Source organism: Enterobacter sp. Taxon_8 (assembly GCF_058354585.1).
Map to the genome: position 1 here is coordinate 114,096 of NZ_CM177989.1, position 57,438 is coordinate 171,533.

Annotated in this window: 52 protein-coding genes and 1 pseudogene (1 of these 53 cut by a window edge); 19 read left to right on the forward strand and 34 right to left on the reverse strand. The window is 54.9% G+C overall.

What is annotated here, in order from left to right:
- The 5 genes from waaA to rfaQ all read right to left on the reverse strand — a co-directional run.
- Window positions 1-657, reverse strand: partial view of a lipid IV(A) 3-deoxy-D-manno-octulosonic acid transferase gene (waaA, locus tag AC4IBF_RS00530; protein ID WP_029740803.1) — the 5' portion only. The gene continues 618 nt to the left of window position 1, outside the view; only the first 657 of its 1,275 coding nucleotides appear in the window; the start codon lies at window positions 655-657; its stop codon lies beyond the left edge, outside the window.
- A 66-nt stretch (window positions 658-723) separates the two neighbouring features.
- On the reverse strand, window positions 724-1,713 hold the full coding sequence (locus AC4IBF_RS00535; RefSeq protein WP_032661919.1) for a glycosyltransferase: 990 nt from the start codon (window positions 1,711-1,713) through the stop codon (window positions 724-726).
- A gap of 11 nt (window positions 1,714-1,724) precedes the next feature.
- The gene (locus tag AC4IBF_RS00540) at window positions 1,725-2,825 is read right to left on the reverse strand and encodes a glycosyltransferase (RefSeq protein WP_325814404.1); all 1,101 of its coding nucleotides are present in this window, start codon (window positions 2,823-2,825) and stop codon (window positions 1,725-1,727) included.
- A 2-nt stretch (window positions 2,826-2,827) separates the two neighbouring features.
- Window positions 2,828-3,955, reverse strand: a complete 1,128-nt coding sequence (locus AC4IBF_RS00545) for a glycosyltransferase family 4 protein (protein ID WP_111964301.1) — start codon at window positions 3,953-3,955, stop codon at window positions 2,828-2,830.
- Window positions 3,952-5,022 carry a putative lipopolysaccharide heptosyltransferase III gene (rfaQ, locus tag AC4IBF_RS00550; protein ID WP_115876707.1) on the reverse strand — a complete coding sequence of 357 codons (1,071 nt, stop codon included), beginning with the start codon at window positions 5,020-5,022 and terminating at the stop codon, window positions 3,952-3,954. The genes AC4IBF_RS00545 and rfaQ overlap by 4 nt, the downstream gene beginning before the upstream one ends.
- 150 nt (window positions 5,023-5,172) lie before the next feature.
- Between rfaQ and AC4IBF_RS00555 the strand changes: the two genes are divergently transcribed.
- Entirely contained in the window at window positions 5,173-6,129 is a 957-nt protein-coding gene (locus AC4IBF_RS00555) for a polysaccharide deacetylase family protein (RefSeq protein ID WP_111964303.1), read from the forward strand.
- Between the two features lie 23 nt (window positions 6,130-6,152).
- Here the strand turns inward: AC4IBF_RS00555 and AC4IBF_RS00560 are convergent, their stop codons facing one another.
- The 6 genes from AC4IBF_RS00560 to rfaD are packed head-to-tail and all read right to left on the reverse strand — an operon-like array spanning window position 6,153 to window position 12,347.
- Window positions 6,153-7,364, reverse strand: coding sequence for an O-antigen ligase family protein (locus AC4IBF_RS00560; protein ID WP_325814401.1), 1,212 nt, complete (start codon window positions 7,362-7,364; stop codon window positions 6,153-6,155).
- On the reverse strand, window positions 7,352-8,260 hold the full coding sequence (locus AC4IBF_RS00565) for a glycosyltransferase family 2 protein (protein ID WP_143344490.1): 909 nt from the start codon (window positions 8,258-8,260) through the stop codon (window positions 7,352-7,354). The genes AC4IBF_RS00560 and AC4IBF_RS00565 overlap by 13 nt, the downstream gene beginning before the upstream one ends.
- A 5-nt stretch (window positions 8,261-8,265) precedes the next feature.
- Entirely contained in the window at window positions 8,266-9,375 is a 1,110-nt protein-coding gene (locus tag AC4IBF_RS00570; RefSeq protein WP_143344491.1) for a glycosyltransferase family 9 protein, read from the reverse strand.
- 3 nt (window positions 9,376-9,378) lie between these two features.
- Window positions 9,379-10,362, reverse strand: a complete 984-nt coding sequence (rfaC, locus tag AC4IBF_RS00575; RefSeq protein ID WP_133293516.1) for a lipopolysaccharide heptosyltransferase RfaC — start codon at window positions 10,360-10,362, stop codon at window positions 9,379-9,381.
- 3 nt (window positions 10,363-10,365) lie between these two features.
- Complete coding sequence (gene rfaF, locus AC4IBF_RS00580; RefSeq protein WP_133293517.1) at window positions 10,366-11,412, reverse strand: ADP-heptose--LPS heptosyltransferase RfaF; 1,047 nt, start codon at window positions 11,410-11,412, stop codon at window positions 10,366-10,368.
- Window positions 11,413-11,414: 2 nt separating this feature from the next.
- Complete coding sequence (gene rfaD, locus AC4IBF_RS00585; protein ID WP_008502707.1) at window positions 11,415-12,347, reverse strand: ADP-glyceromanno-heptose 6-epimerase; 933 nt, start codon at window positions 12,345-12,347, stop codon at window positions 11,415-11,417.
- A 215-nt stretch (window positions 12,348-12,562) separates the two neighbouring features.
- Here rfaD and kbl point away from each other — a divergent pair, with 215 nt between their 5' ends.
- Window positions 12,563-13,759, forward strand: a complete 1,197-nt coding sequence (gene kbl, locus AC4IBF_RS00590) for a glycine C-acetyltransferase (protein ID WP_133293518.1) — start codon at window positions 12,563-12,565, stop codon at window positions 13,757-13,759.
- Window positions 13,760-13,768: 9 nt separating this feature from the next.
- On the forward strand, window positions 13,769-14,797 hold the full coding sequence (gene tdh, locus AC4IBF_RS00595; RefSeq protein WP_111964308.1) for an L-threonine 3-dehydrogenase: 1,029 nt from the start codon (window positions 13,769-13,771) through the stop codon (window positions 14,795-14,797).
- A 27-nt stretch (window positions 14,798-14,824) separates the two neighbouring features.
- Here tdh and AC4IBF_RS00600 read toward each other — a convergent pair whose 3' ends face one another.
- Both AC4IBF_RS00600 and AC4IBF_RS00605 read right to left on the reverse strand, forming a co-directional pair.
- Complete coding sequence (locus tag AC4IBF_RS00600) at window positions 14,825-15,739, reverse strand: hypothetical protein (protein ID WP_115876699.1); 915 nt, start codon at window positions 15,737-15,739, stop codon at window positions 14,825-14,827.
- 15 nt (window positions 15,740-15,754) lie between these two features.
- Window positions 15,755-16,960, reverse strand: a complete 1,206-nt coding sequence (locus tag AC4IBF_RS00605) for a glycosyltransferase (RefSeq protein ID WP_491463104.1) — start codon at window positions 16,958-16,960, stop codon at window positions 15,755-15,757.
- Window positions 16,961-17,165: 205 nt separating this feature from the next.
- Between AC4IBF_RS00605 and AC4IBF_RS00610 the strand changes: the two genes are divergently transcribed.
- Window positions 17,166-17,966 (forward strand): glycosyltransferase family 2 protein, encoded by an 801-nt coding sequence (locus tag AC4IBF_RS00610; protein WP_133293520.1) that lies wholly within the window; start codon window positions 17,166-17,168, stop codon window positions 17,964-17,966.
- A gap of 3 nt (window positions 17,967-17,969) precedes the next feature.
- Here the strand turns inward: AC4IBF_RS00610 and AC4IBF_RS00615 are convergent, their stop codons facing one another.
- Genes AC4IBF_RS00615 through gpmM form a run of 3 tightly spaced genes read right to left on the reverse strand, consistent with a single transcriptional unit; the run spans window position 17,970 to window position 21,743 of the window.
- Entirely contained in the window at window positions 17,970-18,902 is a 933-nt protein-coding gene (locus AC4IBF_RS00615; protein WP_133293521.1) for a divergent polysaccharide deacetylase family protein, read from the reverse strand.
- A 3-nt stretch (window positions 18,903-18,905) separates the two neighbouring features.
- Window positions 18,906-20,165 carry a murein hydrolase activator EnvC gene (envC, locus tag AC4IBF_RS00620; protein ID WP_232057401.1) on the reverse strand — a complete coding sequence of 420 codons (1,260 nt, stop codon included), beginning with the start codon at window positions 20,163-20,165 and terminating at the stop codon, window positions 18,906-18,908.
- 33 nt (window positions 20,166-20,198) lie between these two features.
- Window positions 20,199-21,743, reverse strand: a complete 1,545-nt coding sequence (gene gpmM / locus AC4IBF_RS00625) for a 2,3-bisphosphoglycerate-independent phosphoglycerate mutase (RefSeq protein ID WP_133293523.1) — start codon at window positions 21,741-21,743, stop codon at window positions 20,199-20,201.
- Between the two features lie 246 nt (window positions 21,744-21,989).
- On the opposite strand from gpmM, the gene AC4IBF_RS00630 reads away from it, so the two are divergent.
- From AC4IBF_RS00630 to cysE, 5 genes are all read left to right on the forward strand, one after another.
- Entirely contained in the window at window positions 21,990-22,421 is a 432-nt protein-coding gene (locus tag AC4IBF_RS00630) for a rhodanese-like domain-containing protein (protein ID WP_023309913.1), read from the forward strand.
- A gap of 11 nt (window positions 22,422-22,432) precedes the next feature.
- The gene (gene grxC / locus AC4IBF_RS00635) at window positions 22,433-22,684 is read left to right on the forward strand and encodes a glutaredoxin 3 (RefSeq protein WP_023309914.1); all 252 of its coding nucleotides are present in this window, start codon (window positions 22,433-22,435) and stop codon (window positions 22,682-22,684) included.
- A gap of 32 nt (window positions 22,685-22,716) precedes the next feature.
- Window positions 22,717-23,184, forward strand: coding sequence for a protein-export chaperone SecB (secB, locus tag AC4IBF_RS00640; RefSeq protein WP_003860835.1), 468 nt, complete (start codon window positions 22,717-22,719; stop codon window positions 23,182-23,184).
- On the forward strand, window positions 23,184-24,203 hold the full coding sequence (gene gpsA, locus AC4IBF_RS00645; RefSeq protein ID WP_115876693.1) for an NAD(P)H-dependent glycerol-3-phosphate dehydrogenase: 1,020 nt from the start codon (window positions 23,184-23,186) through the stop codon (window positions 24,201-24,203). The genes secB and gpsA overlap by 1 nt, the downstream gene beginning before the upstream one ends.
- Before the next feature lie 74 nt (window positions 24,204-24,277).
- Window positions 24,278-25,099, forward strand: a complete 822-nt coding sequence (cysE, locus tag AC4IBF_RS00650) for a serine O-acetyltransferase (RefSeq protein ID WP_008502718.1) — start codon at window positions 24,278-24,280, stop codon at window positions 25,097-25,099.
- On the opposite strand, the gene trmL is transcribed toward cysE, so the two are convergent.
- The 9 genes from trmL to AC4IBF_RS00695 all read right to left on the reverse strand — a co-directional run bounded on the left by trmL (window position 25,096) and on the right by AC4IBF_RS00695 (window position 35,184).
- Complete coding sequence (trmL, locus tag AC4IBF_RS00655; protein ID WP_133293524.1) at window positions 25,096-25,569, reverse strand: tRNA (uridine(34)/cytosine(34)/5-carboxymethylaminomethyluridine(34)-2'-O)-methyltransferase TrmL; 474 nt, start codon at window positions 25,567-25,569, stop codon at window positions 25,096-25,098. The two genes, cysE and trmL, sit on opposite strands and share 4 nt — an antisense overlap.
- Before the next feature lie 45 nt (window positions 25,570-25,614).
- Complete coding sequence (locus AC4IBF_RS00660) at window positions 25,615-26,955, reverse strand: MFS transporter (protein ID WP_133293525.1); 1,341 nt, start codon at window positions 26,953-26,955, stop codon at window positions 25,615-25,617.
- 184 nt (window positions 26,956-27,139) lie between these two features.
- Entirely contained in the window at window positions 27,140-28,327 is a 1,188-nt protein-coding gene (gene lldD, locus AC4IBF_RS00665) for a quinone-dependent L-lactate dehydrogenase (protein WP_023309918.1), read from the reverse strand.
- Window positions 28,324-29,097: a transcriptional regulator LldR gene (gene lldR, locus AC4IBF_RS00670; protein ID WP_023294814.1), complete on the reverse strand. Its 774-nt coding sequence runs from the start codon at window positions 29,095-29,097 to the stop codon at window positions 28,324-28,326. Before lldR ends, lldD begins: the two co-directional genes overlap by 4 nt.
- Window positions 29,094-30,749, reverse strand: coding sequence for an L-lactate permease (gene lldP, locus AC4IBF_RS00675; protein ID WP_491463105.1), 1,656 nt, complete (start codon window positions 30,747-30,749; stop codon window positions 29,094-29,096). Before lldP ends, lldR begins: the two co-directional genes overlap by 4 nt.
- A 271-nt stretch (window positions 30,750-31,020) precedes the next feature.
- The gene (locus AC4IBF_RS00680; protein WP_008502724.1) at window positions 31,021-31,383 is read right to left on the reverse strand and encodes a YibL family ribosome-associated protein; all 363 of its coding nucleotides are present in this window, start codon (window positions 31,381-31,383) and stop codon (window positions 31,021-31,023) included.
- 58 nt (window positions 31,384-31,441) lie between these two features.
- Complete coding sequence (gene mtlR / locus AC4IBF_RS00685; protein WP_115876689.1) at window positions 31,442-32,032, reverse strand: mannitol operon repressor MtlR; 591 nt, start codon at window positions 32,030-32,032, stop codon at window positions 31,442-31,444.
- Window positions 32,029-33,177, reverse strand: a complete 1,149-nt coding sequence (gene mtlD, locus AC4IBF_RS00690) for a mannitol-1-phosphate 5-dehydrogenase (RefSeq protein ID WP_127729151.1) — start codon at window positions 33,175-33,177, stop codon at window positions 32,029-32,031. The genes mtlR and mtlD overlap by 4 nt, the downstream gene beginning before the upstream one ends.
- Before the next feature lie 99 nt (window positions 33,178-33,276).
- The gene (locus AC4IBF_RS00695; protein ID WP_045337118.1) at window positions 33,277-35,184 is read right to left on the reverse strand and encodes a PTS mannitol transporter subunit IICBA; all 1,908 of its coding nucleotides are present in this window, start codon (window positions 35,182-35,184) and stop codon (window positions 33,277-33,279) included.
- Between the two features lie 657 nt (window positions 35,185-35,841).
- On the opposite strand from AC4IBF_RS00695, the gene AC4IBF_RS00700 reads away from it, so the two are divergent.
- The 6 genes from AC4IBF_RS00700 to aldB all read left to right on the forward strand — a co-directional run bounded on the left by AC4IBF_RS00700 (window position 35,842) and on the right by aldB (window position 42,994).
- Window positions 35,842-36,198, forward strand: a complete 357-nt coding sequence (locus AC4IBF_RS00700; RefSeq protein WP_024906600.1) for a DUF3302 domain-containing protein — start codon at window positions 35,842-35,844, stop codon at window positions 36,196-36,198.
- A gap of 2 nt (window positions 36,199-36,200) precedes the next feature.
- Window positions 36,201-37,337 (forward strand): HlyD family secretion protein, encoded by a 1,137-nt coding sequence (locus AC4IBF_RS00705; protein ID WP_491463106.1) that lies wholly within the window; start codon window positions 36,201-36,203, stop codon window positions 37,335-37,337.
- A 90-nt stretch (window positions 37,338-37,427) separates the two neighbouring features.
- Entirely contained in the window at window positions 37,428-38,036 is a 609-nt protein-coding gene (locus AC4IBF_RS00710; RefSeq protein WP_133293528.1) for a glutathione S-transferase, read from the forward strand.
- A gap of 103 nt (window positions 38,037-38,139) precedes the next feature.
- Window positions 38,140-39,525, forward strand: a complete 1,386-nt coding sequence (gene selA / locus AC4IBF_RS00715; protein WP_133293529.1) for an L-seryl-tRNA(Sec) selenium transferase — start codon at window positions 38,140-38,142, stop codon at window positions 39,523-39,525.
- Window positions 39,522-41,369, forward strand: coding sequence for a selenocysteine-specific translation elongation factor (selB, locus tag AC4IBF_RS00720; protein WP_136195902.1), 1,848 nt, complete (start codon window positions 39,522-39,524; stop codon window positions 41,367-41,369). The genes selA and selB overlap by 4 nt, the downstream gene beginning before the upstream one ends.
- 86 nt (window positions 41,370-41,455) lie before the next feature.
- Entirely contained in the window at window positions 41,456-42,994 is a 1,539-nt protein-coding gene (aldB, locus tag AC4IBF_RS00725) for an aldehyde dehydrogenase AldB (RefSeq protein ID WP_136195903.1), read from the forward strand.
- On the opposite strand, the gene AC4IBF_RS00730 is transcribed toward aldB, so the two are convergent.
- On the reverse strand, window positions 42,991-43,956 hold the full coding sequence (locus AC4IBF_RS00730) for a LysR family transcriptional regulator (RefSeq protein WP_325814391.1): 966 nt from the start codon (window positions 43,954-43,956) through the stop codon (window positions 42,991-42,993). The two genes, aldB and AC4IBF_RS00730, sit on opposite strands and share 4 nt — an antisense overlap.
- Window positions 43,957-44,073: 117 nt before the next feature.
- Here AC4IBF_RS00730 and AC4IBF_RS00735 point away from each other — a divergent pair, with 117 nt between their 5' ends.
- From AC4IBF_RS00735 to AC4IBF_RS00745, 3 genes and pseudogenes are all read left to right on the forward strand, one after another.
- Window positions 44,074-44,814: a MipA/OmpV family protein gene (locus AC4IBF_RS00735; RefSeq protein ID WP_133293532.1), complete on the forward strand. Its 741-nt coding sequence runs from the start codon at window positions 44,074-44,076 to the stop codon at window positions 44,812-44,814.
- An 85-nt stretch (window positions 44,815-44,899) separates the two neighbouring features.
- A pseudogene (locus AC4IBF_RS00740) lies at window positions 44,900-45,087 on the forward strand (IclR family transcriptional regulator domain-containing protein); the annotation flags it as partial.
- Between the two features lie 3 nt (window positions 45,088-45,090).
- Window positions 45,091-45,546 (forward strand): 4Fe-4S dicluster domain-containing protein, encoded by a 456-nt coding sequence (locus AC4IBF_RS00745; protein ID WP_491463107.1) that lies wholly within the window; start codon window positions 45,091-45,093, stop codon window positions 45,544-45,546.
- Here AC4IBF_RS00745 and AC4IBF_RS00750 read toward each other — a convergent pair.
- From AC4IBF_RS00750 to AC4IBF_RS00770, 5 genes are all read right to left on the reverse strand, one after another.
- Complete coding sequence (locus AC4IBF_RS00750) at window positions 45,530-47,248, reverse strand: ShlB/FhaC/HecB family hemolysin secretion/activation protein (protein ID WP_491463108.1); 1,719 nt, start codon at window positions 47,246-47,248, stop codon at window positions 45,530-45,532. The two genes, AC4IBF_RS00745 and AC4IBF_RS00750, sit on opposite strands and share 17 nt — an antisense overlap.
- Window positions 47,249-47,338: 90 nt before the next feature.
- A complete protein-coding gene (locus AC4IBF_RS00755; RefSeq protein WP_240741466.1) occupies window positions 47,339-48,175 on the reverse strand; it encodes a collagen-like triple helix repeat-containing protein in 837 nt (278 codons plus the stop codon).
- A gap of 29 nt (window positions 48,176-48,204) precedes the next feature.
- Complete coding sequence (locus tag AC4IBF_RS00760; RefSeq protein WP_491463109.1) at window positions 48,205-48,519, reverse strand: hypothetical protein; 315 nt, start codon at window positions 48,517-48,519, stop codon at window positions 48,205-48,207.
- Between the two features lie 317 nt (window positions 48,520-48,836).
- Entirely contained in the window at window positions 48,837-50,093 is a 1,257-nt protein-coding gene (gene avtA, locus AC4IBF_RS00765) for a valine--pyruvate transaminase (RefSeq protein WP_133293536.1), read from the reverse strand.
- Between the two features lie 183 nt (window positions 50,094-50,276).
- Window positions 50,277-52,307 carry an alpha-amylase gene (locus tag AC4IBF_RS00770; protein WP_133293537.1) on the reverse strand — a complete coding sequence of 677 codons (2,031 nt, stop codon included), beginning with the start codon at window positions 52,305-52,307 and terminating at the stop codon, window positions 50,277-50,279.
- 314 nt (window positions 52,308-52,621) lie between these two features.
- Here AC4IBF_RS00770 and AC4IBF_RS00775 point away from each other — a divergent pair, with 314 nt between their 5' ends.
- A complete protein-coding gene (locus AC4IBF_RS00775; RefSeq protein ID WP_111964332.1) occupies window positions 52,622-53,446 on the forward strand; it encodes a protein bax in 825 nt (274 codons plus the stop codon).
- A gap of 39 nt (window positions 53,447-53,485) precedes the next feature.
- On the opposite strand, the gene xylR is transcribed toward AC4IBF_RS00775, so the two are convergent.
- Genes xylR through AC4IBF_RS00790 form a run of 3 tightly spaced genes read right to left on the reverse strand, consistent with a single transcriptional unit; the run spans window position 53,486 to window position 57,398 of the window.
- Window positions 53,486-54,664, reverse strand: a complete 1,179-nt coding sequence (gene xylR, locus AC4IBF_RS00780) for a D-xylose utilization transcriptional activator XylR (RefSeq protein WP_371899134.1) — start codon at window positions 54,662-54,664, stop codon at window positions 53,486-53,488.
- 33 nt (window positions 54,665-54,697) lie between these two features.
- The gene (gene xylH / locus AC4IBF_RS00785) at window positions 54,698-55,879 is read right to left on the reverse strand and encodes a xylose ABC transporter permease XylH (protein WP_133293538.1); all 1,182 of its coding nucleotides are present in this window, start codon (window positions 55,877-55,879) and stop codon (window positions 54,698-54,700) included.
- Window positions 55,857-57,398, reverse strand: a complete 1,542-nt coding sequence (locus AC4IBF_RS00790) for a xylose ABC transporter ATP-binding protein (protein ID WP_115876672.1) — start codon at window positions 57,396-57,398, stop codon at window positions 55,857-55,859. Before AC4IBF_RS00790 ends, xylH begins: the two co-directional genes overlap by 23 nt.
- Window positions 57,399-57,438: the final 40 nt, after the last annotated feature.

A 57,438-nucleotide genomic window follows, 5' to 3' on the forward strand; every position in this document is an offset into this window, starting at 1 on the left:
GCGAGCGGCGAGTTCAGGGGTTACAGAAATATCAAATTTCAGGCTTCCCGTTACCGCAAGCTGATTGCGTTTCAGGCCCAAAGAGATAAAGCGTGCTGCATCTTCTTCATTCTGCGCGGCAATCAGCGTGATCTTACTGAGCAGGCGGCGCATAAATTTACCCAGCTTGCCGTAACCTTTCGCCGAGCGCTCTGAGAGGCGCGCGTTGGCAATGACCAGCGGGATTTTACGGGCATGCAGGGCGGAAATCATGTTCGGCCACAGTTCGGTTTCCATCACGATCACCAGCTTCGGGCGCACGGTGTTGAGGAAACGATTCATGGCGCAGGGCAGATCGTAAGGCAGATAGACGTGCTGCACGTCTTTACCGAAAGCGGATAACGCGCGCTCCGAGCCGGTTGGCGTCATCGTCGTGACGGTGATTGGCAGTGAAGGGTAGCGGTGACGCAGGGCGCGAACCAGCGGGATCGCCGCCAGCGTTTCACCAACAGAAACGGAATGCAGCAAAATACCGTCCGGTACGACTTTATTGCGGCAGAAGCCATAGCGTTCAGCCCAGCGTTTGCGATACGCAGGCGCTTTCCGGCTACGAAGCAACAGTCTCAGCCACACCAGTGGCTGAATGATGTAGAGCAGAGCGGTATACAACAATTCCAAGCGATTATCCGTTTTTTTAGTTTCGGCGGGCAAATTCTAAGCATTTAGGCCAGGTAAAGCTATCTCTTATGCCAGATACCGTTTCAAACGGAAATAACGTCTACCCAGCCGCCAGCGCAGACGCGGACTTTTTGCACTTTTCCAGATGAGTTTCCAGATGCCTGTTTCGAAGAACTCTTTAATAATCATTGATTTCTTCTTCTCATCCTTCATGTTGTCGAAGGTGTGAATAATTCCCAGCCCCTCTTTGGCAATTTGCCAGTGGCAGGCAGGGATCCCTTTTACCTTATCCGGGTAACGCTGATTAATGGCGTCGAGCATCTGCAGGATTTTCATGTAGTGACGCGCGGAACGAATCAGCGTGTCGTCATTGTCCGGCATATGGGACACCGATGCAGAGTGAATGTAGTAGTCGTAATAACGTTCACTGGTGTACTGAACCCGCTCTGCCGCGAGCAGCACTTCGGTGGTCCACGGAATATCCTGATGGCGCAGGCCGGGTTCAAAATGGAAGCTGTGTTTACGGATAAAGTCGTGGCGATAGATGTTCAGCCAGGTGACGTGAAGGAATTTGCGAGAATCCAACGCCATTTTTAACCACGCAGGGCCAGCCATGACCCCTGTCGAAGCCAGTTTGTCTTCAGGAAAAATCGGGCGCGAGGGCTTCTTGTTATTCTCCCAGACGTAGTTCCCGTTACAGGTGGCGACATCCAGATCCTGCGTGACGGCCATATCCAGCAGGCGCTGGTACATGCCTGGTTTAAAGACATCATCAATATCCGGGAAAGAGAGATATTGACCCGTCGCAACGGCCAGACCGGTATTACGCGCGATGGATACACCCTGGTTTTGCTGTTCTATGACCTGCATCTGCGGCAGTTTTTCTCGCCATTTCTCGACGATCTCCATCGAGCGGTCAGTAGAGCCATCATTGACAATGATAACTTCCATGCTGTCGATGCGTTGATTGACAAGGCAGGTAAAGAACTGATCCAGGAAAGCTTCACCGTTATAAACGGCAACCACCACGCTTAACAATGGGGCTGAATTTTGCATAAGAAACCTGATTATTTTTGATTGTCGACCAGAGCAATATATTGTTGGCAAATGGCATTGATACCGAACGACGCGATGGTTGCATCGCCAACGACCGGCGGGGTGGTATAAATATCCGCCAGCGTTTTTGCCAGTGACTCGTCATTTAACTCTGCCAGGCCGCGCGCTAAAGCTCCGGTAAGAATTTCGGCAGGGCCTCCTGGGCAATTTGTACTGACCGGTGGCGTCTGGCAGATAATGGCTTCGACCAGCACATTACCAAAACCTTCGCAGTCAGAACTTAACACTAAAAGGCGTGCCCCTTTAATCCAGGGATAGGGATTAGACTCGAACGGGCGGAAAACCGTTTTGTTTTCAATGCCCAAATCGCGGGCAAGCTGCTTGAGTTTTTGAATTTGAGCGTCAGATCCATTCCCCATCATGACCAGCGTTGTGTCAATTTTACTCAGGGCGAACGCACGTAAGAGACGGTCGTGGCGTTTGTGCTCATGGAAGCGGCCAACATGAATGATGTAATCCTTTCCCTGCATCTCGAAGGGCGCATCCGCCAGACGCTGAATTTCAGGAATATCGAAAGGATTATGGATAACCGCTTTGCGTCGAAGATTGAGTGCCAGCGTCTCGGAAAGATCGTTCAACACGGCGCCTGAGACGGCGACGACGTTGCGGTTTTCGTAGGTATGACGAATTTTAAGATGTTTAAACCAGCGCGAAAGCCCGCTGCGATGGCGAAGATAGGAGAACGAGAACATGCCATGCACGCAGAACCAAACTTTGTTACGTTCAAGGGCGCGGCAGTGCGCCACAATCCGGTCTGTTTTGTGCAGATGAGAGAACACCACATCAAATTTGCCGCTGCGTTCAGCCTGCTCAATAGCTTGATCCAGCAATTGGGCGCGGCGTGGAATTTCCGTCAGCTTTCGCCACGGTTTTTTACATGTGTCCTGAACAACCTGATAATCGATGCCCTCCGGGATGGCGTAGTCGCACACTTTCCGCAGAGAGAATAGAGAGACCTGATGCCCCATATCTATTAATCCGCGGGAGAGTGTAAGAACCGTTTTTTCAGCTCCTCCACCGGGTAAACCATCAATAATCATTAGGATGCGCATTTTTAATCCAGTAATTTTTGATAAAGCGTAATAAGCTGACTTGACAGTTTTTCGGGAGTGGCGTCTTTTACACGTTCACGTGCTGCTCGTCCCATATTGTTATTTTTTTCCAGTGAAGGGATAGCGGCTACCGCTTCCTTCAATGTACTGATATCAAGCGCGTCACAATAAAATCCGTTCTGGCCTTGTTGAATAAACTCTGCACCACCGCAACTCTCTGAAGTAATGACGGGCAAGCCGCAGGCCATCGCTTCAAGAATAACGTTAGGAAAGGGATCATACAGCGTTGGTAACAGTAAACCATCGGATAGCTGATAAAAAGGCAGAGTTTCTTTTTGCACCCCCAGGAAACGGATTTGCCCCTCGCAGCCTAACGAACGGGCGAGGTCGCGATAACGATTTTCTGCTTTATCTTGTCCAACCACAATCAGCCAGGCTGATGTTCCAGCAATAGCGCGTATGGCGCTCGCCAACCCTTTTCGTTCAAACCCTGATCCTACAAAACAGAACACCACCGCATTGACCGGCAAACCAAATTGTTGGCGCAAAATCGCACGTTGCGTCTCCTGGGCCGGAACGAATCGGCTGGAATCAATAGAATTATAAATCACATGGATTTTATTTGCGTCAATATCAAAGTCTTCAACGATTTCGCGTTTGATCATCTCCGCATTACAAATTACGGCTTTTAACTCAGGTGCCTGATACATGTCCCGTTCCGCGCGCATCACGTAGCGGTGATAGCGGTCATACATCAGCATTTGCGCACGCCAGGCAGGTAAAATGCGCGCGCGCTGAAGCAGCCAGCGACGATGCACTCCATCACCCGCGCGATAGATATCACAACCCGGGATGCGCTCATGGCTTTGAACAATATCAAACTGCTGTTGCTGCCACAGCGCACGCGCGGCTTGTGCAAACCCGCGTTCTCGACTGATGCGGCCCCATTTTTGAGGGTTGCAAATGTGGATATGCCAGTCGTCTTGCTTCTCTCCCTGCCACTCACGCGTGATGACGTTGAGTTCAAGGTTCTGATTGCTCAATGCGGTGAGAGCTCGCGAAACGAAGCGCTCTGCCCCGCCATCAGGGCGATATTTTTGGCGAACAATGGCCAGACGATGGTTTTTCATGACAGATATCTCCTTGCAGCGGAGACGACTGCATCAACAGGAATGGCATCGAGATAGCGTTCTTTCGTTTTAGTATCAATGGCATCCGGATCGGGCAGCGGGCCGTAATCGCCGGCCCAGATCACTTCCCCTTTAACCTGCCACGGTGACCAGAATGTCAGTTTTGATGGACCAAACAATGCCACGCAGGGCGTTTGCAGCGCGGCGGCCATATGCATTGGAACGGAGTCAACGCCAATAAACAGAGAGGCATGATCGATAAGCGATGCCAGTTGACGCAGCGTCAACTGGCCTGCCAGCGAAACCACGCCGGTTTTGGGTGCGGCAGCGAGAATGCGATCGATCATCGCCAGCTCTTTTTTATCCGGCCCCGCGGTGAGCACAATCGTATGACCATCCTGCTGCAGAGCAGTCATGGTTTGCGCCATCTTGTCTTCGCTCCAGCATTTAAAGAACCAGCGGGACGTCGGTTGGATCACGATATAGCTGTCGCCCACACCTTTCTGCGTCAATCTTTGACGGGCATGATCCCAGTCTTCTTCGGTGTAGGCCATGGTTACGGCAGGCTGTGGCGCGATCGGCAATGGTGCCAAAATGGAGAGATTCTGTTCGACCGTATGCAGGGATTTATGGCCGTCGACAGAGACCAGATCGGTATGACAAAAACGCCAGAACGCACTATTGCGTTTGTTAAACGCAAATCCGAGGCGAACGGGGGCACCGGTGAAACGAGTAACGATCGCGCTACGCCATTGATCGGCAAGGTTAATTACCAGATGATAATGCTGATTTCTTAACGCACACAACAACTGCCACTCTTTTTGAAGATGCTTCAGCGTGCCCAGCTGTTTCCATTTGCGATCGATTCCATAAATTGTACCGATCGCTGGATGCGCGGCGAGCATATCGCGCGTTTCTTCATACAGCAGGACATCAATCTGCGCCTGCGGCCATTTTTGACGTAACGAATCAATGACGGGAGTGGTCAGCAACATGTCGCCATGATGGCGGAGTTTGATAAGTAAAATGCGCAAATCAGGTGTGTCAGGTAAGTTATTCATCATCATCTTATCGGCGTTGTACTGATGGCAATTCTAATAGACCTGTTAGCGACTTGCACTCTTTCTCCATAATCTCAGTAATTTCCCTGGAAGGGTTTACTCATGCTTTGGAGAGTGCGTAACATAGCGCTAACTTTCCTGTCTTGCGGACTCATTATGAACAAACCAGCGTTTATCATCACAATTGATACTGAGGGCGATAATCTCTGGCAAAATCACCGCGTCATTAAAACGGAAAATGCGCGCTATCTGGCGCGTTTCCAGACGCTTTGCGAGCGTTTCGGCTTTAAGCCCGTGTGGCTGACCAATTATGAGATGGCGATCGAGCCCGTTTTCATCGAATTCGCAAGGGACGCGATCGCCCGCGGTCAGGGGGAGGTGGGAATGCACCTCCACGCATGGAATAGCCCGCCGGAACACGATCTCACGGGAGATGACTGGCGCTGGCAGCCTTATCTGATTGAATTTTCCGATGAGATGATGCGCGAGAAAGTGCTGTTCATGACCCGACTGCTGGAAGAGACCTTCCAGACCAAAATGTTAAGCCACCGTGCCGGACGTTGGGCATTTGACAGTCGCTATGCAAAATTGCTCGTTGAACTGGGTTACCAGGTTGATTGCTCCGTGACGCCACGCGTGAACTGGCGCAATGCGAAAGGCGCCCCGCAGGGCAATGGCGGAACGGATTACCAGCATTTCCCCGACCACGCCTATTTCATGGACTTAGACAATATTTCCCGGGCAGGTAATAGCCCATTACTTGAAGTGCCGATGAGCATTCAGTATAAGCACCCGGCGTGGTTGAACACGATCAAACAGGGTTACGATCGGCTTCGGGGTAAATACCGTTCCCCGTCCGTCAACTGGCTAAGACCGTCCGGTGGGAATGCGGCGCAAATGATTCAGGTCGCACAGCAATGTCTGTCGCAGGGAAATGAGTACGTGGAGTTTATGCTTCATTCGTCGGAATTTATGCCAGGCGGAAGTCCTACGTTTAAAGATGAGGCAGCGATAGAAGGGTTGTATCAGGATTTAGAAACGCTCTTTGGCTGGTTATCCGATAAGACGGTAGGGATGACGCTGGCGGAGTTTTATCAATACAAGAAAAAATAATGCCCGCAAGGCGGGCACTATCATTAACGTTGCCTGGTTTGCGAAAAAGGTGTACTCAGCGCAAACACAGTGACAAAGAAAATTAAGGCCTCTGAACTCAATAGTATGACGTCCGTCATGCCGTAGAGTAATAAAAGAAGCAGGGTCGTCAGCAGCAGGCCATTTTTGTTTTTTAGTGCGTAAGCGAACATCGATATATAGGCAAAGAATAATATCGCTAGCCCGGGGATCCCTTGCAGTGAATATTTTTCAATAAACTCATTGTGCAGATGCACTTTGATAAACTCGAGTGCGGCCGCAAGATGTGGATGCCCATTTTTCACATATTGCTGTGTCCATACTTCGCGGTCTTCAACTGATTGCCCTAAAGGATGGGCAAGTCCGTTTTGAATACCCACACTCCACATAGAGAAACGTGCGCCGAGCGAGGTTGCATCATTACCTTTTTGGTAATTTTCAACTTCAATTTGTGTTTGTTGTATCTTTGGTAAAATTAATGGCTTGTAGCTAACGACAACAATGCCCGCCACAATGCATAAGAAAATCAACGTTGATTTAAGGTGTATTCTTCTGAAGTGGTAGAGCGTGAGTATAATCGCCAGGAGTAAATATAATCCCATTGCGGCACGCGTGCCCGTTAGAAGAATGACAAAGTAAGAGATTAAGATGATGAGTCCTGCGGCTACATACAGTTTTATATTTTTCTGTAGATAAAGGCTATATACAAACGCCAGTGACAGTACAGAGTAAACATAGGCCGACACGGTTGCACGGTTTATGGCCATCTCGATACGCCCCATACCCTGCGATGCTTGCCATAAGCCATAGCCAGTAGCAAGCATAAACCCAGCACCAGAAGCGTATAAGAAATATTTCTGGAAGGATGCTTGATCAATGTAAGACTTAAACCGGTCAAGATAGAATATAAGGATACTCGCCAGAATCAATTTTTTACTTGCACCGAGATAATCGCTATAAACGTTCAAACCCTCGCTATGATATTCATACACCATATACCAGATAAGATTAAGCAACCCGATTAATAAAATCGGCAATGCGATAGTAAAAGGGCGCACTGTGATCTTTTTATATTCGCAAGCTAAACCGATGATGCTGGCATAAATTGCAATATAGAAAAACTCGCGCTGCTTACCTGAACTCAGCAGCGCCAGCGCAAGCGAAATAAGGCTCAAAATCAGCGTAAGCTGATAAAGCCGCAGTTTTACTTTTTCCATAATGCCTCAATGACCCTTTTTTTGTAGCTGAAACGTACATCTCTGGAGAAGAAAAAAGAGAAAGAATAAAGAGCGTTTACCCGCTGCTTAACCAGTTTGAGTTGCTGGTCAGTCAGATGCTTGCGGTGGTTACTGTAAATATCAAACCAGTGACAATTCACAAGGTGTCTAAATGATGGCGGAAATGTTTTTTCCATCTGTAGTGTGCATTCAACCAGCATAGCGATTTTACTGGCGTCGAGTCGACTCGACAAACTGTCGCCACGTTTAATGTAATAATAGTGTCCCTGACGCTGATAAACTATTTTACTCGATTGCATCAGCATGCCGGGAAATACGGCGAAATCTTCATAGCAGATCATCGAAGGAATCGGGTTGTTTGCATACAATTTTCGATGCATGAATTGCCCGATGAGATGTGCCTGAAAATCTTTGTGCTGCAGGAACCGCTTTATTGCTTCATGCTGTGACAAAGCAACAGGAGAGAAATCCTGCCAGTCGGCGGTGATTTTCTTAGTGTCGCGAATTTCCAGCAGGCGCGTCAGTAGCATATCAGGGCGTTCTTTTTTGAGAAAGGCCACTGCGTCCCTGATGCTGCCTGGTTTCAATCGGTCATCGCTATCCAGCATGGTAATATATTCACCTGAGGCCAGCGAGAGGGCACTGTTTCGAACATGACCTACGTTACGGTACTCAACGTATCGGGACTGGGCATTTGGAAACGCTGGCAGCCAGGCTTCAATAATATCCTGCGTTGAGTCATTGGAGCTGTCGTTAAAGATAATGATCTCTACATCGTTGCCCGCACCATCAATTGCGTTTTGCAGGCTTTCCAGGGTTGCGTGAAGCGTATCTTTAGCGTTATGCGCGGCAATAATGATGCTTAGAAAAGCCATAGTAATTATTTTCCCTGAGCATCAAAGGAGTATGCGGTTGCGTTAGTTGTTGATAACTCGCAAATAAAATGTTTGAGGTCACGTAGCGATTCTTCAGTTACAGCGAAGAGTTCTTCTCTGCTCTGTGAGAAGTAATACCGTGTTTCAAAAACGTATGAGCAAATGTTGTCATCATTTCCAATTAGTAACACGTTGCCCAGCGGACGCTGTTCATAGTGGCAACAAGGCCCGAACAATAGGATAACTGGCACTCCGACGGCATCGGCGATGTAAACGTTCCCCGAGTCAGAGGCGATATAACAATCCATTTTAGAAATGGCCCACGGCAGCTCTTCAAGCGAGATTTTGCCAATCAGATTAATAAAGTTGGGTAGTTCACCATAAGCGCGGGTGATATCGTCCATCCACGATTGTTCATTTGGGGCGCCAAAAACATAAAATTCGCAAGGCAGGTCAGCGAGACGATCGGCAATTTGCTTCCAGATGACCGGCGGAACGGTTTTCGCTTTATTTCCGGCGGCTACGCTGATGCCAATGCGGATCACACCGGGTTTATCAAGGATTGCCGGATAGGTTGCGGGTTTGAAAAGTGGCTTTGTGGCGTGCTTTGGCGAGTCTTGCCAGGTTAAGGTGCGATCGGCCAGTTTGAGATAGTTCGTGACCGAAAGAGTCTTCTTACCATGTTCAACAATACCGTCTGCCGTGGCATAGAAAATACCGTGATACCATCTGTGCGTGTAAGTGCTTAAAAACTGTTTGTTTTTAGCATTACACACGGAGGCGAAAAAGAGATTTACGCTGTTAGGTTGCAGGAGATAGACATTGTCATAGCGATTCATGATCCGGCAGGCAAAGACCAGTTTTCGCCACAGGTTACGCTTATGCTGCTCGATAAAAAAAATCTCATCGATCGTCTCATCATGCTTCGCCAGCGCACCCACGCTACGACTGATGAGTACGTCGCTTTTTTGAAGGTATGCCAGAAGGGGCGTTGCATTAACAAAATCGCCGATTTTAGCTGTCTGAATGACCAGGTTTTTACCTGTCTCTTTGCGGAACAGCTTCCGGATAAGCTTTACCGGAAAAAGTAAAATCAGCAGAAATACGTAACTCATGCGTTAGATATCCCTGTTGGAAAGCCAACGGCTGCCCTGTAAAAATGAAAAAATAGCATCTGCGCTGATATCCTTCGTTTGCTGGGTCGGGCTGACCATCTGATGCTGGTTCTTACCGTAACCCCCGATCAATCCGGGATCGGTCGGACCAAAAATCGTAATATTCGGACGATCCAGCGCCGCGGTTAAATGGCTTAAACCGGTATCAACGGAAACAACAGCATTCGCCCCCGCCAGCTGTGCAGCAACCTGCGCCAGCGTGAGTTTCGGCAATACCTCGACGTGCGAAAATCCTGCAGCCAGACGCTCTGCACGCTGCCGCTCATGTTCAGCGCCCCAGGGCAGTTTAATATGGATGCCGGTAGGTTGCATTAGTTCAATCAGGCTTCGCCAGTGCGTTTCCGGCCAGTGTTTATCGTCGCGAGTTGTGGCATGCAGGAACACAAGATAAGGCTGAGCACAGGGATCTGTATTGCGCAAAAAGTGCTGTGCAATGGCGTAGTCGCCTTGGGTTTCCGGTTTGGCATAGCCCAGACTTTTTGCAAACAGCTCGCGTGTACGTTCGACGGCATGCTGTTGCTTTGCGATGTAGTGGCGGCGGTTATAGAACATGCTCGCCAGCGGTTCGCGGGCGGTATGCCAGTCCATGCCGTGCTTTACGCCATGTGCCAGACGCGTCACCAGCGCAGCGCTTTTCACCAGCCCCTGGGCGTCGATGATAGCGTCGTAATGTTGTGCCTGTACCGCCTCACGGAAGGCTTTGCGTTCGGCTTTAATTGGCGCGGAGAACCACGCTTTGCGCCAGCGGCGAATCGCCACCGGGATCACGCGGTCAACCGCTTCATGCCAGGTGGGGATCTGCGCGAAACCTTCTTCCACTACCCAGTCAAAACGAATGCCGGGAATGGCCCGCATGGCGTCCGTCAGTGACGGCAGCGTATGCAGAACATCGCCCATCGAAGAGGTTTTAACGATCAGTACCCGCATTCGTTATCCTTCTTCGCTCAGCAGCAGTTCGTTAAGTTCTTCGAGAACGCGCTCTGGGGTAATGTCGATCAGGCTCTGATGATAGCCTTCTGCGGCATCGCCTTTGCGCACTTTGTGGTAGCCGGTGATCAGGCGAATGACGCGCGCTTTATGAGAAAGCGGGGGCGTGAAGTCCGGGCTACTTGGGCCATACAGCGCCACAAGCGGGCGGTTGAGCGCGGCAGCGACGTGCATCAGGCCAGAATCGTTACTTACTACAGCCTTACAGGCGGCAATCAGAATAACCGCCTGTTCAAGCTGCGTTTCTCCCGCCAGGTTGCGGCACCAGGCCTGCTGTTCATTACTCAGCGTCGCGAGAATTTCGTTGCCTGCCTCGTGGTCCTTTGCCGAGCCGAACAGGACAATCTGGTAGCCTTCGTCAATCAGCTGTTTCGCCAGCTCCGCATAATGATAGTGCGGCCAGCGTTTTGCCGGGCCGAACTCGGCGCCAGGGCAAAAGCCAATCATCGGGCGTTCAGACGAAAGACCAAACGCGTTACAGGTCTGGGATTTTTCACCGTCGTTAACCTGAAGCTGTGGCCAGAGCAGCGGCTGCGGCAGGTCTTTCGCACTGCGCATCACGCCTTTGTCATAGGCCAAAGCCACGTAGCGTTCCACCATCAGCGGCCAGGCCTCTTTATCCAGCACCCGTGCATCGTTCAGCAGGCCGTAGCGCATTTCGCCGCGCCAGCCGGTACGGTGCGGTATCCCCGCAAAAAAGGGCACCAGGGCGGATTTAAAGGAGTTTGGCAGGACATACGCCCGATCGTAGCGCTTCTCGCGAAGTCTATGACCGAGTTTGCGGCGTTCGCCGATTTCCAGCGCCCCGTGGCCAAGCGGCATCGGGATGGCTTCATTCACTTCCGGCATACGCGACAACAGAGGACGGCACCATGCAGGTGCCATCACGTCGATTATCGCCTGGGGATAGCGCGCCTTGAGCGTGCGATAGAGACTTTGCGACATCATCATGTCGCCCACCCATGACGGGCCGATCACCAGAATCTTCATACTTACGCGTCGCGGTTCAGCCAGGCCATATATTCCGTTACGCCTTCGGCAACGGTCTTGAACGGCTTGTCATAACCCGCTGCGCGCAGGTTAGTCAGATCGGCCTGCGTGAATGCCTGATAACGGCCTTTCAGCTTGTCAGGGAACGGAATGTACTCAATGCTGCCTTTTTTGTGATACGCCAGCGTGGCGTCAGCCACTGCCTGGAAGGACTCCGCGCGGCCGGTCCCCAGGTTGAAGATGCCGGATACGCCGTTTTCCCAGAACCACAGGTTCACTGCGGCAACGTCGCCTACGTAGACGAAATCACGCTTAAAGCCGTCACTGCCTTCGAACAGTTTCGGACTTTCGCCGTTATTCAGCTGGGTGTTCAGGTGGAACGCTACGCTTGCCATACTGCCTTTGTGGCCTTCGCGCGGTCCGTAGACGTTGAAGTAACGGAAGCCGACGATCTGCGAGTTCGCTTCTGGCAGAACCTGACGCACGTACTCGTCGAACAGAAACTTAGAATAACCGTAGACGTTCAGCGGCTGTTCATACTCGCGGGACTCGATGAAGTCCGAGGTGCGGCCGCCGTAGGTTGCAGCAGAGGAGGCGTACAGGAACGGAATTTCACGCTCCAGGCAGTAGTGCAGGATCTCTTTGGAGTACTGATAGTTGTTGTCCATCATGTACTTACCGTCCCACTCGGTGGTGGAAGAACATGCACCTTCGTGGAAGATGGCTTCGATCTCGCCGAACTCTTCGCCTGCCATAATCTGGATAAGGAAGTCTTCTTTATCCATGTAGTCAGCGATGTTCAGATCCACCAGGTTGACGAACTTGGTGCCGTCTTTCAGGTTGTCAACCACCAGGATGTCGGTGATGCCTTTGTCATTGAGGGCCTTAACAATATTGCTGCCGATAAAGCCCGCGCCGCCGGTAACGATGATCATAACTGTAACCTTTGAAGTGTGGAGCCCGGGGACAATCCCGGACGCTAATGTCTCTATCATATCATTAGTATGGCTGCCCTTCAGCCATTCACCTTCACAGCGCAGGGGTACGCGTGATTTATGCTGCAAAAACGACAAGAGATGACGTGTCATCTCGTCATGAACTATAGGTTTGGGTAATATGTCCCGAAATTTGCCGAGTCTGGAGAATTGCAATGCGTGGTGATTTTTACAAACAGTTAAACAGCGACCTCGACACCGCACGTGCGGAAGGGTTGTTCAAGGAAGAGCGTATTATCACGTCTGCCCAGCAGGCGGACATCACCGTTGCCGGCGGCAGCCATGTGATCAACTTTTGTGCGAACAACTATTTAGGTCTCGCAAATCACCCTGAGCTGATTGCCGCTGCAAAAAACGGCATGGACACCCACGGTTTCGGCATGGCCTCCGTACGCTTTATCTGCGGTACGCAGGACAGCCACAAACAGCTTGAGCAAAAGCTGGCGAGCTTCCTCGGAATGGAAGACGCGATCCTGTACTCCTCCTGCTTTGACGCTAACGGCGGTCTGTTTGAGACCCTGCTCGGTGCAGAAGATGCGATTATCTCCGACGCCCTGAACCACGCTTCCATCATCGACGGCGTACGCCTGTGTAAAGCGAAGCGTTTCCGCTACGCCAACAACGATATGGTTGAGCTGGAAGCGCGCCTGAAAGAGGCTCGTGAAGCGGGTGCTCGCCACGTGCTGATCGCCACCGACGGCGTATTCTCCATGGACGGCGTGATCGCCAACCTGAAGGGCGTGTGCGACCTGGCGGATAAATACGACGCGCTGGTGATGGTCGATGACTCTCACGCGGTCGGTTTTGTCGGCGAAAACGGCCGCGGCTCCCACGAATACTGTGACGTGATGGGCCGCGTGGACATCATCACCGGCACGCTGGGCAAAGCGCTCGGCGGCGCGTCCGGCGGCTATACCGCCGCGCGTAAAGAGGTGGTTGAGTGGCTGCGTCAGCGCTCCCGTCCGTATCTGTTCTCCAACTCCCTGGCGCCGGCGATTGTTGCCGCCTCCATTAAAGTGCTGGAGATGGTGGAGTCCGGCGCTGAGCTGCGCGACCGCCTGTGGTCCAACGCCCGTCTGTTCCGTGAAAAAATGAGCGCCGCAGGGTTTACCCTGGCCGGTGCCGACCATGCGATCATTCCGGTGATGCTCGGCGATGCGGTCGTCGCGCAGCAATTTGCCCGCGAACTGCAGAAAGAAGGGATTTACGTCACCGGGTTCTTCTTCCCGGTGGTGCCAAAAGGTCAGGCGCGTATCCGCACCCAGATGTCTGCGGCGCATACGCCTGAACAAATTGAACGTGCGGTAGAAGCCTTTACCCGCATTGGTAAACAGCTGGGCGTAATTGCCTGAGGACGTGTGATGAAAGCGTTATCCAAACTGAAAGCGGAAGAAGGGATTTGGATGACCGACGTGCCGGAGCCGGAAGTCGGTCATAACGATCTGCTGATCAAAATTCGTAAAACGGCCATCTGTGGTACTGACGTTCACATCTATAACTGGGACCAGTGGTCGCAGAAAACCATCCCGGTACCGATGGTTGTCGGTCACGAATATGTCGGCGAAGTGGTGGGTATCGGCCAGGAAGTAAAAGGCTTCAAAATTGGCGACCGCGTCTCCGGTGAAGGCCATATTACCTGCGGCCACTGCCGTAACTGCCGCGGCGGGCGTACTCACCTGTGCCGTAATACCATCGGCGTGGGCGTGAACCGTCCGGGCTGCTTCGCGGAATATCTGGTGATCCCGGCCTTTAACGCGTTCAAAATCCCGGACAATATTTCTGACGATCTGGCCTCTATATTCGACCCGTTCGGCAATGCGGTGCACACGGCGCTCTCTTTCGACCTGGTTGGTGAAGACGTGCTGGTCTCCGGCGCGGGCCCAATTGGCATTATGGCGGCAGCCGTGGCGAAGCACGTGGGTGCGCGCAACGTTGTGATCACCGACGTGAACGAATACCGTCTGTCGCTGGCGCGCAAAATGGGCGTCACCCGTGCGGTGGATGTCTCGAAAGAGAGCCTGAGCGACGTGATGGAAGAGCTGGGCATGACCGAAGGCTTTGACGTGGGTCTGGAGATGTCCGGCGCGCCACCGGCGTTTCGCACCATGCTCGACACCATGAACCACGGCGGTCGTATTGCGATGCTGGGTATTCCGCCGTCGGATATGTCTATCGACTGGAACAAGGTCATCTTCAAGGGGCTGTTCATTAAGGGCATCTATGGCCGCGAAATGTTCGAGACCTGGTACAAGATGGCGGCGCTGATCCAGTCCGGTCTGGATCTGTCCCCGATTATCACTCACCGTTTCTCCATCGATGAGTTCCAGCAGGGCTTTGACGCGATGCGTTCCGGCCAGTCAGGGAAAGTGATTCTGAGCTGGGATAAGTAATCAAAAAGGGGCCTGAGGCCCCTTTTTTTATTGATTCTTTTTCTCTTCGTCCGTCAGGTAGCGCACCTTGCGGGTGTAGTCCTGACCTTTGAACAGCAGTTTGTTATCCGGTGACTCAAGATATTTTTGCCATTCTGAGAGAGGGAAACCGCCGTGCGCGCCAATCACCTCTTTCGGAACTACGGCTTCCTGCCCGCCGATCTTCTTGGAGACCGGCCAGTTCATCCAGTCACCCAGGTTAACCGTTTTTAAATCCAGCATGTCCAGCAGCGCGGCGAGCGGCAGCTGATCGGTCGGCGGCTGCGTGTCGTCCATCAGTTCCCAGGTATCCTGGAACAGCGTCAGCCACAGCGGGCAGATACGGCGCCAGGTTTTTTTAGTTGCCGCAAGAAACGCGCCGTTAACGTGATCGACCAGATAAGGGCGCACCGTCTCCTTGTAATACGCCGGCACTTTCTCCGCAGGCGCACCGTCCAGCTTGGCAATCATTTTACCCTGACGGAAGCTGGAGTAGATGTGCATATCGGCCATGTTGATCTCTGGCATCTTCAGCAAATTGAGATCGGAATCGATCATCAATATCCCTTCACCGCGAGCCTGTAGCGGGGCGTTAAGCTTCACCAGACGGCTGAGGTAGATCTGCTTATAGCGGTAACTTTCCTCACGAACGGGAAGGTTAAGCGTCACTACGCGGGTTTTAGGCGGCAGTATCCCAAAGGCAGATTCGGGTTGATCGCTGACGATGACGATTTCGCTCACCCCGGTGGCATAACGTTCCGCGAAGGTGGCAGAGAGTAATGCTTCTTCGACGAAATCTGCGCCGGTACACGGAATCACAATAGAGTCCACCGCAGCAAGCGCGCCCGTCATGGGAAGAGAGCTGTAAGGAATGTTGTGTCGCCCGGTGATATGACGATAGCGAGCATTAAGAAATTTAAACATAGTTATCTCGTTTGGTCAGCGCGCGCCAAGCACGGCTTCGACACCGCTGACGTAGTTTTCAATGGCGTAGTTATGACAGACTTTCTGGTAAGCAGCTGCCGCCAGTCGAGCCCGCAGTTCCGCGTCTGCCCAGATATTGTCCAGATGCTGTGCAAGTTGTGGAACATCGCTCCAGGGGAAGAGCAGACCTGTCGAATCATGGTCAATCAATTCTGCCGTGCCGGTCACCTGAGAGCCAATCACGGGGATATTGAGAAGCATCGCTTCCAGCACCACGCGCGGTAGCCCTTCGCTTTTTGAGGCGAGGATAAAGGCGTCAAACGTAGCGAGGTAATCAAACGGGGTGTTCTGAAAACCGGTGAAGATGACGTGATGTTCAATGCCCAGCGCTCGGGCCTGTTCCGCTAAAGCGCGGCGTTCGGCACCTTCGCCGACCAGCACCATTTTCCATTTCGCCTGCGGATGCTTCTCGCTGAACTGTGCCAGCGCCTCCAGCGTGTGGTGGTTGGCTTTGCGAGGGATTAAGGATCCAATACTGCCGAACACAAACGTGTCGTCATCAATATTCAGGCGCTGGCGCATCGCACTTCGGTCAGGCAAAGGCTGGTGGATGTCGATGGCATTATTGACCGTCGTACACAGTTCGGGCCGGACGCCATGCTGAAGTAACACGCGTTCAACGCCGTGCGAGACGGCGATGATTTTTGTGGCATGGGCATTAACCAGCTTTACCAGAGGTGGGGTCAAAACAGGTTCAATGCGGCAGTGTTGGATCACCCGCGCCTGCAGGTTCGCCGCCGCCAGATAGCCTTCTTCATTTGAGCCCGGTTGGTTATTCATATAGAGCGTATCGAAACCGCCCTGCGAGAAAAGAGTTTCGATCTTGCTGACGTTAGGCCTGATGCGCCACATGATATCCACGTGACGCGTTAATGCCTTGCGGGCGCTGCGCGAGAAAAACAGCAGGCTACGTCCAGCTTCCTTCAACAATTTGGCCCAGACCGGCTGCGGACGTTGAGGGATCACGATGAGCGGGATCCCGATGCCGTTGAGCACCTGGCCAATCGTCTCACCTTCGGCACGACTATAATCACTGTAAAAACAACAGGTAATATCGAATTTATCGCGATTGATTCGCTTCAGGAGCTCAAGCATACTGTTGGTGCCTCCCCCCCATTCTTTACCCGTATCCAGGAGGAGAATTTTACTTTTGTGCGGCATGTCTGAATCCGTGTGCTACCCTTCATCTGACAGCATTATAAAGAATCTGTTGAAATAAAATAGATTTTTCTATTTTATTGCGCTTCAGGATTAGAGAAAATTTCAAGCTCGTTTATTTTAAAAGTGTGATTCAGGACTTTAACCATCTCTACTCATTTATATAGTATTAATAATATTAATTTAGGCTGCTATTGAGAGTGGGAAAATGTTTAAAATAACGGTCTGCTTATTAACGTTTAATTCTGAGAGATTGTTGCATGATGTTATTCCGCCTCTTTTAAAAATAGCGGATGAAGTCGTTGTGGTTGATTCAGGTAGTACGGACAAAACACGATATATTTGTGAAAGCTTTGGACTGCTCCCGGTCTATAAAAAATTTGGCTGGCATGGCGAGCAGATGAACCATGCCATATCCTTAGCCAGCAATGACTGGGTCCTGTGCATCGATAGCGACGAAATTCTTGACCAGGAAACGGTTAATGCCATTTTAAGGTTAAAAGCAGGTGATGAGCCTGACCCCGGAACGGCATGGCGAATATGCCGCCACTGGTTTGTTCTGGGTGAAGAAGTCCGGACGATTTATCCCGTTTCATCCCCTGATTATCCTGTGCGTCTTTTTAATCGTAAACAGTCCCGGTTTAATAACCGACCGGTAGACGATCAGGTCGAAGGTTTTCTCCGTTGTGAACGTATTCAGGGCTATGTAAAACATGATACGTTTCCCACGCTGCACGAGCTTTTTAATAAATTAAATTGTTATACAACCCGCCTGGTTCAACATCAAAAAATACGGCCCTCTGTTGGGCGCGGCGTAATCAGCGCCATCGGTGCTTTTTTCAAATGGTATCTTTTTAGCGGCGCCTGGCGTAAGGGCAAAGTGGGGGTGGCAACGGGACTGTATGCCACAGCCTATAGTTTTTTGAAGTATTTCAAATCCTGGTATCAGCATCAGGAAAAAAAAGAGTCCGTTGCTAACGAGCAGACGGACTCACAGATTGCGAAATAGGCGTCAGGCTTTCTTACCCCATCCCTGCCACTGCTGCTGGACGTATTTCACCAGCGTACTGTTACTGATGCTGTCTCCGATGACGGAGAAGAAGCGGGTCGCATAGACCGGTTCAAGCGGCTGCTTCGGTACACAGCGCTTCACGCCGCGGAACGGATTACGCGGCGCTGTCGGGACGGGCTGCGCAGAATTCGGTGTAGAGGTATCCACCTGCGGCTCGTTCAGTAGATCGCTCGGCCGTACCAGCGTGATATCGGAAGGCAAGGTCGGCAGCATCTGCTGCAGGACGCGAACGGTAGACGGGTGCGGGTGACCGATGGCGATGGCTGAGCCATTGCGGCGGGCCAGCTGTACCGCGCGATTAAACTGCATGCGGATATCGGCTTCGTTCTGGGTATCATCCAGGAACACCTTGCGCTTAATTACCTTTACGCCCGTTCCCTGAGCGGCACGTATCGCCTGGCTGTTGCCGATGGTCATGCTGTCGAGGAAGTAGAGGTTGTAACGCTCCAGCGCCTGCATCACTTTGAGCATCCCGTACAGGCTTGACGTCATCGCGCTGCCCATATGGTTGTTCAGCCCTACGGCATACGGCACTTTGTTGTAGGCGTCACGGATGATGCGCTCGATTTCCTCGCTGCTCATGTCCGGGCGCAGGGTATCTTTTTCCAGCGGCTGCTTGCTGAGCGGGGCCATTGGCAGGTGGATCAGCACCTGATGGCCGCTGCTGTGTGCTTTGGTCGCCATCTCACGCGCGTGGGGAGCATTCGGAAGGACGGCGACAGAGATGGCCGACGGCATCGCCAGCACCTGATTTTCATAGTGCGGACGATAACCGAAGTCATCAATCACGATAGCGAGTTTACCTGCGTATACCGGTGCAGCCAGCGCCAGCGCGCTGACGACGGAGAAAACCATTCGACGAAATTGAAGCAAAACTTATCTTCCCAACCACGGCTGTGGATTGACCGCCTGACCCTGGCGACGAATTTCGAAATAAAGTGACGGGCGGCCCTGACCGCCACTGCTGCCCACAAGGGCGATGGGTTGGCCGGCGCGCACCTGCGTGCCGACGCTGACCAGCGCGCTCTGGTTGTAGCCGTAAAGGCTCATATCACCTTTACCGTGTTCGACCACCACGACCAGTCCGTAACCCTGCAGCCAGTCGGCCAGAATCACGCGGCCATCGGCGATGGCTTTCACTTCGCTACCTTCAGATGCACCGATAACGATCCCTTTCCAACGTAGCTCACCCTGCAGCTGTTCGCCATAGCGATGCAGAATTGAACCGCGAACGGGCCAGAAAGCCTGGCCGCGAGGAGAACCCAAACCGCCGGTACGCGACATCAGGGAACGTTCGCTCTCGCTTGGCTTGTAGGTGGTGCCTTTGCGGGACGCTTCCTGCTGCTTGTCGCGAACGGCCTGCGCCTCGCGCGCTTCTTTTTCGGCACGCGCTTTCGCCGCGGCTTCCGCACGGGCGATGCTGTTACGCAGTTTTGATTCGTTGGCGCGCATTTCGCTGAGCTGGCTCTGTCCTTCCTGAATAGAGGATTCAAGGCCGGAAAGGGTTTTCTTACGCTCGTTGCGCGCCTGCTCGAGCTTCGCCTGCTGGGCCTGCTGATCGTAGAGCAGCGTCTGCTGCTGGGTCTGCTTCTCTTCCAGCTCGGCTTTTTGCGTGGTGACCTCTTCGCGCGTCTGCTTCAGTTGCGCGATAGTCTCCTGACGCGCCTGGTTGAGATAGCCAAAGTAGGCCTGCAGGCGCTGGCCGCGCTGGCTCTCTTCGCCGCTGAGGATCAGCTGGAGTCCGGTATGTTCACCCTGGCGGAATGCGGCATCAAGCTGTGCGGCAAGGTTGCGCTCCTGCGCATCGCGCTGGCGTTCCAGTTTGGCAATCGACGCGTTCATCTCGTCGATCTGCTTGTTCAACTGGGCAAGGGTGTTTTGCGTTTCACGGAGTTTACGCGCGGCGGCGGAAATCGCCTCTTCCTGTTGCTTTAGCTGGGCAAGAAGTGCGGATCGCTGCTGTTGCTGCTGGCGTACCGCACGCTCTTTGGCGGCGATATCGGCCTGAATGGATTTCAGCTGGTCGCGGTCATCCGCGTGGGCGGATGCGGCGCACAGCAATACGCCAGCGCTGAGTGCGCTGGCGTAAAACAGAGGTCTGACTGATAACCTAAGCGGCTTCACGACCCATGTGATTGAAAAAATCGCCTTTCCCCTCATGGGGAGCGATTATTCCACGATGAACAGCGGCTTACCAGTCATCTCTTCAGGGATCGGCATCCCCATCAGCGACAGCATGGTTGGCGCGATGTCAGAAAGCTTGCCACCCTCCACTGCTTTCAGTGATTTATCACCCACATAAATCAGCGGAACGGGCAGGTTGGTGTGGGCGGTATGCGCCTGGCCAGTCGCCGGGTCGCGCATCTGTTCAGCGTTACCGTGATCTGCGGTGATCAGCAGCTGGCCGCCAACGGATTCAACAGCTTTCGCAACCTGATCAACGCAGTGATCCAGTGCTTCAACCGCTTTCACTGCCGCTTCCATCACCCCGGTATGACCCACCATGTCGCCGTTCGGGTAGTTACAAATGATGGTGTCGTATTTACCGCTCTCGATGGCCGCAACCAGTTTTTCCGTCAATTCTGCAGAGCTCATTTCTGGCTGCAGATCGTAGGTCGCGACTTTCGGTGAGTTGATCAGAATGCGGTCTTCGCCTTTGAACGGCTCTTCAACGCCGCCGTTAAAGAAGAAGGTCACGTGCGCGTATTTTTCCGTTTCGGAAATACGCAACTGCGTTTTGTCGTTCTTCGCCATCCACTCACCGAAGGTGTTTGCCAGCGAGGCCGGTGGGTACGCGCACGGCGCTTTGATGTCTGCCGCGTATTCGGTCAGCTGGATGAAGTCGATGTTTACCACTTTCTTGCGGGCAAAACCGTCGAAGTCGCTGTTGACGAAAGCACGGGTGATTTCGCGCGCGCGGTCAGCGCGGAAGTTCATGAAGATCAGCGCGTCGCCATCTTCCATGGCGGCGTCGGCCTGACCTTCAGCGCGAATGACGGACGCTTTGACGAATTCGTCGTTTTCATCACGAGCATAAGCTGCTTCCAGCGCTTCAACGGCGGTCGCGAACTGGAACTCACCTTTTGCCAGGGTCAAAAGGTCATAGGCCTGTTCAACGCGATCCCAGCGGTTGTCGCGGTCCATGGCGTAGTAACGGCCAATAATGGATGCTACGCGGCCTTTACCCAGCGCGGCGAATTTGTCTTCGAAGGCTTGCAGAGAGCCTTTTGCGCTGCGTGGTGGCGTATCGCGACCGTCCAGGAAGGCGTGCAGATAGATTTTTTCTGCACCGCGTTCAGCGGCCAGTTCAACCATCGCCATGATGTGATCTTCGTGGCTGTGAACGCCGCCAGCAGAGAGCAGGCCCATAATGTGTACAGCCTTGCCAGCGGCAACGGCTTTATCGACCGCGCCAGACAGCGTTGGGTTGGAGAAGAAGGTGCGTTCTTTGATTTCAACGTCCAGACGCGTCAGGTCCTGATACACAATACGCCCGGCGCCCAGGTTTACGTGACCGACTTCGGAGTTGCCCATCTGGCGGTCCGGCAGGCCCACTTCCAGGCCAGACGCGTCAATCAGCGTATGTGGACGTTTTGCCCACAGGGCATCCATGACCGGGGTTTTGGCGTTGAAAATAGCGTTATCCTGGCTATCTTCACGGTAGCCATAACCATCCAGAATCACCAGTACCATAGGTTTTTTAGAAACCGACATTGCGACAACCTCATGCTCAAGAGTCAAAATTTGCGTAATTTTACTACAGCTGAATCGATCAAATAGCCGCAGAAGATCAAAGAAAGCGCAGTGGCAAGGTGCCCTCCAGACCATTTTGAGGCATTTTTTTAGGTGGCATGCCGCAGAAAATGGATTAGGTTATGGTCGCTGGCTGTATTTGCCAGAACGCACAGGTATACTCCTGTCCTGGTTTTTTTATCAATTAGTCGGGAGTAGTTACCCTCCATGCAAGAAATTATGCAATTCGTTAGCCGCCATCCGGTTCTGAGCATCGCGTGGATTGGCCTGCTGGCTGCTGTGCTGTTCACCACATTTAAGAGCCTGACGTCTAAGATTAAGGTTATCACCCGTGGTGAAGCGACGCGTCTGATTAACAAAGAAGATGCCGTCGTTGTCGATCTGCGTCAGCGTGACGATTTCCGTAAAGGTCACATTGCGGGCGCAATCAACCTGTTGCCAGCTGAAATCAAAGCGAACAACGTCGGTGAGCTTGAAAAACACAAAGCCCAGCCGATTATCGTTGTCGATGCGACCGGCATGCAGGCACAAGAATCTGCCAGCGCGCTTCATAAAGCAGGCTTCGAAAACGTAACTGTGCTGAAAGAAGGCATTTCCGGCTGGAGCGGGGAAAATCTTCCTTTGGTGCGCGGTAAATAAGGAGTTCAGTCATGGCCAATATTGAGATCTATACCAAAGCGACGTGTCCGTTCTGCCATCGTGCGAAAGCGCTGCTGAACAGCAAGGGCGTCACGTTCCAAGAACTGCCGATCGACGGTGACGCGATTAAACGCGAAGAGATGATCAAACGTAGTGGTCGCACGACGGTTCCGCAGATTTTTATTGATGCGCAGCACATTGGCGGCTGTGATGACTTGTATGCGCTCGACGCCCGTGGTGGACTCGATCCGCTGCTGAGCTAAGAGACTTTAGGACAATTAAAAAGGGTATTTCCATGTCAGAACAAAACAACACCGAAATGACTTTCCAGATCCAGCGTATCTACACCAAGGACGTCTCTTTCGAAGCGCCAAATGCGCCACACGTTTTCCAGAAAGATTGGCAGCCAGAGGTTAAACTTGATCTGGATACCGCATCTACCCAACTGGCAGATGACGTGTATGAAGTCGTGCTGCGTGTGACCGTTACCGCATCCCTGGGTGAAGAAACTGCATTCCTGTGTGAAGTACAGCAGGGCGGCATCTTCTCTATCGGCGGTATCGAAGGCAACCAGATGGCACATTGCCTGGGTGCGTACTGCCCGAACATTCTGTTCCCGTATGCGCGTGAATGCATCACCAGCCTGGTTTCTCGCGGTACATTCCCGCAACTGAACCTTGCGCCAGTTAACTTTGATGCGCTGTTCATGAACTATCTGCAGCAGCAGGCTGGCGAAGGTGCTGAACAACATCAGGATGCCTGATGAGCACTGTTAATGCGTCAATGACTGTGATCGGTGCCGGCTCATACGGCACCGCTCTTGCCATCACGCTGGCAAGAAATGGTCACGATGTGGTCCTCTGGGGCCACGACCCAAAACATATCGCAACGCTGCAGCGCGATCGTTGTAACGTCGCGTTTCTCCCGGACGTTCCGTTCCCTGACTCCCTGCACCTTGAAAGCGACCTTGCGACCGCGCTGGCGGCCAGCCGCAACATTCTGATTGTGGTTCCGAGTCATGTCTTTGGCGACGTGCTGCGTCAGATTAAGCCGCTGATGCGCCCGGATGCGCGCATTGTCTGGGCGACTAAAGGACTGGAAGCCGAAACCGGACGCCTGCTGCAGGACGTTGCCCGTGAAGCGCTGGGTGATGAGATCCCGCTGGCGGTCATCTCCGGCCCGACCTTTGCCAAAGAGCTGGCCGCTGGCCTGCCGACGGCGATTTCGCTGGCCTCAACCGATCGGGCCTTCTCCGACGATCTTCAACAGCTGCTGCACTGCGGCAAGAGCTTCCGCGTCTACAGTAACCCCGATTTTATCGGCGTGCAGTTGGGCGGAGCGGTGAAGAACGTGATTGCGATTGGTGCCGGGATGTCAGACGGCATTGGTTTTGGTGCCAACGCGCGTACGGCGCTGATCACCCGCGGTCTGACCGAGATGTCCCGCCTGGGCGAAGCGCTGGGTGCCGATCCGGCCACCTTTATGGGAATGGCTGGCCTGGGCGACCTGGTGCTGACCTGTACCGACAACCAGTCTCGTAACCGCCGTTTTGGCATGATGCTCGGACAGGGCAGCAATGTGAAAGACGCGCAGGAGAAGATTGGTCAGGTGGTGGAAGGCTACCGCAATACCAAAGAAGTCCGCGAGTTGGCGCACCGTTTCGGTGTCGAAATGCCAATAACCGAGGAAATTTATCAGGTATTATATTGCGGAAAAAATGCGCGCGAGGCAGCATTGACCTTATTAGGTCGTGCGCGCAAGGACGAGCGCAGCAGTAACTAGTCGGAACCGTTGTCACCTGAATGACCCAGCCAGCGCAGAACTGGCTGGTCATTAACTATCGTCTGGAGTAAGCAATGCCGTGTGAAGAACTGGATATCGTCTGGAACAACATTAAAGCCGAAGCCCGGGCGCTGGCCGACTGTGAGCCTATGCTGGCCAGTTTCTACCACGCAACGCTACTCAAGCACGAAAACCTCGGCAGCGCGCTCAGCTATATGCTCGCCAACAAGCTGGCATCCTCAATAATGCCTGCTATCGCTATCCGTGAAGTGGTGGAAGAGGCTTACGCCGCTGACCCGGAAATGATCGCCTCTGCCGCCTGTGATATCCAGGCGGTGCGCACGCGTGACCCGGCGGTCGATAAATATTCTACGCCGCTGCTGTACCTGAAAGGCTTCCACGCTCTGCAGGCGTACCGCATTGGCCACTGGCTGTGGAATGAAGGCCGCCGCGCGCTGGCGATCTTCCTGCAAAACCAGGTTTCCGTGACGTTTCAGGTTGATATTCACCCGGCGGCTAAGATTGGCCGTGGGATCATGCTCGACCACGCCACCGGGATCGTTGTCGGGGAAACGGCAGTGATTGAAGACGACGTCTCGATCCTGCAGTCGGTTACCCTGGGCGGTACCGGTAAAACCAGCGGCGATCGCCATCCGAAAATTCGTGAAGGGGTGATGATAGGCGCGGGTGCCAAAATTCTTGGCAATATCGAAGTCGGACGCGGCGCGAAGATCGGCGCAGGTTCCGTGGTGCTCCAGCCTGTGCCGCCGCATACTACCGCCGCTGGCGTACCGGCGCGCATCGTCGGTAAACCAGACAGCGACAAGCCGTCCATGGACATGGATCAGCACTTCAACGGCATTCACCATACCTTCGAGTATGGCGACGGCATTTAACTTTTGAGAATGGCGCCCGGATATCCCAGCTGGCGCCATGCTTCATACACCACCACCGACACCGCGTTCGACAGGTTCATGCTGCGGCTGTCCGGCATCATCGGAATACGGATTTTCTGCTCGGCGGGCAGGGCATCCAGAATCGTGGCCGGCAGGCCGCGGGTTTCCGGGCCAAACATCAGATAGTCACCTGCCTGATAGCTCACGGCGCTGTGCGCCGGCGTGCCTTTGGTGGTCAGGGCGAACATGCGCTGCGGCTGCTCGGCTTCCAGAAACGCGGCGTAATCGTGGTGGCGAATAACGGCGGTAAATTCATGGTAATCCAGCCCTGCGCGACGCAGACGTTTGTCGTCCCACGTAAAGCCCATTGGCTCAATGATGTGCAGACGAAAACCGGTGTTGGCACACAGGCGGATAATATTGCCGGTATTCGGCGGAATTTCTGGTTCGAATAAAACGATGTTAAGCATGCTGCCCCCTTAATTGCGGGGGCAGCATAGCAGAAAAGAGAGGAACTACGCGACGCCGGGCTCCTGCGAGCGGCTGTACAGCATTTTGTAGACGGTTGCCGCGGCGGCCACCAGAGCGGGTATGCTGAGGATCATTAAAATACTGTCCGCCTGCCACTGCATAGAGAGAAGCTGGGCGCTGGTCATAGTTCCCGCCACGCCGCCAAAGCGGCCGATCCCCTGCATCCAGGCGATGCCCGTCGCGCGGCACTCGGTAGGGTAAAAGGTGGCGGCCAGGGTCTGCATGCCCGACTGCGCACCGTTCATCGCGATCCCCATCAGGAAAATCAACCCGCCAAACAGGGCGATATGATTATGCTCCATGCCGAGTAGCAGGATCAGCCCCATCGTCAGGATAAACCCGCCCGCGACCACCTTGTGCGCTTCCCAGCGGTCCATCATCCAGCCCGCGAGCAGGATCCCGGCCGTGCCGCCGAAGGTGAACAGCGAGGTGAGCCAGGCGGACTCCGCCAGGGCATAACCCATTCCCTGCATCAGCGTCGGCATCCAGCTCAGCAGGACGTAGTAAATCACCAGCCCCATAAAATAGGTCACCCACAGCATCAGGGTGCCGGGCAGCCAGGGCATGGAAAACAGCTGCGACACGCTCCCTTTTTTAGACGCGACTTTCTCCTCCGCCAGGAAAAAGCCCGTGACGCTATCCAGCGTGCTGCGGGCGAACCGGCTGGCGATGCGGCGGACCTGCATGACATCTCTTCCGCGCTGCACCAGAAACTTCACCGACTCCGGCAACAGCAGCGCCAGCAGCAGCGTTAAAATCAGCGGTGCAATTGCGCCGGTCAGCAGCACGCTTCGCCAGCCGTGGTGGGGAATCAGCCAGGACGAGATCGCGCCGCCGCCCGCCGCACCCAGAGGGAAGCCGCAGTACATGGTGTTAATCGCCATGGCGCGACAGCGCTGGGGGGCAAACTCGGAGATAAGCGTAATGGCGTTGGGCATCGCAGCACCGAGCCCGAGCCCCGTCAGGAAGCGCCACAGCGTCAGGGTATTCAGACTTTGCGCCCAGGCCGTCCCCAGGCTCGCCAGGCCGAAGAACAGGCACGAAAAGACCAGCACGCGCTTGCGCCCCATCCGGTCCGATACCGGACCGGCGATCAGCGCACCCAGCGACAGCCCCAGCAGCGCCGCGCTCAGCACCGGCCCCAGATCCTGTTTATGGATCCCCCATTCTGCCGACAGCGTAGGGGCGATGTAGCCCATCGCTGCCGTATCAAAGCCATCGATCGCCAGAACCAGAAAGCCCAGCACAATGAGCAGCCAGTGAAATCCTGAAAAGCGACTTTCATCGATCACCTGCTGAATATCCACCTTACCTGAATACGCCATACGCTCCCCTCTGATGTGATGTTGTTTTTGTGTTCTTGTATTTGCTTGTCTATACAATTGCGGACGGCAGGTGGATGTCAAATTTTCTTATCCAATATGTTATCTGGATGTTATTTTCGGCATAAAAAAGCGCCCGAGGGGGAGATCGGACGCATGAGAAAGAGGTGTTAACGAGGGGAAGAATTTAAGCCGCGTTTCCCTGAGCAAGGGGAGCCAGCGCCGCCGGTAATTTGCTTAACTCCTGCACCAGGGAATCTCTGCTGATTTCGCCGATCGTTTTCGCACCGGTGAGCGTCATCGCCACCTTCATCTCTTTTTCGATCAGGTTGAGCAGATTCGCCACGCCTGCCTGACCGGCCGTCGCCAGGGCGTACAGATACGCGCGTCCAAGCAGCACGCTGTCGGCACCCAGCGCAATCATGCGCACCACGTCCAGCCCGTTGCGGATCCCGCTGTCGGCCAGGATGGCAATATCGCCCTTCACCGCATCGGCAATGGCCGGCAGGGCGCGTGCGGAGGAGAGCACCCCGTCAAGCTGGCGTCCCCCATGGTTAGAGACCACAATCCCGTCTGCGCCAAAGCGCACCGCATCGCGGGCATCTTCCGGGTCGAGGATCCCTTTGATCACCATCGGGCCATCCCAGAACTCGCGGATCCACTCCAGGTCTTTCCAGGAGATGGACGGATCGAAGTTATTCGCCAGCCAGCCGATGTAATCCTCCAGCCCGGTGGGTTTACCCAGATACGCCGAGATATTCCCCAGATCGTGTGGACGACCGTTCAGGCCGACGTCCCACGCCCACTGTGGATGCGTTACCGCCTGCCAGTAGCGGCGGAGCGCCGCATTTGGGCCGCTCATGCCGGAGTGCGCATCGCGGTAGCGCGCGCCGGGGGTCGGCATATCAACGGTAAAGACCAGCGTGGAGCAGCCCGCCGCTTTGGCGCGCTCGAGCGCGTTACGCATAAAGCCGCGATCGCGCAGGACGTACAGCTGGAACCACATCGGGCGCTTGATGGTTGGGGCGACCTCTTCAATCGGACAAACCGAGACGGTAGAGAGGGTAAACGGAATACCTTTGGCATCCGCTGCAGCGGCGGCCTGCACTTCGCCACGGCGGGCATACATACCGCACAGGCCTACGGGCGCGAGCGCGACGGGCATGGAAAGCGTTTCGTTAAACAGTTTCGTCTCAAGGCTCAGGTCAGACATATTCTTCAGCACGCGCTGGCGCAGCGCCACCTCCGACAGGTCTTCCACGTTGCGGCGCAGGGTGTATTCGGCATACGCCCCGCCGTCAATGTAGTGGAACAGGAACGGGGGCAAAATGCGCTGCGCCGCGGCGCGATAGTCACTGGCTGCTGAAATAATCATGCTTTGTTCTCCCTGGAAATATCACTGTCGCCTGGCAGACGGGTAATACGCGCCTGTCGGGCCTGGTCTTCATCGAATCGTTTGATGGTGGTATGCACGAAGCCCAGATGCGCCATCATCGCTTTGCGCGCGGCCTCGGCATCACCGGCAAGAATGGCGTTGAGCACCGCCTCGTGCTGTTCGGTCAGCTGGGCAAACACCGGCGGAACCAGATACATGCGCTGGCGGCTCTGCTTCACGGAGGATTGCAGCAGGTCGAAGAACCCGCGCATGGTCTGGAGCAGCACCACATTGTGCGACGCCTCGGCAATCGCCAGGTGAAAACGGACGTCCGCCTGGGAGGCGATATCCGGGTCGCTGCTTTGCGTGGCTTCAAAGCAGGCGATGAGTTTCTCTTTGTCGGCGTCGGTTGCCCGCATGGCCGCGTGCCAGGCGGTACTGGTTTCGATGGCGTGACGCGCTTCAAGGATGTCGAAGCTGTAGTCCGGGTCGTTCTCCATCAGCGTTTTCAGGGGCTGCACGATGTTTTGCTCGGACCAGTCGTCATGCTGCCAGCGCACAAAGGTGCCGCCGCCGCGACGGCTCACCAGCACGCCTTCGCTGACCAGCGTCGCCAGCGCTTCGCGCAGAGAATTGCGCGACACGCCAAGCTGGGCGGCGAGCTGGCGTTCGGCGGGCAACTTCATGCCCGCTTCCAGCTGCTGTTCTTCAATCAGCGCCCGCACGCGAGAGGCAATCTCGTCGGACAGGCGTCTGGGCATCACTATCATGGGATCATCCAGGTTAAGACATAGGCCTGCAGGGTGGTGATCACCCCGACCATGCAGGTAAATATCAGGCTGTGTTTCACGGTAAAGCGGAACAGATCCGACTCTTTACCGACCAGTCCCACCGCCGCACAGGCAATGGCAATGGACTGAGGGGAGATCATTTTCCCGGTCACGCCGCCCGTCGTGTTCGCGGCCACCAGCAGGACGTCCGACACGCCAATCTGCTGGGCCGCCGTTGCCTGCAGTGCGGCAAACAGGGCGTTAGACGAGGTATCGGAACCGGTCAGGAACACCCCCAGCCAGCCGAGGAACGGCGAGAAGAAGGTGAAGGCGTGGCTGGTATGGGCCAGCGCCAGTGCCAGCGTTGATGACAGGCCGGAGTAGTTCGAGATAAACGCGAACGCCAGCACCATGCCGATGGAGTAAATCGGCAGCATCAGCTCTTTTACGGTCGCCGCAAAGGTCTGTACCGCAGCCGCAGGCTTCATGCGCAGCCACACCACGGAAAGAATAGCGGCAAACAGGATGGCGGTCCCGGTGGCGGAGAACCAGTCGAATTTATAGACCGCGGCATACGGCGTGGCGGCGTGCACTACCGGCGGCATACGGGCGACCATCTTGTCGAGGAACGGCACGGAGATATTAATCACCATGTCGTACAGCGCGCCGCCAGGGGCGAACAGGGCTTTAAACGGCGGGATGCTCCACAGCGTGACCGTGGCGGTCAGGAACAGGAACGGTGACCAGGCGCGGATCACCTGTCCTGCGGTGTAGCCGGTGCGGGCCAGCGTTTGATCGACCTGCGAGGCGCCCATGTCGGCGAAGCGGAAAATACGGACCGGCCGCCAGCGTTTCAGGAACAGCGTCAGGCAGACCAGAGAAACCAGCGAAGAGATGATGTCCGGCAGCTCCGGGCCAAGGAAGTTCGAGCTGAGGTACTGGGCGATAGCGAACGAACCGCCCGCCACCATCACCGCAGGCCAGGTCTCCTTCACGCCGCGCCAGCCGTCCATAATCGCCATGATCCAGAACAGGACGATAATGGTCAGGAACGGCAGCTGGCGGCCAACCATCTGGCCGATCTCGAAGCTGTCCAGCCCGGTGACCTGCCCGGCCACCAGAATCGGAATACCCATCGCGCCAAACGCAACCGGTGCGGTGTTCACAATCAGGCACAGGCCCGCGGCATAGAGCGGGTTAAAGCCCAGACCCACCAGCAGCGCGGCGGTAATCGCCACCGGAGCGCCAAAACCTGCCGCGCCTTCCAGAAACGCCCCGAAGGAGAATCCAACAATCAGCATCTGCAGGCGCTGGTCCGGCGTGATGGAGAGAATCGACGAGCGGATAATGTCGAACTGCCCGGTTTTCACCGAGATTTTATAGACAAAGACCGCCGCGATGATGATCCACGCAATCGGCCACAGGCCGTAGAAGAAACCGTAGACGACGGAGGCCAGCGCGCGATCGACCGGCATTTTGTAGAAGAACAACGCCACCATCAGGGCGATGGCAACGGTATACGTCGCGGCGAGGTAGCCCTTCAGCTTTAGCTTAATCAGCGCAAAGAAGAAGAACAGGATCGGAAGCGATGCGATCAGGCTCGACAGCCAGATATTTCCAGCCGGGTCGTAGTTTTGTTGCCAGAGGCTCATGCAGGTCTCCTGGGGACCAGACAGCCTGCGCTGCGGGTGAGTCTCCGCTCAACTCTGCGTCACAGGTTGTGTAAAAGTGGTCCTGCCAATGTTGTGTTTTAGGGTTAATGACAATGAATGGTTAACCAGATGTTATGAGCTAGCAATGGTTTTGTGAGCGGAAATAATGGAATTGTGAACCGGGGAAGGATTGATTGCGCTATTGGTTGGACCAATTCACGCGAAGGGGAAAAGAGTAGGCCGGGTAAGCGCAGCGCCACCCGGCATGAAATCAGAACGCGGTCTTACAAAAGCCCGTCATCTCTTTCAGGCCCATTTCGCGGCCAAGCTCGGTCATCGGGTGTACCACCACCAGACCGCGGACGCTTTTCTTCAGCTTGCCCATGTCGGCCTGTTCTTTTTTGGTGATGGCGCGGCGGTGCGGCATGTTCATCAGCTTCTGCGCTTCTTTGCTCAGCTTCTGGCCTTTGACTTCGCGCAGGCGCTCGATTTCCGCTTCCAGCTTCGCGGTCTCTTTCTCAAGCTCGGCGTATTTCTCGGCGGAATCGACCAGCGACAGGCCAGCCATCTGGTGGCGGATCAGATCCAGGCGGTCGCTCAGGCGTTTAATTTCGTTCTTTTCGACTTCTTTCATAACAAATGACTCTGAAAACGGGGAATTTACAGGGAAGGATACACCAATGTGAGCAGGCTTACTTCTGAAACGCTTTTTTTAAGCTGATTCGGGAAATCAGCTCAGTCAGGGAGAGAACCATCGTGGAACGGACAACCTGTTGATAACGCAGCTTTTGCATCGCGTAAAGCTCAGGGTCGCTGTTATCAAAATGGGGAGCAGGGGGCAGCGCAGTAACGCAGTGCAGCTCGCCGAAGGGCCCCAGAATCTCATCGTCGGTAAAGGTATACTCGTTACCGTCATGATTGAGCTCTTCGCGCAGCGCCATTAGCAGCTCCGCATCTTCATACTCTTGTCGGTTGAGCACGCCAAGACCATAAATCAGCTTCAGACGCACGGATAGATCGCCCAGCGGTCCGTCTCCGTCCAGTAACGGTTCTACAGCATATTTTACCGCGTAGTCGTCTTTGCGAAACACCTGAAGCACCAGGATATTCACCGCCTCGGTTAACAGCTCGACGGCGGCAATCAGGAAACTTCGTACGGTTTTGCCAGCATTCAGACGCTCAAGCACACGATTTTCAAAGGCCTGGGTTTGTTCCATTATTGCCTGCATATCTGACAATCTGTAATCAGGGCGCAGGATTACCTGCGCCGCATTCTGCATCATTTGGTTGCGTTGTATGCGTTGACCGCCTCCGCAACCACGTCGCTGTTGGCGTCCAGACCGGAGATCTGCGCCAGCGCAGCCTGCGCGCCTTTATCATCAATCAGCTGAGCCAGCTCAATCGCCTGTGGGTCCTGCTCGCTGCGGTAGTGCATCGCTGCGGCAATCCCTTTCACCAGGTTGGCATGCGGCAGGCCGTATTCCAGCGTGCCCAGCAGCGGCTTAATCAGGCGATCGCCCGCGCTTAGCTTGCGCAGCGGCTGGCGGCCCACGCGCTCAACGTCATCTTTCAGATACGGGTTTTCAAAGCGACCGAGGATTTTCTGGATGTATGCTGCGTGTTTCTCAGCATCAAAACCGTAGCGTTTGATCAGCACCGCGCCGCTCTCTTCCATTGCCCCTTTTACCACCGCGCGGATCTTCTCATCGAGGATCGCGTCACGAATGGTCTGATGACCGGCCAATTTTCCGAGGTACGCGGTTATAGCATGCCCGGTGTTCAGCGTGAAGAGCTTGCGTTCGACAAATGCCATCAGGTTATCGGTTAATTCCATTCCCGGAATGGTCGGCAGCGCGCCTTTAAACTGGGTTTTATCGACGATCCACTCGCTGAAGGTTTCTACGGTCACTTCCAGCGGGTCGTTGGTCGCGGATTCGGAAGGCGGAACGATGCGATCCACGGCGGAATCCACAAAACCCACGTGCGCTTCAACCCAGGCTTTGTCTTCGTCTGCCACCGCGTTAAGAACGTGGCCTTTCAGCTGCGTAGTGCCGCGCACCATGTTTTCACAGGCGATGATGTTCAGCGGGGTGTCGATGCCCTGCGCTTTACGTTTTGCCAGGCCTTTTGCAACCGCAGGGGCGATTCGCTCAAGGACGACCGGACCCACGGCGGTGGTGACCAGATCGACGCTGGCGATCAGGTCAATAACGTCTTCACCGATGCTGCTGACCGCGTTGACGCCAGATACTGTCTCAACCTGCTCGTTTTCGCCCACCACATGGACCTGATAGCTATGACGGGCATTCAGGGCATCCAGGACGACCTGATTCACATCGGCGAATGTCAGGGTAATGCCCGCGTCTGCCAGCAGTTTACCGATAAAACCACGACCGATATTACCTGCGCCAAAATGTAATGCTTTCATAGTGTTAACCTTCATCAATGTTTTTACCCGAGAGGGCTGGGGTGAGGAACGTTTATCCCCTCACCCTAGCCCTCTCCCCGGAGGGAGAGGGAAGAGAACTTATTTGTTCAGCAGAGCCAGCACTTCTTCCACGCTGGTGGTATTGGCCAGACGCTCAATGACGGACTCATCGTCCAGCGCGTTGGTCAGGCTGGTAATCACCTGAATGTGCTCGTTGTTGCGAGCGGCGATACCAATTACCAGACGGGCGATGTCGTCTTCTTCTTCACCGAAGCGCACGCCCTGCGGATACTGACAGAATACGACGCCGGTTTTCAGGACGCGATCTTTCGCTTCAACCGTTCCGTGCGGCACCGCGATGGATTCGCCCAGGTAGGTTGGCGTCAGTTTTTCACGTTCCAGCATCGCGTCGACATATTCAGGCTGAACGTAGCCGCCTTTCACCAGCTGCTCACCGGCAAAGCGAATCGCGTCTTCTTTGGTGGCCGCGGTACGACCGAGGAAGATGTTTTCCGCACCCAGCTTAAACAGGTGTGCATTGCTCTCGTCAAAGCTGTCCTGCAGGCTGGAGCGCACTTTCACTTCGTTGTCTTCGTGACGCTGCGCGGCCACCAGACGTTCGGTCAGGCTGGTGTACAGGCCGCTGTCGAGGAAGTTGGTCAGCGAAATGTGCTGTGCCTGCGGCACCTGGCGCATGGCGCGTTCGGTCAGATCGCGGTGCGTGATGACCAGGTCAACATCCGGCGGCAGGCTGTTAATGGCGCTGTTGGTCACGGAGATGTTGGTCAGGCCCGCATCCTGCACTTTCTTACGCAGCACGCCTGCACCCATCGCGCTGGAACCCATACCGGCGTCGCAGGCAACGATGATTTTACGCACGTGGCTCAGGTCGTTAGAGACATCACCGGCTGCCAGTGGCGTCGCGCCTTTGGATTCGGCTTTCATGTCGTGCATACGACGGGTTGCGGCTTCGATGTCATCATCTTCTTTCACTTTGCTGGTTTTCAGCAGGATAGAAGAGACCACGAAGGAGACGGCCATTGCCGCAAAGATAGCTGCGAGGTTCGCGAAATAAGCGCCTTTTGGCGTCATCGCCAGTACCGCCAGGATAGAACCCGGAGAAGCTGGAGAAACCAGACCGCCGCCCAGCACGCTCAGGGTGAACACGCCGGTCATACCGCCGAGGATAACGGCCAGGATCAGACGTGGGTTCATCAGCACGTACGGGAAGTAAATTTCGTGGATACCGCCCAGGAAGTGGATGATCGCCGCACCGCCAGCAGACTGTTTTGCGCTACCACGGCCGAAGAAGATGTACGCCAGCAGAACGCCCATACCCGGACCCGGGTTGGCTTCAATCAGGAAGAAGATAGACTTGCCGAGATCGTGAGACTGCTGAATACCCAGCGGCGAGAAGATACCGTGGTTGATGGCGTTGTTAAGGAACAGGATTTTCGCCGGTTCAACGAAGATAGACGCCAGCGGCAGCATTTCGTGCGCCACCATGAAGTTAACGCCTGCCGCGAGAATTTTAGACAGCACTTCAACCGCAGGGCCAATGCCGAGGAACGCCAGAATGGCGAGGATCATCCCGATGATGCCCGCAGAGAAGTTGTTCACCAGCATTTCGAAGCCGGATTTGATCTTACCATCAACCCAGACGTCGAATTTCTTAATCGCCCAGCCGCCCAGAGGGCCGGCAATCATCGCACCGAGGAACATCGGCATATCCGCACCGACGATAACACCCATGGTTGTGATGGCACCCACTACGCCACCACGATCACCGCCCACCAGACGACCCCCGGTGAAACCGATGAGCAGCGGCAGGAGATAGGTAATCATTGGGCCAACAAGTTTCGCCAGCGTTTCGTTAGGCAACCACCCTGTCGGAATGAACAATGCGGTGATGATACCCCACGCGATAAACGCGCCGATATTTGGCATCACCATGTTGCTGAGGAAACGACCAAAGCTTTGAACTTTGATCTTGAAATCGGATGACATAAAACACCCCTTCTTCTGTTTACGCTAAGGCTTATGGCCCGAGGTTTATTGTTAATGAGGCGGCAGAGGTAGCCGGGCCCTGTTCTGATGCTGTGAAATCTGGCACTGAATCGTTCAACTGTCCAGACAGTGAAAATTTATGTGATTCATGTCACGTAAATGTGGGGGGTGAGGATATCTATGAGGTGATCTGAATCACAAAAACGATGGGCAAAAAAAATACGATGGCGAGAAAAAAAGCAAAACACACCCTTTTGTGTGATTGTTGTCACGTTTTGTTCTGGCGAGTTTGTTTCTGGATTGTGACTGATTTCACAAAATATTTTTATGCAGATTTCTCCGGCTGTGATCGACGGCAAACTCTGCTTCGCGTTTCAGCGCCAGGATGATATGGCACGACACGATAAGCCAAAAAACCACTTTTGATGTGTGGTATGGCGAAAAGTTAAAAGGTGGATTACGCTCATATTGTAAGGTTAAGTCTATTATTATTCAGGATATATTTTGACACGCTTATAAACTTGCATGGAGATATTATAAAAACCCATACTCCCCTGCTCGGAAATAATAAGCACAACCCCGTGTTTATAAAAAATTAATTAGGTTGCGTACCGTTTTATTAATTTAATGAGTTGACGTTGTTTAAGTGAGGAGAATATGTTTCTCAACTATTTTGCGCTGGGCGTATTGATTTTTGTATTTCTGGTTCTCTTTTATGGAATCATCGCCATCCATGATATTCCTTATAATATGGCTAAAAAGCGTAACCATCCGCATGCCGATGCCATTCATACGGCTGGTTGGATTAGCCTGTTTACGCTTCATGCCATCTGGCCATTCCTGTGGATTTGGGCCACGCTGTACCGCGAGGATCGCGGCTGGGGCATGCAAAACCACATCACAAAGCCTGATGAGGTTCCGGGCATGGATGCGCTGGCAAAACGCGTGGCCGAATTAGAACAAAAGCTGGCCGCGGTAAAGCCCGCTGCTGATAAGAACACGCTGGAGCGCTAATCATGGATCTGTTGATTATTTTGACCTACGTGGCATTTGCCTGGGCCATCTTTAAAATATTCCGAATTCCGGTCAACCAGTGGACGCTTGCCACCGCAACATTAGGCGGCGTATTTATTGTTGCCGGACTTATTCTGCTAATGAACTATAACCACCCGTATACGTTTACGGCGCAAAAAGCGGTTATTTCTATTCCAATCACGCCGCAGGTGACCGGTGTGGTCAGCGAAGTGACCGATAAAAATAACCAGCTAATTAAAAAAGGCGAAGTGTTATTTAAACTGGATCCAGGCCGCTATCAGGCGCGGGTCGACAGGCTTCAGGCCGACCTGGTGACCGCGACGCACAATATCGATAATCTGAAAGCGCAGCTGGCGGAAGCCGTTGCCAATACCACGCGCGTCTCCGCTGAACGCGATCGCCTCTATAAAGATTTTCAGCGCTACCTGAAAGGCAGCCAGGCGAAGGTGAATCCGTTCTCTGAAAGCGATATCGACAACGCGCGGCAGAACTATCTGGCGCAGGATGCGCTGGTGAAAGGCTCCGTGGCTGAACAGGTGCAGATCCAAAGCCAGTTAGACAGCATGGTGAACGGCGAGCAGTCGCAGATTGCGTCGTTACGCGCCCAGCTTGCCGAAGCCAAATACAACCTGGATCAGACCGTGGTGCGTGCGCCGAGCGATGGTTACATCACCCAGGTGCTGATACGTCCGGGGACCTATGCCGCCGCGCTGCCTCTGCGTCCGGTGATGGTCTTTATCCCTGAACAGAAGCGTCAGATTGTGGCCCAGTTCCGCCAGAACTCGCTGCTGCGTCTGAAGCCGGGCGATGAAGCGGAAGTAGTGTTTAACGCGCTGCCGGGCCAGGTGTTCTCCGGGAAGCTCACCAGTATTCTGCCGGTGGTGCCGGGGGGAACCTATCAGGCGCAGGGCGCGCTGCAGTCGCTGACGGTGGTGCCGGGAACGGACGGTGTTCAGGCACTTATTGAGCTGGAACCCAACGCCGAAGTCGATGCCCTGCCGGACGGTATCTATGCCCAGGTGGCGGTCTATTCGGACCACTTCGCCCACGTCTCGGTCATGCGTAAAGTACTGCTGCGTATGACCAGCTGGATGCACTACCTCTACCTCGATCACTAATCCTTCCAGGGCAGGAATGCGACATGCAGACCTGCCCTTTTTTCATCGCTTGATCCATACTGACTTTTTTCCGGCATCAAGGATCAGGCAATGAAACTCATCGGCAGCTATACCAGTCCCTTCGTGCGAAAAATCTCGATTCTCCTGCTGGAGAAGGGGATTGAATTTGAATTCGTGAATGAACAGCCCTACAACGCGGAAAACGGCGTCGCGCAGTACAACCCGCTGGGAAAAGTGCCAGCGCTGGTCACGGACGAGGGCGAATACTGGTTTGATTCCCCGATTATTGCGGAGTATATCGAGCTGCTGGGCGTTGCCCCGGCAATGCTGCCGGCTGACCCAAAAGCGGCGCTGGCGGTGAAGCAAATTGAAGCCCTGGCCGATGGCATTATGGATGCGGCGTTAACCTCCGTGCGTGAACAGGCCAGGCCCGTTGCCCAGCAGTCGGAAACGGAACTGTTACGCCAGCGGGAAAAAATCAGCCGCAGCCTGGACAGGTGCGAACAGCTTATCCGGGAGGGAAAGATCGACACCGACAGCCTGAACCTGGCAACTATCGCCATCGCCTGCGCCATCGGCTATCTCAACTTCCGCCGGGTTTCCCCTGGCTGGTGCGTCGACCGTCCGCTGCTGGTGAAGCTTGCAGACACGCTTTTTAGCCGCGAGAGCTTTGCCCGTACCGAACCGCCAAAGGCTTGACGCGGGTTATAACACTTCGGCGTCGGAGGCGGTACAATCCCTCTACATGTTAACTCCCTCTCCCGTCGGGAGGGGGGAAGATATTTACTCGCCAGGCGCTTTCATGACTACTCATCGTTCGCTGTACAGCCAGATCCCCGCTACCGACCGTCTCCTACGCGAGCCCCGCATTTATGCTGTTGTTGAGCGCTTCGGCCATACCGCGACGGTGGAAATGTTACGCCTGCTTCAGGACGAAGCCCGCTGCGCGATTCAGGCAGAAAACGCCTTGCCCGACTGGTGCAGTGCGTGGGAGCAGGAAGTTGAACAGCGGCTGGATGAGAAGGCGCAAAGCGCGTTACGCCCGGTGATTAACCTGACCGGTACCGTACTGCATACCAACCTCGGGCGAGCCCAGCAGGCGGAAGAGGCCGTTGCCGCCGTCGTGCAGGCCATGCAAGCGCCTGTAACGCTGGAGTACGATCTGGACGGCGCCGGACGCGGGCATCGCGACCACGCGCTGGCGGAGCTGCTGTGCCAGCTGACCGGCGCGGAAGATGCCTGCATTGTGAATAACAACGCCGCAGCGGTGCTGCTGATGCTGGCGTCCACCGCCAGCGGCAAAGAGGTAGTGGTGTCCCGCGGCGAGCTGGTGGAGATTGGCGGGGCATTTCGTATTCCGGACGTGATGCGCCAGGCGGGCTGTACGCTGCATGAAGTGGGCACCACCAACCGTACCCATGCGAAAGACTATCGCGCGGCAGTGAATGAAAATACTGCCCTGCTGATGAAGGTCCACACCAGCAATTATCATATTGAAGGCTTCACCAAAACGGTTGAAGAGGCGGAGCTGGCGGCGATTGGGCGCGAACTGAACATACCGGTGATTGCCGATCTCGGCAGCGGCTCGCTGGTGGATCTGAGCCTGTACGGGCTGCCAAAAGAGCCGATGCCGCAGGAGATGATTGCGGCGGGCGTTAGCCTGGTCAGCTTTTCCGGCGACAAACTGCTGGGCGGGCCGCAGGCCGGGATTATCGTCGGCAAGCGCGAGCTGATTGCGCAGCTGCAGCAGCATCCGCTCAAGCGCGCCCTGCGCGCCGATAAAATGACGCTTGCCGCCCTGGACGCTACGCTGCGGCTCTATCTCCACCCGGAGAAACTGGCCGACCGCCTGCCCACGCTGCGACTGTTAAGCCGCGATGCCGCCTCGATTCGCGCCCAGGCTGAACTTCTGCTGCCGCGCGTCGCCGCGCACTACCCCGATTTTGACGTTCGCATTGAGCCCTGCCAGTCGCAGATTGGCAGCGGTTCGCTGCCGGTGGACAGGCTGCCGAGTGAAGCGCTGACGTTCACGCCGCGTGACGGGCGCGGCGGCCATCTGGAAGCCCTGTCGTCGCGCTGGCGCGGTCTCTCGACGCCGGTTATCGGGCGGATTTACGATGGCCGAATGTGGCTGGATTTGCGCTGCCTTGAAGATGAAGAGCGATTTCTGGAGATGTTGTTGAAATGATTATTGCCACCGCCGGTCACGTTGACCACGGAAAAACCACGTTACTGCAGGCCATTACCGGCGTAAACGCCGACCGCCTGCCGGAAGAGAAAAAGCGCGGCATGACCATCGATCTGGGCTATGCCTACTGGCCCCAGCCTGATGGCCGCGTGCTGGGCTTTATTGATGTGCCGGGGCATGAAAAGTTTCTGTCCAACATGCTGGCGGGCGTGGGCGGCATCGATCATGCCCTGCTGGTGGTGGCCTGCGATGACGGCGTGATGGCGCAAACCCGCGAGCACCTGGCGATCCTCCAGCTGACCGGTAACCCGCAGCTGACCGTGGCGCTGACCAAAGCCGATCGCGTGGATGACGCACGCGTCAGCGAGGTGCGCGAAACGGTACAGGCGACCTTGCGGGAGTATGGTTTTGCCGACGCGTCGCTATTTGTCACCGTGGCGACGGAAGGGCGCGGTATCGACGAACTTCGCCACCACTTACAGCAGCTTTCATCACGCGACCACGCCAGCCATCATCGTTTCCGCCTGGCCATTGATCGGGCGTTTACCGTAAAAGGTGCGGGGCTTGTGGTGACTGGTACGGCGCTGAGCGGCGAAGTGAACGTCGGTGATACGCTCTGGCTGACGGGCGTGAACAAACCGATGCGCGTGCGCGGGCTGCACGCACAAAACCAGCCCGCAGACCGCGCCCACGCCGGGCAGCGGATCGCGCTGAACATTGCCGGGGATGCGGAAAAAGAGCAGCTTAATCGCGGCGACTGGCTGCTGGCCGATGCCCCACCTGAACCGTCTGAACGCGTCATCGTCTCCCTGCAGGCAAACGTGCCCCTGACCCAATGGCAGCCGCTGCATATTCACCACGCGGCCAGCCATATCACCGGGCGCGTGTCGCTGCTGGAAAACGATCTCGCCGAGCTGGTATTCGATTCACCGCTCTGGCTGGCAGACAACGATCGTCTGGTTCTGCGTGACATTTCTGCAAGGGAAACGCTGGCCGGGGCGCGCGTGGTGGCGCTTAACCCACCCCGACGCGGCAAGCGTAAACCTGAATATCTGCAGTGGCTGGCCGCGCTGGCGCAGGCCAGAGAGGATAACGCCGCGCTGCGGGTACACCTCGATCGCGGTGCGGTGAGCCTGCGTGATTTTGCATGGGCACGCCAGCTGAGCGGGGAAGGCTTACGGCAGCTGACCCAGGAGCCGGGCTTCATTCAGGCTGGCGACAGCCTGCTCAATGCCCCGGTTGCTGCGCAATGGCAGCGTAAGATACTGAACACGCTTGCGACTTACCACGAACAGCATCAGGACGAGCCTGGCCCGGGCCGTGAGCGTCTGCGGCGCATGGCGCTGCCGATGGAAGACGATGCGCTGGTGCTGCTGCTGATTGAAAACATGCGCGAAAGCGGGGCGATCAAAAGCCACCACGGCTGGCTGCATCTGCCGGATCACAAGGCCGGTTTCACCGCAGATCAGGAGGCCATATGGCAAAAAGCGGACCCGCTGTTTGGCGATGAGCCGTGGTGGGTTCGCGATCTGGCTCGCGAAACCAACACCGACGAACAGGTGATGCGTCAGGTATTGCGCCATGCGGCGCAGCAGGGGCTGATAGTCGCGATCGTGAAAGATCGTTATTACCGTAACGATCGCATTGTGGCGTTTGCCAACCTGATCCGCGAGCTGGATCAGGCGCGCGGCTCGACCTGCGCAGCGGATTTCCGCGATCGGCTGAACGTGGGGCGCAAGCTGGCGATCCAGATCCTGGAGTATTTCAACCGCATCGGCTTTACCCGCCGTCGCGGTAACGATCATCTGTTGCGCGATTCGTTATTATTTCCTGAAACTCCGTGACCTCCGTCGTAAACGCCGTTACCGGTTGGCGAGAAAATCGCCAGCCGGAACTACCCTTGTTGTACACCAACAGCAAGGAGACGGTCATGACAAACAATCCTCCCTCATCGCGTATCCAGCCCGGCGAGTATGGTTTTCCCCTCAAGCTGAAGCCTCGTTATGACAACTTTATTGGCGGCGACTGGGTAACTCCCGTCGACGGCGAATACTATTCCAACCTGACTCCCGTTACCGGCCAGCCGCTGTGCGAAATTGCCAGCTCCGGCAAGCGTGATATCGACCTGGCGCTGGATGCGGCGCACAAAGCGAAAGAAAAATGGGCTCACACCTCCGTGCAGGACCGGGCGGCGATCCTGTTCAAAATCGCCGACCGGATGGAGCAGAATCTGGAGCTGCTGGCGACGGCGGAAACCTGGGATAACGGCAAGCCGATACGGGAAACGATGGCGGCAGACGTGCCGCTGGCCATTGACCACTTCCGCTATTTTGCTTCCTGCATTCGCGCTCAGGAGGGAGGAATAAGCGAGGTAGACAGCGATACCGTGGCGTATCACTTCCACGAACCGCTGGGCGTCGTCGGGCAAATCATTCCGTGGAACTTCCCGCTGCTGATGGCGAGCTGGAAAATGGCGCCCGCGCTGGCGGCGGGAAACTGCATTGTGCTCAAACCGGCGCGTCTGACTCCGCTCTCAGTGCTGCTGCTGATGGAAATCGTTGGCGATCTTCTGCCGCCGGGCGTGATTAACGTGGTCAACGGTGCGGGCGGGGAGATAGGGGAATATCTGGCCACCTCAAAACGGATCGCCAAAGTGGCGTTTACCGGATCGACGGAGGTAGGCCAGCAGATCATGCAGTACGCCACGCAGAACATCATTCCGGTGACCCTCGAGCTGGGCGGGAAATCCCCGAACATCTTCTTCGCAGACGTAATGGAGGAAGAGGATGCCTTCTTCGATAAAGTACTGGAAGGGTTTGCGCTGTTTGCGTTTAACCAGGGCGAAGTCTGCACTTGCCCAAGCCGCGCGCTGGTGCAGGAGTCCATCTATGAGCGCTTTATGGAGCGGGCCATTCGCCGCGTCGAGTCTATCCGCAGCGGTAACCCGCTCGATAACGCCACGCAGATGGGGGCGCAGGTCTCGCATGGACAGCTGGAAACTATCCTCAACTACATCGACATCGGCAAGAAAGAGGGGGCGGATATTCTCACCGGCGGGCGTCGTAAGGTACTCGGTGGGGATCTGCAGGACGGGTATTATCTGGAGCCGACGATCCTGTTCGGTCAAAACAACATGCGCGTCTTCCAGGAAGAAATTTTCGGACCGGTACTGGCCGTGACCACCTTCAAAACGATGGAGGAGGCGCTGGAGATTGCCAACGACACGCCGTATGGTCTGGGAGCAGGCGTCTGGAGCCGCAACGGTAATCTGGCCTATAAAATGGGAAGAGGCATTCAGGCCGGGCGCGTCTGGACCAACTGCTACCACGCCTATCCGGCGCACGCGGCATTTGGCGGTTATAAGCAATCGGGCATCGGGCGTGAAACCCACAAGATGATGCTGGAGCATTATCAGCAGACGAAATGTTTGCTGGTCAGCTACTCCGATAAGCCGCTGGGGCTGTTTTAATCACCCAGCTCAGGCCGTCCATGCACGGCCTGAGCAATTTGCTGGCGCAGGCAGTTCAGAACGCCATCCAGTACGTATTGCACGCGCCAGGGCTGGTATTCGCGTTTGCGGAAGATGGCCGTCAGATCGAGCCACCACTCTTCCTGATGCGGGAAGCAGGGGACCAGCATCCCTTGCGTTAATTCTTTTTTCAGACTTTCTTTTGGTGCAAAAACAATCCCAAGATTATTTCTTGCCAGCTCCAGAGCCGTCTGCGTATTGTCGCAAATATAATTACCGGTCACCCGGTAGTCATGCACGTCATCGCTGCCGTGCACTCGGAAACGCCAGATGTTGGCATCATCAACCAGCATGGAGTCAATGAGAATACAGGAGTGATTAATTAAATCTTCCGGTCCCGTTAAGGGGTGTTTATTTAAATACTCCACGGTTGCGAAGGCCGTAACGGAATATTGTGTCAGAACGCTGGCAACCAGACTTTCGTCTTTAGGCTGCGTATAAGTAATTAAAATGTCGCAGTCATCCGGAAAGGAAACGCCTTCTGAAAATTCATTCCGGTCCAGATTGTAGGTTTTCAAAGAGATGCGAATGTCACCGATGTCTTCTATCTGATGGATCACGTGTCGCGCGAGGTAGGTCACGATGCCGGTTGGGGCATAGATCGTCACTTTTCCGCGCTTTTCGTGCTTATAATCCGCAATGAAATTCACAAGCTGGCTGTTCTTATCCAGTGTTGCATTAACGTAAGGGAGCAACGCTTCACCAAACTGGGTCAGGGCAAGCTGGCGCGTGGTGCGCTCAAAAACCTTGAGTCCAACCCGCGTTTCAAAATCAGACAGATATTTACTGACGTTGGCCTGCGCCATGCCCAGCAGGGCGGCGGCATCACCAATGCTGTGGGTGGCTGCAATGACGGAGATAATTTTTAATTCGCGTGGTTTTAGCTGTAATGTACTCATCATGCACACCCATCTATATGATTTTATATATAATATTATATAAACCGCAGCGTTGCATTGGCAATTTTGTAACCATTATTATGCGCCTCGCTTGTTTGGCATTTAAATGGATTACATAGAATGACTATTAAATACAATTTACTCATCGCGGCCACGTTATTTGCATCAACGTCTGCCATGGCTGGTGATTTTTCACTTGGAGCGGGGGCTGTATTTAATGAGTCTCCTTACAAAGGCTATAACGAAAATACTACCGCAGTACCGTTAATTAGCTACGAAGGCGATCGCTTTTATGTTCGCCAGACCACGGGTGGATGGATCTTGTGGAAAGACGCAAAAAATGAACTCAGCCTGACCGCAACGTGGATGCCGCTGCATTTCGATCCTGATGACAACGACGATCATCAGATGAAGCAGCTTGATGAGCGTAAAGCATCTGCGTTCCTCGGTGGGGCGTACTACCGTCACGAAAGCTGGGGGTCGCTGAAAGTGGCCGTTTCTGGCGATGCGATGGATGAAAGCGGCGGCGTGGTGGGCGAGGTATCGTACTTCCGTCCGATCAAAATGGAGCGCCTGACCCTGACACCTTCTGTTGGTGTTTTCTACAGCGACGAAAGCTATAACGACTATTACTACGGCGTATCCGGCAGCGAGTCTCGCCGCTCCGGACTGGATAAATACACCGCTGGCGACAGTTGGACGCCATACGTTGGCCTGGCGGCTAAATATCAGTTAACCCAGAATCTGTACCTCAACGCCAGCGCGGTTTACACCGTGTTGCCTGACGACGTGAAGAACAGCCCGATGATCGACCGCGATGACAGCTTCGCGCTGATGACCGGCCTGACCTGGCGTTTCTGATGCGGTAAAGCCGGGGGGCAGGTTCGCCTTACCCGGCCTACGATCGTGCCTGTCGAGCAGTTCCTGCTGCATATCCGGGATCTGAATCGGCCAGCATATGCCTCTCTACTGCTCCGCAATGGGCAAGATCTACATGGCGTTGAGATCCAACCTTTGACGCGGAACACCATCACTGAACTGAGCGCCATGTATGATGAGCTGGTGTTTGATATCCACGGCCGCGTTCCGTATGCGATCTCAAAAGAGCTGGGTTTTAACGTACGAGAGGCGTAACAGATGAACCGATGTATCATGGCGGATGCGGAAAAATGCATCGGGTGCCGCACCTGTGAAGTGGCCTGTGCGGTTGCGCATCAGGACAACTTCACCGCACAGGCTTTTACCTCTCGCCTGCGGGTGGTGAAGGGGGACGCCTACACTACGGCTGTGGGTTGCCATCAGTGCGAGGACGCCCCCTGTGCCAATGTCTGCCCAACCCATGCCATCAGACGTACGGCAGGCGCCTGGCTTGTTGAGCAGACGCGCTGTATTGGCTGTAAAAGTTGCATGGTCGCCTGTCCGTTTGGGGCGATGCAGGTGCGTCTGGATGGGGGTAAGGCACAAGCGCTGAAATGTGATTTGTGCCTGCATCGCGAAGGCGGACCGGCCTGCGTGGAGGCCTGTCCAACCCACGCGCTGCGCTGTGTTGATCCTGCCAGTCTTCGGGCTGAAAAGCTTACTGCATTTTATTGAAATTCCAGGTAAACGTCAGGCTGTAGCGCCAGTCTCTGTTGCGACTGTCTGTCGGAACATCCCCGACGGGTCTTGCCGCCTCAACCGTGATGCTATAGTGGCGCGTATCGCCTAACATCACGCCGGTTGCCACTGACCCGAGCCGTTGATGGGGCAAACCGGGCGTGTTAAACCAGGTTTGCGCGGTATCGGCCAGGATATAGGGCTGGATGGTGGCAAGCCAGGTGCTCTCTTTTCGCATCTGGATATAGCGCAGTTCTACCTGCCCGCCGTAGCCGTAGTCACCGCTTGCTTCACTGTCCTGATATCCTCGGCCAAAGCGCTGGGCACCGAAGCTAACGCGTTCGGGCTCGGGCAACGTGTTGTTTGACCAGTCCCCCTCCCAGGACGTTGATAGCCGCCATTTATCGGCAAACAGCCAGGCTGCGTCCAGATAGCTTTTCGTGAGTGTAAAATTAATATCGGGCCTGGGGGCCGAGACGATATCGGCACCCATCGCATCAATCCCCTGACGAACGTTGAGTCGGCCGCTGATGCTGGCGGTTGTGAATTGATGTGCACCGTTGATGCCGACTTCCAGGGCGGGATAACGCGCGTGCTGGTTGACGGAGTCAAGGCTATAGGTTTTGCCCTGCAGTCTGGCCTGCAGAGCGTAATCATCCTGGCGGTCGGTGTAATCAAAACCGCTGGTCAGATTAATTTGTGATTTTTGCGTCAGCAGCAGGGGATAGCCAAACGTCACGCCGCCGTTGTATTGCGTTGTTTTTTGCTTCGAATCGACGCTGATATTATTCGGCAAAGAGAGCAGGGGAGAAAAATCTCGCGGCTCTTCATGGTAATAGCTGCCTTTGAGCTGTATCGTCAGCCCTTCATCGTTTAAAAACTGCTGCCAGTTGAGCCCGACATAGTTTTTTCGCGTGTTGCTATCTAACGGCACAAGCGTGGCCACGCCAAGCTGATCGCCATAGCTTGTCATGTTGCTGAGTGTGCCGTTCAGCATCATTAAATCTTGCCCTTTACGGGTATCGATTGTCGAGGCGATATTCCAGCTCCGCTCCTGGTTGCCGGTTATTTGCATCGCCGCCGCGCCATAGATATTGGTTGGCAACTGCGCGTTAGCCGTAACCGGAACGTTCGGGGTGCGCGTCATCAGCTGGCTGTAGCGATCGAACGTATCCTGTGAAAGCGGTTTTTTCGCCATGATTTTTTCGGACAGACGTTTAAGACGTTCAGCGATGTGGGGGTTATTACTGGTGATGTCGCTATGAGCGACATAGCCTTCAACCAGAACAATTTTAATATTGCCCTGCTGGAAATTATTATCGGGCAGCCAGGCATAAGAGAGCGGAAAACCGTCAGCCTTGTAGCGCGCCGTAATATCGTTTACCAGCCCCGTGAGCGTTTTTAGCGGCACGGTTTTTCCGGCGTAAGGTCTGAAGGGCTGAAGTAATTCCTTCAAGGAATAACGCGTGCCGCCAATAAACTGAATGTGATTAATGGTAATGGGCGTTTCAGGCGTCAGCGTTGACTTCGGTTTTTCTATTTTGACGGTCGGCTGTTGAACGGCTTCAGTCTGTTCGGGGGCAACGTTACGAGAAACTTGTGCCGGGTTATCGGGGTTAATAATAGAGGGCAGAGTATCGGCGCGGGCCATGCTCAGCACAACCAGCCCCGTCAGCGAAAAAAGGAAGTGGTGTTTCATCGCGCAATCCCTGTTCGTCATCCCCGGTTGGGGTAAGTGTCGCTGAATAAAGCGCCCCTGAACCAGGGGCGCAGACAGGCAATAAAAGGATTACTGTTTTGACGTCAGTAGACTCGTGGTTAACGTGTTGAGCCCATTAATCGGGTTTGTCGTAGATGTATTTTGGGTTGTGCCTGCATTGGCCGTTACACCCGCCGTCAGCGTATTGAGGGTGGTATTGACCGTTGTGCTCAGGCTATTGTTTGTGGCTGTCACATTGGCATCGGCCGTCAGAGATCCTGTGCCGCTGCCTCCGGTGGTTGATGTGGGTTTCACTAGCGTACCGCTATCCGTGACCGTCTGGCCGACATTTTGAACGACCTGACCGACACCGCTAAGCCCGCTATTGCTGCTGCTAATGTTGGTCCCTACGCCGCTGACGGTGCCACCCACCTGGGTCAGCAGACCGTTGACCGGTGTGCCGAGACCCGTTGTGGTGCCTACGGTTTGCGTCACGCCTTGTACTCCGCCCAGCGTCTTGTTAGCCAGGGTCGTGGTATCGGTTGTTACCTGAGTGACTGCAGGGCTGCTTACCGTGTTGGTGAGACCCGTGCCGGTGTTACTGACCAGTTGCCCGGAACTGTTTACCACGCTGCCCGTCAGGCCCGTTACGCCGCTGACCGGTGTTCCGGAAGTGGAACTCGCCAGACCCGTGCCTACCGTTGAAACGGTATTGCCGAGGGAGGTGACCGACGTGGTCACGCCTTTAACCGTTGTACCCACACCGTTCGGGTTGTTTGGATCGCCAACGCCAGTCGTGACGCCTGTCCCCACGGTGGACACGGCACTGCCAACACCGCTGACGGTGGTTGAAACGGTTGACGTGACGGGATTATTTGTTTGAAGCTGGCTTCCGAGGCCATCCACAGTGGATCCGACGCTGGTCACGGTTTTACCAGCATCACCCAGTATCGTATTTACGCCTGCGGTAGTTGTTCCTCCACTGCCCCCTGAGCCTGAGCCTGAGCCTGAGCCTGAGCCCGATCCTGAACCAGAACCCGTTCCGTCACCAGCGCCTGTCCCGGTACCTGAACCCGTTCCGGTGCCCGATCCGTTGCTGCCCGAACCGCCATTGCTCGCGGTTGTGCCACTTCCATCATCTGAGCCGCTGCTGCTTCCCGTTGCAGGGTTATTTTTGGCTGTTGAGTGAGATCCCCCACCGCTTCCACTACAGGCAGAAAGAGAGAACGCGAGCAGTACCGCAACAGCAATAGCGCTGATGCGACTAACATTATTAGGTAGCATATGAATACTCCACGCAAAAGAACGCCGAGCGGCGTATTAGTGAGTATATGCAGTATTTTTAAATATGCATGAAAGTGGCTGAAGAAGGTATTTTTCTTCGGTGTAGGTGGTTATTTAAAATAACAATAAGTTAGGGTGTTTAATCGGTGCTTAATTATTGAGAGAGTAGTTAGTGGGCGTAAATTAAAGGAATATTCCTAAGAAAACTCAATGGGGATGATAAATGAATCGCTACAGGGTATATCCTTATTGTAAGATTCAGATCGCGGAAAAATAAGGCTCTTCATTTGAAGAGCCTAATTATTTAACAATTGCCTTCGAGCCAGGCTTTTTCGATTTCTTCGGCGAGAATTTTAACCCCCGCTTCGATTTTTTCCGGGTCGGGTACGTAGTTCATGCGCATGCACTGATGGGTATGGGGCCATGGCTTATCCAGTCCCGGGAAGAAATAATCGCCCGGAACCATCAGCACGCCGCGCTTTTTAAGGCGCTGGTAGAGCAGTTCAGTAGTGATAGGCAAATCCTTAAACCACAGCCACAGGAAAATCGCTCCTTCAGGCTTGTGGATCAGGCAGCGTTCTTCCGACAAATAGCGGCGAATTGTCGCGATTGTTTCCTGAACGCGCTGGTAATAGAAAGGCTTAATCACGTCATTCGACAGACGCAGCAGATCCTTGCGTTTGATCATCTCGCACATCATCGCCGGGCCAATGCCGCCCGGTGAAAGGCTGATAATACCGTTCATATTGGTAATGGCGGTGATGATTTTCTCATTGGCGATGATGATGCCGCAGCGGCTGCCCGGCAGGCCCAGCTTAGAGAGGCTCATGCACAGGACAATGTTCGGGTTCCACAGCGGACGTGCTTCGCTGAAGATAATGCCCGGGAACGGTACGCCGTAGGCGTTATCGATTACCAGCGGAATGCCGTGCTGATTTGCCAGTGCATCCAGCTTCATCAGTTCGTCATCGGTGATCACATTGCCCGTTGGGTTAGTCGGGCGCGATACGCAGATCATGCCCGTCTCTTCACCAATATGCAGGTGTTCAAAATCGACGTGATATTTGAACTGGCCTTCCGGCAGCAGCTCGATGTTCGGGCGCGCGGAGACGAACAGATCCTCTTCCAGGCCGGAATCGGCATAGCCGATATACTCCGGCGCCAGCGGGAACAGCACTTTTTTGGTGGTGCCGTCGGCGCGACGCCCTGCGAACAGGTTAAACAAGTAGAAAAATGCGCTCTGGCTGCCGTTTGTTAGTGCAATATTCTGTGGTTCGATATCCCAGCCCAGCTCGTCACGCAGCATTTCGGCGAGGAGTGCCAGCAGTTCGGTTTTACCTTGCGGGCCGTCGTAATTGCAAAGCGCATCGGTTGCTTTGCCGCTTTCCAGCATCTGAGCGAGCAGCGTCTGGAAATAGGTCGTCATCTCCGGAATTTGAGCCGGGTTTCCGCCGCCGAGCATGATTGCGCCCGGTGTGCGCAGCCCGTCGTTGAGGTCCTCCATCAGGCGAGTAATGCCTGAATGGCGGGTAAATTTGTCGCCGAAAAGTGAAAACGTCATAGCAGGTGATCTGTCGAGCTTATTTTGAAAGTGGGTAACCATAACGCTAGCACCGTGCTGGTGCAAATCGGGTGGTGTGGTCGGATTTGTTGTTTTATAGGGCGAGAGTGGGTTTGTGTAGTGAATAGTTCTGGAGCTCCTCCCCTCTCCCCATGGGGAGAGGGTTAGGGTGAGGGGGATGATCTACTGATTCCCCGCCCAGACGACCATCACCTTATCGCCATCATGTTCACGTACGAAGCCATATCCCTCTTTCAGCGACAGCGTGGTTTGTTTGCCTTCACCTATCGCCGGGTGGCGGGCGCGGAACTGACCCAGCGTTTGCCAGTGGGCGACGGTTGAGGCCTGCTTGCCCGTAACGTCCTGCCAGTTCATATCCGAACGGGTGCCCTGCAGCGGGTCGGAGCCTGTTGGCCCGAATGGACGCTCAGACTCATCCCCGTAATAGATTTGCACGCTGCCCGGCGCCAGCAGGAGCAGCTCCGCCGCGCGCTGGCCCCCTTCGCGGAACAGACGCGTATCGTGTGATGAGAGATAGCTCAGCACGTTGAAGTTTTGCAGCTTTTCCGCCATCTGCTGCCAGGTGAGATCCATATCGGCCAGGCAATCCACCGCTTTTGCCGCCTGTTCCTGATAATCAAAGTTGATCATCGCATCGAAGCCGTGGCGGTAATAATCGCTCTGCATGACGCCGTGGCCCCAGGATTCCCCGGTCATCCAGAACGGTGCGTCGTCGATCTTTTTGTCCGGGTGAGCGCCTTTCCAGGCAGCCAGCGCCTGGCTTGCCTGGTCTTTCAGCTGTTGCCAGGCCGCAAGCTCAACGTGTTTCGCTGTATCCACCCGAAAACCGTCGATGCCGTAGTCACGTACCCACTGGCTGAGCCAGTGGGTCAGGTAGTCGCGCGGGGTATAGCCCGGAATCGCTTTCGCGTGGGTATCGGGCTTGTATTGATAGAAATTGGGCAACCCGGAAGGGACGGTGGATTCCGTTTTCAGATCGGGTAAAAACGCCAGCGACATTGTTAAATCATCAAAACCGGGGTTGTCGTAATCACCGATGTCGGTGCGGATCCACTTTTTACCCCACCATTTTTCCCATGCGGCTTTATCGCCGAAGTTGATGTAGTCGTTAAAGCTGTGCCAGCTTTGTCCCGCGCCCGGCTTCCAGTCCGTCCAGCGTTCTCCCAGCGTCTTTTTCAGCTCGTCACCCTGCAGGTACAGGGCTCCAAACTGATACTCCTGCATGTCTGCAAGCGTGGCATAGCCAGCGTGGTTCATAACGATATCGAACAGAATGCGGATCCCGCGCATGTGCGCTTCGTCGACAAGATGGCGTAAATCATCTTCGGTGCCCATGTTGGCGTCGAGTTTTGTCCAGTCCTGGGTGTAGTAGCCGTGATAGGCGTAGTGAGGAAAATCTCCTTTGGTGCCACCGCCGACCCAGCCGTGGATCTGCTCAAGCGGGGAGCTTATCCAGAGCGCGTTCACTCCCAGCTGCTGTAAATAATCGAGCTTGCCGGCGAGCCCCTTGAGGTCGCCACCGTGGAAAGTGCCAATCTCCTGCATGCCGTCTTTATGGCGACCGTAGCTGTTGTCGTTACCCGGGTCACCATTAGCATAGCGGTCGGTCAGCACAAAATAGACGGTGGCATTTTGCCAGCTAAACGGCGCAGGCCTGTCGGTTTCGGCGCGCTCAAGCAGCAGCAGGCCGTTACTGTTGACGGCTGGCTGCAGAGTGATGTTTCCATTCTGCACCGTCGTCGTCTGTTTACTGTAGTAGTCGCGCACGACGGAGCCTTCCGGGAAGGTATGGCTGACGTCCAGCGTCAGCGGCTTACCGTCCCACTTCGGACACTGACGGATGACGTTTGCAACCGGCTGTTCTGCGGCGCTCTGAATCGTCAGCAGCAGGGTGGGCGTGCCGGAGCGGGTATCAATCCGCATCTGGTATTCACCGTCGCGGAAAAGGCGCCACTGCGGCGGCGTGCCGTCACAGGGCTTGAGCGACAGCATCTCATTGAGTTTTATCGCACCTGTAGGCTGCCAGCACGTCTTGTCAAAACTCAGCGTAAGAGGACGCGTACCCTTCGCAAGCTTTGCCTGGCTGGTGAAGACCCCGGTGCCTTCGGCGCTAAATGCGCTAAACCCTGGCGATGACCAGTCGGCATGCGCCAGTGCGGGTAACATCAGAAAGGCTAATGCGGTACGTTTCATTCCTTTTTCCTGTCGCGGCATTTTTGACCAGTGTGCCATCAGGCGAGGGGCAAAAACTCATCCCCTGTCGGTTTCTGCCAGGAGGATGCGTGAGGATGAGTGATCTCGCGCAAAATTAGGTAGTTATCTGCGATAGCGCACACAGTTTTTGTGGAATGATGATTTTATGAGCAAGTTTCAGGTGACATAGTTTCGGAATTGGACTATTTCTATACGTGCTCTTGAAGTCTATTTTTGATATGATTTGAGATTCCGCTCTCAAATTTGTGAAAAAAATAAGGTGTTAGGATGATTACATCCGACCAGGAGACCTAATGATATCGACTCCCATTCGACGATATGGGGCTGCGATACTCATGTTACTCACCACGGCATTTTCGGGTGAGGTGCTTGCGAAGACGCACACGGATACAACGAGTAAGAAAGCCCACGTAATAAAGACGACAAGTAGTAAGGTTAGCAGTAAACAAGAGTATTCTCGCAATAGTGCAAAGAGTAGTTCACTTCCTGATTTGCGAAAATACCCTTCCGGAACACCAAGGAAAAAAGCGTTTCTCCGGACGGTAATGCCTTACATCACGAGTCAAAATGCCGCGATTACTGCGGATCGTAACTGGCTGATTTCCAAACAGTACGATAGCCGCTGGTCGCCATCCGAGCGCGCGCGCCTGAAGGATATCACGAAGCGCTACAAGCTGAGCTGGAACGGTAACACGCGTCGTGTGCCGTGGAATGCTCTCCTTGAGCGTGTGGATATCATCCCGGGCAGCATGGTTGCGACCATGGCTGCTGCCGAAAGCGGCTGGGGGACTTCTAAGCTTGCGCGTAGCAACAACAACCTTTTCGGCATGAAATGCGTGAAAGGCCGTTGTACTAATGCGCCGGGCAAAGTGAAAGGCTATTCGCAGTTTGAATCCGTGAAAGATTCCGTTAGCGCCTATGTGGTGAATCTGAACACGCACCCGGCCTACTCATCGTTCCGTAAATCACGCGCTCAGCTGCGTAAAGCGGACCAGGAAGTGACGGCCAGTACGATGATCCACAAGCTGAAAGGGTATTCGACGAAGGGACAGAGCTATAACAACTATCTGTTTGCTATGTACCAGGATAACCAGCGCTTAATCGCCGCCCATATGTAATCTCAAAAAAACGCCTTCCACCGGAAGGCGTTTTCTTTTCTAGATCAGCACCTCGCTGTGGCGATCCCGATACTCTTTCGGCGTGGTGTCATACTCTTTGCGAAACACCGAATAAAAATATTGCAGCGACGGGTAACCGCACATCTGCGAGATTTCGTTGATCGACAGCGATGTGGAGATGAGCAGGCTGCGTGCTTTCTCCAGCTTTTCAGCATGGATGACGGCATGAATAGTTTCGCCCACCTCTTCTTTAAAACGCTTCTCCAGATTCGAACGCGAAATACCCACCGAATCCAGCACCTGATCGACCTTAATCCCTTTGCAGGCGTGGTTGCGAATATAGTGCATGGCCTGAATGACGGCCGGGTCGCTTAAGGAGCGATAATCGGTTGAACGACGTTCTACGACGCGAACAGGAGGCACCAGCAGGCGCTGAAGCGGCAGAGATTCTTTATCGAGCAGGCGATGCAGCAGCTTCGCCGCCTGATAGCCCATCTGACGAGTGCCCTGGGCAACGGAGGAAAGCGCCACGCGGGACAGATAGCGGGTCAGTTCTTCATTATCAATGCCAATCACGCACAGCTTTTCGGGCACCGGAATATGTAAGTGTTCGCAGACCTGCAGCACGTGGCGCGCACGCGCGTCCGTTACGGCAATGATACCGGTTTGCGGCGGCAGCGTTTGCAGCCAGTCAGCGAGGCGGTTTTGCGCGTGCTGCCAGTTTTCCGGCGCGGTTTCCAGCCCCTGATAGACCACGCCGCGATACTTCTCCTGCACGACCAGCTGGCAAAACGCGTGTTCACGCTCAACGGCCCAGCGCTTGCCGCTGGTGGCGGGTAGGCCGTAAAACGCAAAGCGGTGGACGCCTTTCTCTTTTAAATGGAGAAAGGCGGCCTCGACCAGGGCATGGTTATCGGTGGCAATATAGTGAACCGGAGGATAGTGTTCGGGCGAATGGTAGGAGCCGCCGACGCCCACAATCGGAACGTCGACGTCGGTCAGCAACTGTTCGATGACGGGATCGTCATAGTCGGCGATGACGCCATCGCCCAGCCAGTCTTTGATGTTCTCCAGACGGGTGCGAAAATCTTCTTCAATAAAAATGTCCCATTCAGATTGCGACGCCTGCAAATATTCACCAACACCTTCCACCACCTGACGGTCGTAGGCTTTATTGGCATTGAATAACAACGTAATGCGGTGACGCTTTTCAAACATGGCTCACTTCCCAATTAAGTCACAATACGGTTATCAGGCCCGTCGCTTGGTGGCCGAGTCCATCCAGACTGCGAGTAAAAGAATGGCCCCCTTGACGATATACTGCCAAAACGTCGGGACGTCCATCATACTCATCCCGTTATCCAACGACGCCATGATAAATGCCCCCATGACCGCGCCCGCCACGCTCCCGATACCCCCTGCGAGGCTGGTGCCGCCAATGACGCAGGCGGCGATAGCATCCAGCTCGGCGATGTTACCGGCGGAGGGAGAACCGGCGCCCAGACGCGAGCTGAGGATCAGCCCGGCGATAGCGACCATCAGGCCGTTAATGGCGAAGACCGCGAGTTTGGTGCGTTCGACGTTAATACCCGAAAGCCGAGCAGCCTCAAGGTTGCCGCCAATGGCATAAATACGGCGGCCAAACGCGGTGCGCGTCGCCATAAACATACCGCCCAACAGTAAAAGTGCCAGCAGCAGGACGGGTGTCGGGACACCGCGGTAGTCGTTTAAAAGCCAGATGGCGCCCAGCACAATGACCGCCGTGAGCGCCTGACGCCCCACCACCGACGTTGACGCCGGAGAAGCGAGCCCCAACGCCTGACGGCGCATGCGTCCACGCCACTGCCATGCGACAAACGCCAGCAATCCCACCACGCCGATGGAAAAGCCCACGCTATCTGAGAGGTAACTCTGGCCAATCTGCGACATGGCTGCACTGGTCGGGGAGACGGTGGTGCCGTTAGTGATGCCGATTAAGATCCCGCGGAAGGCCAGCATCCCCGCCAGGGTGACAATGAACGACGGCACTTTACGATAGGCTACCCACCAGCCGTTCCAGGCCCCCAGAACCAGACCCAGCACCAGCGTGACCGCTACGGTCAGCGGCAGAGGCCAGCCGAGCCATACGTCAAAAATCGCCGCCACGCCGCCGAGAAGTCCCATCATCGACCCGACCGACAGATCGATCTCCGCGGAGATAATCACGAACACCATGCCCACGGCCAGGATGCCGGTGATGGCGGTCTGGCGGAGCAGGTTGGAGACGTTTCGCGCGCTTAAGTACGAGCCATCGGTCATCCAGGTAAAGAACAGCATGATGACGATAATGGCCGCGATCATCACGAAGACCTGCAGGTTCAGCGCTTTTAGCCCTGCGAACGCACCGGGCGTCGGAACGGCGACTTTGATCTCAGACGGATTGCTTTTCGACATGACGTTCGCTCCTTAAAGCGGCTTCCATCACCTGCTCCTGCGTCAGGTTCTGGTTAATCAGGTTGGCTTTCAGTTTCCCCTCATGCATGACCAGCACGCGGTCGCTCAGGCCGAGCACTTCGGGTAACTCAGACGAAATGACAATGACGGCAATCCCTTGCTGTACAAGCTGATTAATCAGTTTGTAGATTTCATATTTGGCACCGATATCAATCCCGCGCGTCGGTTCATCAAGGATTAATATGCGTGGATTAAGCAGCAGGCAGCGCGCCAGAATGGCTTTTTGCTGGTTGCCGCCGCTCAGGCGACCAATCGCCAGTTCCGGAGAGGAGGTTTTGACCTTGAGACGGGCGAGTGACTGGAGGATGCACTGTTGCTCTGCGGCATCGTCCAGGCTGCTCAGCGCGCCGGAGAAGCGATCGAGCGCCGCCAGCGTAATGTTTTTCCCCACCGCCATGACCGGCACGATGCCGTCTTTTTTACGATCTTCCGGCACCATGGCAATGCCGCGGGCGATCGCCTGCTGGCAGTTGTCGATTTTCACCGGCTGGCCGTCGATATAAATCGTGCCCTCCCAGCGCCCCGGCCACACGCCAAAAAGACACTGTACGGCCTCCGTGCGCCCGGCGCCGACTAACCCGGCAATACCGAGAATTTCGCCGCTGTGCAGAGAAAACGAGACGTTATTGACGCGCCTGATGTGGCGGTTAACGGGGTGCCACGCGGTCAGGTTTTCCACGCGCAGCACTTCATCACCTTTGGTGTGAGGCTCATTCGGGTAGAGCGCCGTCAGCTCGCGCCCTACCATCATGGTGATGATGTCATCTTCGCTCATCCCGGCGGCTTCACGCGTGCCGATGTGCTGCCCGTCGCGGATCACGCAGATGGTATCCGAAATGGCTTTAACCTCGTTCAGCTTGTGTGAAATGTAGATGCAGGCGATGCCGTGGTTTTGCAGATCGCGGATGATATTGAGCAGAACCGCGGTTTCCTGTTCGGTGAGCGAGGCTGTAGGCTCATCAAGGATCAGCAGCCTGACCTGTTTATTGAGCGCTTTCGCTATTTCGACCAGCTGCTGTTGCCCAAGGCCCAGGTCGCCCACGCGGGTATCCGGTGAAATGCTGAGGCTCACCTGCGCCAGCAGCTTTTCACAGCGGAGCGTCATGGTGTCGTAATCCAGCACGCCGTGGCGGGAAATTTCGGCCCCGAGGAAAATGTTCTCCAGCACGGTGAGATGCTTCACCAGCGCCAGTTCCTGATGGATGATGGCGATGCCTTTACGTTCGGTATCACGAATGTGAGTCGCCTGGATAACTTCACCGGCAAAGACGATTTCGCCTTCGTAGCTGCCGTGCGGGTAGATCCCGCACAGCACTTTCATCAGCGTCGACTTGCCCGAGCCGTTCTCGCCACACAGCGAAACCACTTCGCCGGGGTTCAACCGGAGGCTGACGTTATCGACGGCTTTCACCGTGCCGAAGCGCTTGGTGATGCTTTTCATTTCAAGTAAATAAGGCATAACTGCTCCACATAACCCGAGGGAAGAACAGTACAACGTG

Coding starts and splice junctions, on each gene's coding strand:
- AC4IBF_RS00535 (WP_032661919.1), bottom strand. CDS start 1,713: ATGCAAAATTCAGCCCCATTGTTAAGCGTGGTGGTTGCCGTTTATAAC.
- AC4IBF_RS00540 (WP_325814404.1), bottom strand. CDS start 2,825: ATGCGCATCCTAATGATTATTGATGGTTTACCCGGTGGAGGAGCTGAA.
- AC4IBF_RS00545 (WP_111964301.1), bottom strand. CDS start 3,955: ATGAAAAACCATCGTCTGGCCATTGTTCGCCAAAAATATCGCCCTGAT.
- rfaQ (WP_115876707.1), bottom strand. CDS start 5,022: ATGATGATGAATAACTTACCTGACACACCTGATTTGCGCATTTTACTT.
- AC4IBF_RS00555 (WP_111964303.1), top strand. CDS start 5,173: ATGAACAAACCAGCGTTTATCATCACAATTGATACTGAGGGCGATAAT.
- AC4IBF_RS00560 (WP_325814401.1), bottom strand. CDS start 7,364: ATGGAAAAAGTAAAACTGCGGCTTTATCAGCTTACGCTGATTTTGAGC.
- AC4IBF_RS00565 (WP_143344490.1), bottom strand. CDS start 8,260: ATGGCTTTTCTAAGCATCATTATTGCCGCGCATAACGCTAAAGATACG.
- AC4IBF_RS00570 (WP_143344491.1), bottom strand. CDS start 9,375: ATGAGTTACGTATTTCTGCTGATTTTACTTTTTCCGGTAAAGCTTATC.
- rfaC (WP_133293516.1), bottom strand. CDS start 10,362: ATGCGGGTACTGATCGTTAAAACCTCTTCGATGGGCGATGTTCTGCAT.
- rfaF (WP_133293517.1), bottom strand. CDS start 11,412: ATGAAGATTCTGGTGATCGGCCCGTCATGGGTGGGCGACATGATGATG.
- rfaD (WP_008502707.1), bottom strand. CDS start 12,347: ATGATCATCGTTACCGGCGGCGCGGGCTTTATCGGCAGCAATATTGTT.
- kbl (WP_133293518.1), top strand. CDS start 12,563: ATGCGTGGTGATTTTTACAAACAGTTAAACAGCGACCTCGACACCGCA.
- tdh (WP_111964308.1), top strand. CDS start 13,769: ATGAAAGCGTTATCCAAACTGAAAGCGGAAGAAGGGATTTGGATGACC.
- AC4IBF_RS00600 (WP_115876699.1), bottom strand. CDS start 15,739: ATGTTTAAATTTCTTAATGCTCGCTATCGTCATATCACCGGGCGACAC.
- AC4IBF_RS00605 (WP_491463104.1), bottom strand. CDS start 16,960: ATGCCGCACAAAAGTAAAATTCTCCTCCTGGATACGGGTAAAGAATGG.
- AC4IBF_RS00610 (WP_133293520.1), top strand. CDS start 17,166: ATGTTTAAAATAACGGTCTGCTTATTAACGTTTAATTCTGAGAGATTG.
- gpmM (WP_133293523.1), bottom strand. CDS start 21,743: ATGTCGGTTTCTAAAAAACCTATGGTACTGGTGATTCTGGATGGTTAT.
- AC4IBF_RS00630 (WP_023309913.1), top strand. CDS start 21,990: ATGCAAGAAATTATGCAATTCGTTAGCCGCCATCCGGTTCTGAGCATC.
- grxC (WP_023309914.1), top strand. CDS start 22,433: ATGGCCAATATTGAGATCTATACCAAAGCGACGTGTCCGTTCTGCCAT.
- secB (WP_003860835.1), top strand. CDS start 22,717: ATGTCAGAACAAAACAACACCGAAATGACTTTCCAGATCCAGCGTATC.
- gpsA (WP_115876693.1), top strand. CDS start 23,184: ATGAGCACTGTTAATGCGTCAATGACTGTGATCGGTGCCGGCTCATAC.
- cysE (WP_008502718.1), top strand. CDS start 24,278: ATGCCGTGTGAAGAACTGGATATCGTCTGGAACAACATTAAAGCCGAA.
- trmL (WP_133293524.1), bottom strand. CDS start 25,569: ATGCTTAACATCGTTTTATTCGAACCAGAAATTCCGCCGAATACCGGC.
- AC4IBF_RS00660 (WP_133293525.1), bottom strand. CDS start 26,955: ATGGCGTATTCAGGTAAGGTGGATATTCAGCAGGTGATCGATGAAAGT.
- lldD (WP_023309918.1), bottom strand. CDS start 28,327: ATGATTATTTCAGCAGCCAGTGACTATCGCGCCGCGGCGCAGCGCATT.
- lldR (WP_023294814.1), bottom strand. CDS start 29,097: ATGATAGTGATGCCCAGACGCCTGTCCGACGAGATTGCCTCTCGCGTG.
- lldP (WP_491463105.1), bottom strand. CDS start 30,749: ATGAGCCTCTGGCAACAAAACTACGACCCGGCTGGAAATATCTGGCTG.
- AC4IBF_RS00680 (WP_008502724.1), bottom strand. CDS start 31,383: ATGAAAGAAGTCGAAAAGAACGAAATTAAACGCCTGAGCGACCGCCTG.
- mtlR (WP_115876689.1), bottom strand. CDS start 32,032: ATGATGCAGAATGCGGCGCAGGTAATCCTGCGCCCTGATTACAGATTG.
- mtlD (WP_127729151.1), bottom strand. CDS start 33,177: ATGAAAGCATTACATTTTGGCGCAGGTAATATCGGTCGTGGTTTTATC.
- AC4IBF_RS00695 (WP_045337118.1), bottom strand. CDS start 35,184: ATGTCATCCGATTTCAAGATCAAAGTTCAAAGCTTTGGTCGTTTCCTC.
- AC4IBF_RS00700 (WP_024906600.1), top strand. CDS start 35,842: ATGTTTCTCAACTATTTTGCGCTGGGCGTATTGATTTTTGTATTTCTG.
- AC4IBF_RS00705 (WP_491463106.1), top strand. CDS start 36,201: ATGGATCTGTTGATTATTTTGACCTACGTGGCATTTGCCTGGGCCATC.
- AC4IBF_RS00710 (WP_133293528.1), top strand. CDS start 37,428: ATGAAACTCATCGGCAGCTATACCAGTCCCTTCGTGCGAAAAATCTCG.
- selA (WP_133293529.1), top strand. CDS start 38,140: ATGACTACTCATCGTTCGCTGTACAGCCAGATCCCCGCTACCGACCGT.
- selB (WP_136195902.1), top strand. CDS start 39,522: ATGATTATTGCCACCGCCGGTCACGTTGACCACGGAAAAACCACGTTA.
- aldB (WP_136195903.1), top strand. CDS start 41,456: ATGACAAACAATCCTCCCTCATCGCGTATCCAGCCCGGCGAGTATGGT.
- AC4IBF_RS00730 (WP_325814391.1), bottom strand. CDS start 43,956: ATGATGAGTACATTACAGCTAAAACCACGCGAATTAAAAATTATCTCC.
- AC4IBF_RS00735 (WP_133293532.1), top strand. CDS start 44,074: ATGACTATTAAATACAATTTACTCATCGCGGCCACGTTATTTGCATCA.
- AC4IBF_RS00745 (WP_491463107.1), top strand. CDS start 45,091: ATGAACCGATGTATCATGGCGGATGCGGAAAAATGCATCGGGTGCCGC.
- AC4IBF_RS00750 (WP_491463108.1), bottom strand. CDS start 47,248: ATGAAACACCACTTCCTTTTTTCGCTGACGGGGCTGGTTGTGCTGAGC.
- AC4IBF_RS00760 (WP_491463109.1), bottom strand. CDS start 48,519: ATGTTAGTCGCATCAGCGCTATTGCTGTTGCGGTACTGCTCGCGTTCT.
- avtA (WP_133293536.1), bottom strand. CDS start 50,093: ATGACGTTTTCACTTTTCGGCGACAAATTTACCCGCCATTCAGGCATT.
- AC4IBF_RS00770 (WP_133293537.1), bottom strand. CDS start 52,307: ATGAAACGTACCGCATTAGCCTTTCTGATGTTACCCGCACTGGCGCAT.
- AC4IBF_RS00775 (WP_111964332.1), top strand. CDS start 52,622: ATGATATCGACTCCCATTCGACGATATGGGGCTGCGATACTCATGTTA.
- xylR (WP_371899134.1), bottom strand. CDS start 54,664: ATGTTTGAAAAGCGTCACCGCATTACGTTGTTATTCAATGCCAATAAA.
- xylH (WP_133293538.1), bottom strand. CDS start 55,879: ATGTCGAAAAGCAATCCGTCTGAGATCAAAGTCGCCGTTCCGACGCCC.
- AC4IBF_RS00790 (WP_115876672.1), bottom strand. CDS start 57,398: ATGCCTTATTTACTTGAAATGAAAAGCATCACCAAGCGCTTCGGCACG.